The 56,354-nt window shown below is 68.1% G+C and carries 54 protein-coding genes; 31 read left to right on the forward strand and 23 right to left on the reverse strand.

The annotated features are described in order from the left end of the window. Positions 1-102: 102 nt before the first annotated feature. Positions 103-558, forward strand: coding sequence for a MarR family winged helix-turn-helix transcriptional regulator (locus ACIA76_RS33170; RefSeq protein ID WP_397157563.1), 456 nt, complete (start codon positions 103-105; stop codon positions 556-558). A 134-nt stretch (positions 559-692) separates the two neighbouring features. Here the strand turns inward: ACIA76_RS33170 and ACIA76_RS33175 are convergent, their stop codons facing one another. The 3 genes from ACIA76_RS33175 to ACIA76_RS33185 form a co-directional block, all read right to left on the reverse strand. Beyond that, positions 693-1,226 (reverse strand): hypothetical protein, encoded by a 534-nt coding sequence (locus ACIA76_RS33175; RefSeq protein WP_397157565.1) that lies wholly within the window; start codon positions 1,224-1,226, stop codon positions 693-695. 84 nt (positions 1,227-1,310) lie between these two features. Beyond that, complete coding sequence (gene fdhD / locus ACIA76_RS33180; RefSeq protein WP_397157567.1) at positions 1,311-2,126, reverse strand: formate dehydrogenase accessory sulfurtransferase FdhD; 816 nt, start codon at positions 2,124-2,126, stop codon at positions 1,311-1,313. Next, the gene (locus tag ACIA76_RS33185; protein WP_397157569.1) at positions 2,123-4,417 is read right to left on the reverse strand and encodes an FdhF/YdeP family oxidoreductase; all 2,295 of its coding nucleotides are present in this window, start codon (positions 4,415-4,417) and stop codon (positions 2,123-2,125) included. The genes fdhD and ACIA76_RS33185 overlap by 4 nt, the downstream gene beginning before the upstream one ends. A gap of 119 nt (positions 4,418-4,536) precedes the next feature. On the opposite strand from ACIA76_RS33185, the gene ACIA76_RS33190 reads away from it, so the two are divergent. Continuing rightward, positions 4,537-4,929, forward strand: coding sequence for a hypothetical protein (locus ACIA76_RS33190; protein ID WP_397157571.1), 393 nt, complete (start codon positions 4,537-4,539; stop codon positions 4,927-4,929). A gap of 86 nt (positions 4,930-5,015) precedes the next feature. On the opposite strand, the gene ACIA76_RS33195 is transcribed toward ACIA76_RS33190, so the two are convergent. Then, complete coding sequence (locus ACIA76_RS33195) at positions 5,016-6,458, reverse strand: MFS transporter (protein WP_397157572.1); 1,443 nt, start codon at positions 6,456-6,458, stop codon at positions 5,016-5,018. A gap of 99 nt (positions 6,459-6,557) precedes the next feature. Between ACIA76_RS33195 and ACIA76_RS33200 the strand changes: the two genes are divergently transcribed. Together ACIA76_RS33200 and ACIA76_RS33205 are read left to right on the forward strand one after the other, a co-directional pair. After that, positions 6,558-6,992: a MarR family winged helix-turn-helix transcriptional regulator gene (locus ACIA76_RS33200; RefSeq protein ID WP_397157574.1), complete on the forward strand. Its 435-nt coding sequence runs from the start codon at positions 6,558-6,560 to the stop codon at positions 6,990-6,992. A 105-nt stretch (positions 6,993-7,097) separates the two neighbouring features. Continuing rightward, the gene (locus ACIA76_RS33205; RefSeq protein WP_397157576.1) at positions 7,098-7,892 is read left to right on the forward strand and encodes a VOC family protein; all 795 of its coding nucleotides are present in this window, start codon (positions 7,098-7,100) and stop codon (positions 7,890-7,892) included. Between the two features lie 29 nt (positions 7,893-7,921). On the opposite strand, the gene ACIA76_RS33210 is transcribed toward ACIA76_RS33205, so the two are convergent. Beyond that, positions 7,922-9,463 carry a glycerol-3-phosphate dehydrogenase/oxidase gene (locus ACIA76_RS33210; protein ID WP_397157578.1) on the reverse strand — a complete coding sequence of 514 codons (1,542 nt, stop codon included), beginning with the start codon at positions 9,461-9,463 and terminating at the stop codon, positions 7,922-7,924. After that, positions 9,460-10,077 (reverse strand): TetR/AcrR family transcriptional regulator, encoded by a 618-nt coding sequence (locus tag ACIA76_RS33215; RefSeq protein WP_397157580.1) that lies wholly within the window; start codon positions 10,075-10,077, stop codon positions 9,460-9,462. The genes ACIA76_RS33210 and ACIA76_RS33215 overlap by 4 nt, the downstream gene beginning before the upstream one ends. A gap of 79 nt (positions 10,078-10,156) precedes the next feature. On the opposite strand from ACIA76_RS33215, the gene ACIA76_RS33220 reads away from it, so the two are divergent. Together ACIA76_RS33220 and ACIA76_RS33225 are read left to right on the forward strand one after the other, a co-directional pair. After that, positions 10,157-11,734, forward strand: a complete 1,578-nt coding sequence (locus ACIA76_RS33220; RefSeq protein ID WP_397157883.1) for an FAD-binding oxidoreductase — start codon at positions 10,157-10,159, stop codon at positions 11,732-11,734. Beyond that, positions 11,731-12,681, forward strand: coding sequence for a YegS/Rv2252/BmrU family lipid kinase (locus ACIA76_RS33225; protein ID WP_397157582.1), 951 nt, complete (start codon positions 11,731-11,733; stop codon positions 12,679-12,681). The genes ACIA76_RS33220 and ACIA76_RS33225 overlap by 4 nt, the downstream gene beginning before the upstream one ends. A gap of 103 nt (positions 12,682-12,784) precedes the next feature. Here ACIA76_RS33225 and ACIA76_RS33230 read toward each other — a convergent pair whose 3' ends face one another. Continuing rightward, positions 12,785-13,153, reverse strand: a complete 369-nt coding sequence (locus ACIA76_RS33230) for a hypothetical protein (RefSeq protein ID WP_397157584.1) — start codon at positions 13,151-13,153, stop codon at positions 12,785-12,787. A 428-nt stretch (positions 13,154-13,581) separates the two neighbouring features. On the opposite strand from ACIA76_RS33230, the gene ACIA76_RS33235 reads away from it, so the two are divergent. The 9 genes from ACIA76_RS33235 (at position 13,582) to proB (ending at position 26,000) form a co-directional block, all read left to right on the forward strand. Beyond that, positions 13,582-16,257 (forward strand): valine--tRNA ligase, encoded by a 2,676-nt coding sequence (locus ACIA76_RS33235; protein ID WP_397157586.1) that lies wholly within the window; start codon positions 13,582-13,584, stop codon positions 16,255-16,257. Beyond that, the gene (locus tag ACIA76_RS33240) at positions 16,254-17,699 is read left to right on the forward strand and encodes a bifunctional folylpolyglutamate synthase/dihydrofolate synthase (protein ID WP_397157588.1); all 1,446 of its coding nucleotides are present in this window, start codon (positions 16,254-16,256) and stop codon (positions 17,697-17,699) included. Before ACIA76_RS33235 ends, ACIA76_RS33240 begins: the two co-directional genes overlap by 4 nt. Positions 17,700-17,755: 56 nt before the next feature. After that, positions 17,756-18,097, forward strand: coding sequence for a DUF4233 domain-containing protein (locus tag ACIA76_RS33245; protein ID WP_397157885.1), 342 nt, complete (start codon positions 17,756-17,758; stop codon positions 18,095-18,097). A 47-nt stretch (positions 18,098-18,144) separates the two neighbouring features. Next, positions 18,145-18,561: a nucleoside-diphosphate kinase gene (gene ndk, locus ACIA76_RS33250; protein ID WP_397157590.1), complete on the forward strand. Its 417-nt coding sequence runs from the start codon at positions 18,145-18,147 to the stop codon at positions 18,559-18,561. A gap of 527 nt (positions 18,562-19,088) precedes the next feature. Then, positions 19,089-22,313 (forward strand): translation initiation factor IF-2 N-terminal domain-containing protein, encoded by a 3,225-nt coding sequence (locus tag ACIA76_RS33255; RefSeq protein ID WP_397157591.1) that lies wholly within the window; start codon positions 19,089-19,091, stop codon positions 22,311-22,313. Positions 22,314-22,627: 314 nt separating this feature from the next. After that, positions 22,628-22,939 (forward strand): 50S ribosomal protein L21, encoded by a 312-nt coding sequence (gene rplU, locus ACIA76_RS33260; RefSeq protein ID WP_397157592.1) that lies wholly within the window; start codon positions 22,628-22,630, stop codon positions 22,937-22,939. Positions 22,940-22,982: 43 nt separating this feature from the next. Further along, positions 22,983-23,249, forward strand: a complete 267-nt coding sequence (rpmA, locus tag ACIA76_RS33265) for a 50S ribosomal protein L27 (RefSeq protein WP_397157593.1) — start codon at positions 22,983-22,985, stop codon at positions 23,247-23,249. 112 nt (positions 23,250-23,361) lie between these two features. Further along, positions 23,362-24,819, forward strand: a complete 1,458-nt coding sequence (gene obgE, locus ACIA76_RS33270) for a GTPase ObgE (RefSeq protein WP_397157887.1) — start codon at positions 23,362-23,364, stop codon at positions 24,817-24,819. A gap of 59 nt (positions 24,820-24,878) precedes the next feature. Beyond that, positions 24,879-26,000: a glutamate 5-kinase gene (gene proB, locus ACIA76_RS33275; RefSeq protein WP_397157889.1), complete on the forward strand. Its 1,122-nt coding sequence runs from the start codon at positions 24,879-24,881 to the stop codon at positions 25,998-26,000. A 60-nt stretch (positions 26,001-26,060) separates the two neighbouring features. On the opposite strand, the gene ACIA76_RS33280 is transcribed toward proB, so the two are convergent. The 3 genes from ACIA76_RS33280 to ACIA76_RS33290 form a co-directional block, all read right to left on the reverse strand. Then, positions 26,061-27,017: a hypothetical protein gene (locus ACIA76_RS33280; RefSeq protein WP_397157594.1), complete on the reverse strand. Its 957-nt coding sequence runs from the start codon at positions 27,015-27,017 to the stop codon at positions 26,061-26,063. Next, complete coding sequence (locus ACIA76_RS33285; protein ID WP_397157595.1) at positions 27,014-27,388, reverse strand: hypothetical protein; 375 nt, start codon at positions 27,386-27,388, stop codon at positions 27,014-27,016. Before ACIA76_RS33285 ends, ACIA76_RS33280 begins: the two co-directional genes overlap by 4 nt. Positions 27,389-27,481: 93 nt before the next feature. After that, positions 27,482-28,186, reverse strand: coding sequence for an ESX secretion-associated protein EspG (locus ACIA76_RS33290; protein ID WP_397157596.1), 705 nt, complete (start codon positions 28,184-28,186; stop codon positions 27,482-27,484). 575 nt (positions 28,187-28,761) lie between these two features. Here ACIA76_RS33290 and ACIA76_RS33295 point away from each other — a divergent pair. After that, positions 28,762-29,211: a DUF4254 domain-containing protein gene (locus ACIA76_RS33295; RefSeq protein ID WP_397157597.1), complete on the forward strand. Its 450-nt coding sequence runs from the start codon at positions 28,762-28,764 to the stop codon at positions 29,209-29,211. A gap of 59 nt (positions 29,212-29,270) precedes the next feature. Here the strand turns inward: ACIA76_RS33295 and ACIA76_RS33300 are convergent, their stop codons facing one another. After that, complete coding sequence (locus tag ACIA76_RS33300) at positions 29,271-29,642, reverse strand: hypothetical protein (protein WP_397157598.1); 372 nt, start codon at positions 29,640-29,642, stop codon at positions 29,271-29,273. Positions 29,643-29,882: 240 nt separating this feature from the next. Here ACIA76_RS33300 and ACIA76_RS33305 point away from each other — a divergent pair, with 240 nt between their 5' ends. After that, positions 29,883-30,329 carry a pyridoxamine 5'-phosphate oxidase family protein gene (locus ACIA76_RS33305; RefSeq protein ID WP_397157600.1) on the forward strand — a complete coding sequence of 149 codons (447 nt, stop codon included), beginning with the start codon at positions 29,883-29,885 and terminating at the stop codon, positions 30,327-30,329. Positions 30,330-30,332: 3 nt separating this feature from the next. Here ACIA76_RS33305 and ACIA76_RS33310 read toward each other — a convergent pair whose 3' ends face one another. Both ACIA76_RS33310 and ligD read right to left on the reverse strand, forming a co-directional pair. Then, on the reverse strand, positions 30,333-31,268 hold the full coding sequence (locus tag ACIA76_RS33310; RefSeq protein WP_397157602.1) for a D-isomer specific 2-hydroxyacid dehydrogenase family protein: 936 nt from the start codon (positions 31,266-31,268) through the stop codon (positions 30,333-30,335). Beyond that, positions 31,265-32,242 (reverse strand): non-homologous end-joining DNA ligase, encoded by a 978-nt coding sequence (gene ligD, locus ACIA76_RS33315; protein ID WP_397157603.1) that lies wholly within the window; start codon positions 32,240-32,242, stop codon positions 31,265-31,267. Before ligD ends, ACIA76_RS33310 begins: the two co-directional genes overlap by 4 nt. Positions 32,243-32,334: 92 nt before the next feature. Here ligD and ACIA76_RS33320 point away from each other — a divergent pair, with 92 nt between their 5' ends. The 5 genes from ACIA76_RS33320 to ACIA76_RS33340 all read left to right on the forward strand — a co-directional run bounded on the left by ACIA76_RS33320 (position 32,335) and on the right by ACIA76_RS33340 (position 39,923). Next, positions 32,335-32,991, forward strand: a complete 657-nt coding sequence (locus ACIA76_RS33320) for a maleylpyruvate isomerase N-terminal domain-containing protein (RefSeq protein ID WP_397157605.1) — start codon at positions 32,335-32,337, stop codon at positions 32,989-32,991. 909 nt (positions 32,992-33,900) lie between these two features. After that, the gene (locus ACIA76_RS33325; protein ID WP_397157607.1) at positions 33,901-34,344 is read left to right on the forward strand and encodes a pyridoxamine 5'-phosphate oxidase family protein; all 444 of its coding nucleotides are present in this window, start codon (positions 33,901-33,903) and stop codon (positions 34,342-34,344) included. Between the two features lie 113 nt (positions 34,345-34,457). Beyond that, the gene (locus ACIA76_RS33330; RefSeq protein WP_397157608.1) at positions 34,458-37,493 is read left to right on the forward strand and encodes an amino acid adenylation domain-containing protein; all 3,036 of its coding nucleotides are present in this window, start codon (positions 34,458-34,460) and stop codon (positions 37,491-37,493) included. Continuing rightward, positions 37,490-38,677, forward strand: coding sequence for a cytochrome P450 (locus ACIA76_RS33335; RefSeq protein WP_397157610.1), 1,188 nt, complete (start codon positions 37,490-37,492; stop codon positions 38,675-38,677). The genes ACIA76_RS33330 and ACIA76_RS33335 overlap by 4 nt, the downstream gene beginning before the upstream one ends. Positions 38,678-38,702: 25 nt before the next feature. Further along, positions 38,703-39,923, forward strand: coding sequence for a cytochrome P450 (locus ACIA76_RS33340; protein ID WP_397157612.1), 1,221 nt, complete (start codon positions 38,703-38,705; stop codon positions 39,921-39,923). Between the two features lie 199 nt (positions 39,924-40,122). Here ACIA76_RS33340 and ACIA76_RS33345 read toward each other — a convergent pair whose 3' ends face one another. Then, a complete protein-coding gene (locus ACIA76_RS33345; RefSeq protein ID WP_397157614.1) occupies positions 40,123-41,610 on the reverse strand; it encodes an alpha/beta fold hydrolase in 1,488 nt (495 codons plus the stop codon). A gap of 145 nt (positions 41,611-41,755) precedes the next feature. On the opposite strand from ACIA76_RS33345, the gene ACIA76_RS33350 reads away from it, so the two are divergent. Continuing rightward, positions 41,756-41,980 (forward strand): hypothetical protein, encoded by a 225-nt coding sequence (locus ACIA76_RS33350; RefSeq protein ID WP_397157616.1) that lies wholly within the window; start codon positions 41,756-41,758, stop codon positions 41,978-41,980. A 29-nt stretch (positions 41,981-42,009) separates the two neighbouring features. Here the strand turns inward: ACIA76_RS33350 and ACIA76_RS33355 are convergent, their stop codons facing one another. From ACIA76_RS33355 to ACIA76_RS33365, 3 genes are all read right to left on the reverse strand, one after another. Further along, positions 42,010-42,867 (reverse strand): LLM class F420-dependent oxidoreductase, encoded by an 858-nt coding sequence (locus ACIA76_RS33355; RefSeq protein WP_397157618.1) that lies wholly within the window; start codon positions 42,865-42,867, stop codon positions 42,010-42,012. 91 nt (positions 42,868-42,958) lie between these two features. After that, positions 42,959-43,576 carry a S1C family serine protease gene (locus ACIA76_RS33360; protein WP_397157620.1) on the reverse strand — a complete coding sequence of 206 codons (618 nt, stop codon included), beginning with the start codon at positions 43,574-43,576 and terminating at the stop codon, positions 42,959-42,961. Between the two features lie 271 nt (positions 43,577-43,847). Beyond that, on the reverse strand, positions 43,848-44,672 hold the full coding sequence (locus ACIA76_RS33365) for an SGNH/GDSL hydrolase family protein (protein ID WP_397157622.1): 825 nt from the start codon (positions 44,670-44,672) through the stop codon (positions 43,848-43,850). 721 nt (positions 44,673-45,393) lie between these two features. On the opposite strand from ACIA76_RS33365, the gene ACIA76_RS33370 reads away from it, so the two are divergent. The 3 genes from ACIA76_RS33370 to ACIA76_RS33380 all read left to right on the forward strand — a co-directional run bounded on the left by ACIA76_RS33370 (position 45,394) and on the right by ACIA76_RS33380 (position 47,333). After that, a complete protein-coding gene (locus tag ACIA76_RS33370) occupies positions 45,394-45,795 on the forward strand; it encodes a tautomerase family protein (RefSeq protein ID WP_397157623.1) in 402 nt (133 codons plus the stop codon). Between the two features lie 60 nt (positions 45,796-45,855). Continuing rightward, a complete protein-coding gene (locus ACIA76_RS33375; protein WP_397157625.1) occupies positions 45,856-46,824 on the forward strand; it encodes an NAD(P)H-dependent flavin oxidoreductase in 969 nt (322 codons plus the stop codon). Between the two features lie 65 nt (positions 46,825-46,889). Next, positions 46,890-47,333 (forward strand): nitroreductase family deazaflavin-dependent oxidoreductase, encoded by a 444-nt coding sequence (locus ACIA76_RS33380; RefSeq protein ID WP_397157627.1) that lies wholly within the window; start codon positions 46,890-46,892, stop codon positions 47,331-47,333. Between the two features lie 13 nt (positions 47,334-47,346). Here the strand turns inward: ACIA76_RS33380 and ACIA76_RS33385 are convergent, their stop codons facing one another. Beyond that, entirely contained in the window at positions 47,347-48,240 is an 894-nt protein-coding gene (locus ACIA76_RS33385) for a class I SAM-dependent methyltransferase (protein WP_397157629.1), read from the reverse strand. Positions 48,241-48,425: 185 nt separating this feature from the next. Next, positions 48,426-48,614: a hypothetical protein gene (locus ACIA76_RS33390; RefSeq protein WP_397157631.1), complete on the reverse strand. Its 189-nt coding sequence runs from the start codon at positions 48,612-48,614 to the stop codon at positions 48,426-48,428. A 98-nt stretch (positions 48,615-48,712) separates the two neighbouring features. Between ACIA76_RS33390 and ACIA76_RS33395 the strand changes: the two genes are divergently transcribed. Further along, positions 48,713-49,201, forward strand: coding sequence for a hypothetical protein (locus ACIA76_RS33395; protein WP_397157633.1), 489 nt, complete (start codon positions 48,713-48,715; stop codon positions 49,199-49,201). A 70-nt stretch (positions 49,202-49,271) separates the two neighbouring features. Here the strand turns inward: ACIA76_RS33395 and ACIA76_RS33400 are convergent, their stop codons facing one another. Further along, positions 49,272-50,693, reverse strand: coding sequence for an alkaline phosphatase family protein (locus ACIA76_RS33400; RefSeq protein ID WP_397157635.1), 1,422 nt, complete (start codon positions 50,691-50,693; stop codon positions 49,272-49,274). 310 nt (positions 50,694-51,003) lie between these two features. Between ACIA76_RS33400 and ACIA76_RS33405 the strand changes: the two genes are divergently transcribed. The 3 genes from ACIA76_RS33405 to ACIA76_RS33415 all read left to right on the forward strand — a co-directional run bounded on the left by ACIA76_RS33405 (position 51,004) and on the right by ACIA76_RS33415 (position 52,325). Continuing rightward, on the forward strand, positions 51,004-51,564 hold the full coding sequence (locus tag ACIA76_RS33405; RefSeq protein ID WP_397157637.1) for a TetR/AcrR family transcriptional regulator: 561 nt from the start codon (positions 51,004-51,006) through the stop codon (positions 51,562-51,564). A 21-nt stretch (positions 51,565-51,585) separates the two neighbouring features. Further along, a complete protein-coding gene (locus ACIA76_RS33410) occupies positions 51,586-51,807 on the forward strand; it encodes a hypothetical protein (RefSeq protein WP_397157639.1) in 222 nt (73 codons plus the stop codon). Positions 51,808-51,890: 83 nt separating this feature from the next. Then, positions 51,891-52,325, forward strand: coding sequence for a VOC family protein (locus ACIA76_RS33415; protein ID WP_397157641.1), 435 nt, complete (start codon positions 51,891-51,893; stop codon positions 52,323-52,325). A gap of 22 nt (positions 52,326-52,347) precedes the next feature. Here the strand turns inward: ACIA76_RS33415 and ACIA76_RS33420 are convergent, their stop codons facing one another. Further along, entirely contained in the window at positions 52,348-53,769 is a 1,422-nt protein-coding gene (locus tag ACIA76_RS33420; RefSeq protein ID WP_397157643.1) for a carboxylesterase/lipase family protein, read from the reverse strand. Positions 53,770-53,803: 34 nt separating this feature from the next. Further along, a complete protein-coding gene (locus ACIA76_RS33425) occupies positions 53,804-54,706 on the reverse strand; it encodes an MBL fold metallo-hydrolase (RefSeq protein ID WP_397157645.1) in 903 nt (300 codons plus the stop codon). A gap of 129 nt (positions 54,707-54,835) precedes the next feature. Between ACIA76_RS33425 and ACIA76_RS33430 the strand changes: the two genes are divergently transcribed. Beyond that, entirely contained in the window at positions 54,836-55,699 is an 864-nt protein-coding gene (locus tag ACIA76_RS33430; RefSeq protein ID WP_397157647.1) for a helix-turn-helix domain-containing protein, read from the forward strand. A gap of 89 nt (positions 55,700-55,788) precedes the next feature. Here ACIA76_RS33430 and ACIA76_RS33435 read toward each other — a convergent pair whose 3' ends face one another. Beyond that, positions 55,789-56,208 carry a pyridoxamine 5'-phosphate oxidase family protein gene (locus ACIA76_RS33435; RefSeq protein WP_397157649.1) on the reverse strand — a complete coding sequence of 140 codons (420 nt, stop codon included), beginning with the start codon at positions 56,206-56,208 and terminating at the stop codon, positions 55,789-55,791. Positions 56,209-56,354: the final 146 nt, after the last annotated feature.

Consider the following 56,354-nt stretch of genomic DNA (forward strand, 5'->3'; position numbering starts at 1 on the left):
TCACCGCAGGCAGCCCACAAGAAGCCCTCGACTGCGCCTGCGACCTCTACCTCGGACACTGACCCCCGAAGAACTTGTAGGCATGACCACTAAGTTGGGGGCATGGGTGAGACGGAGCGAGCGGATCTGGCCGCGATGATCGTGCCGCTGATGCGGGCGTTGATGGTGGTGGAGCGGCCGGTGCTCGAGGCGCACGGGGTGAGCATGTGGGGCTACAGCGTGCTGGTGACACTCGGGCGCGGGCCCGCTCGGAGGCAGGGGATGCTGGCCGAGGAGATCGGGGCCGATAAGACGCGGATCATTCCGGTGCTGGATGACCTGCAGGAACGGGGATTGATCGAGCGGCGGCCCGATCCGGCCGATCGGCGGGCCCGGCTGCTCGCGCTGACTCCGGAGGGACGGGCGGTGCGCGATGCCGCCCAGGCCGATATCCAGGCCAAGGAGGAGAAACTACTCGGTCGACTCAGCGCCGCCGACCGTCGCGGCTTCCTCAACGCCCTGACCACTCTCGCGGCGCTGCCACTCGAGGAGATCGTCGGCGAGAGCGCCACGCCGTAGTGACGCCCCCCGAGCTCCCCGATCGGATCCGGTAACGACCTGTTCCGGTCGCGCCCGCTGTCGAAGATCGCCGTTGATCTTCCCTGGTTCGCCGGTGAACCTTTATCCGATGTCTGCTCATCGCCCTCGGCGTCTCACCTGTTACGACGCTGCGGTAGGCGGAAAGTCATCGGTTCCGGATCGCGCAGCTTGACGCGTTCGCGTGGCGCGGCCAGTATCGCGGTGAGGCCGAGGACGGGCAGCAGCACCACCGAGATCAGCATGAGAACGTAGCTGCCGGAAGACATGTCGGCGGGCATATGGCTGGCGTGATAGACCAGATGGATCACGCCGAACACCGCCCAGCCCAGCCCGGCGACCCGGGCCAGCAGGCTGTCGCCGTAGTACAGCGCGGCGCCGGATACGGCCGCCAGGCCAAGGAAGTAGGCGCCGACATCGACGGCCAGATGATGGTTGTAGGGCCCGTCCATCGACACCCAATGCATTCCGAAACCGGGGAAGCTGCGATACCAGGCCTGCGGCGCGAACGCCGCCCACACGCCCACGACCGCCCCGATGACCGTGAGCAGGCCGAGGGCGATCTCGGTGATCAACCACCGCCGCCGATTCACATCCCATCGCATCCGTACCCGCAGGTTGTCACCCGCACGCTGCACCGAGATCCGCATCGGAGCCTCCCGTTCGCCGTCGCATTTCGGTTGCGATCACGGTAAGTCCGCCGCGGCCCGCGAACAAGGGTCCGGCGGTGTGGGTCAGTGCACCTTCAGGCGCTGGGCGGCGGAATACACGTTCATCGTGTCGCCGCGCAGGAAACCCGCGAGGGTGAGCCCGGATTCGACGGCCAGATCGACCGCCAGCGAACTCGGCGCGGACACCGCGCCCAGGATCGGAATCCCGGCCATGACGGCCTTCTGCACCAGTTCGAACGAGGCGCGGCCGCTGACGATGAGTACGAGATCGTGTGCGGGAACGCGGTTTTCGCGCAACGCCCAGCCGATCACCTTGTCCACCGCGTTATGCCGCCCGACATCCTCGCGTACCGCCAGCACCGTACCGTCGGCGGTGAACAGCCCGGCCCCATGCAGTCCGCCGGTGGCATCGAATACCTTTTGGTGCGAACGCAATCGGTCCGGCAGCGCCGACAGTACCTCGGTGTCCACCAGCGGCCCCGTCGCCGGGATCGGGAATCGGGTGTGGGTGCGCACCTCGTCCAGCGCGGTCTTACCGCACAGCCCGCAGGCGCTCGTGGTCAGGAAGTTGCGCGCGAGAATCGGTGTGGGCGTGCGCAATTGGATATCGAGCACGTTGTAGGTGTTCTGCCCGTTCGCATCGGTTCCGGCGCAGTAGCGGGCGGAGACGATGTCCTCGGGCGAGCCGATGATGTTCTCGCTCAACAGGAAGCCGTGCGCCAGATCGATATCGCTGCCGGGCGTGCGCATGGTGACCGTCAGCGATCGCCCGTCCACGCGCAGCTCCAGCGGCTCCTCCACCGCCAGGGTATCCGGGCGCTCGGTGGAACCGGCGGCGGAGATGCGCACCGTCCGCCGGCGGGCCGTCACTCTACTCACGCCGACGCCCGCTCCAGTCGAATGGTGACGGCCTTGGACACCGGGGTGTTGGAGCGTTCGGCCACATGATCCAGCGGTACCAGCGGATTGGTCTCCGGATAGTAGGCGGCCGCATTGCCGCGCGGCGTCGAATACGACACCAGGCGGAAACCGCTGACCCGGCGCTCGCTGCCATCGGTCCACTCCGATACCAGATCGACCAGTTCACCCTCGGCGAAGCCGAAGGCGGCGATATCGTCGGGATGCACCAGAACCACCTTGCGGCCGTTGTGGATTCCGCGATAGCGGTCGTCGAGGCCGTAGATGGTGGTGTTGTACTGATCGTGGCTGCGCAGCGTCTGCAGGATCAGCCGCCCCGCGGGCACCGGCAGCCAGCTCAGATCGTTGACCGCGAAGTTGGCCTTGCCGGTGGCGGTTCGGAACTCGCGGGCGTCGCGTGGTGGATGGGGCAGCTGGAAACCGTTGCGCTCGCGCACCTTTCGATTGTAATCGGCGCAGCCGGGGATCACCCGGGCGATGGCGTCGCGGATGGTGTCGTAGTCGCGGCGCAATCGCGCCCACGGCACCGGATGCCCGGCCCCGAACAGCTCCTGCGCCAGCTCGCAGACGATGGCCACCTCGCTGCGCAGCTCATCGCTCACCGGGGCGAGCCGGCCGGTCGACAGATGCACCATCGACATCGAATCCTCCACCGATACCTGCTGTTTCGCCCCGTCCTGCACGTCCAGATCGGTGCGGCCGAGGGTGGGCAGGATGAGCGCGGTGCGGCCGTGCACGACGTGGCTGCGGTTGAGTTTGGTGGAGACCTGCACGGTCAGCTCGCAGCCACGCAGCGCGGCCTCGGTGACCTCGGTATCGGGAGTGGCGGAGACGAAGTTGCCGCCCATGCCGAAGAACACCTTCGCCTGTCCGTCGCGCAGGGCGCGGATGGCCGCCACGGTGTCGTAGCCGTGGGTGCGCGGGCTGGTGATGCCGAATTCGGAATCCAGTGCGGCCAGGAAGCTTTCGGGCATCTTCTCCCAGATGCCCATGGTCCGGTCACCCTGCACATTCGAGTGGCCGCGGACCGGGCATACGCCCGCGCCGGGCTTGCCGATCATGCCGCGCATCAGCAGCAGATTCGTGGCCTCCTCGATGGTGGCCACGCCGTGGCGCTGCTGGGTCAGGCCCATCGCCCAGCAGATGATGGTCGCCCGCGATCGCGCCAGCATGTGCGCGGTGCGCTCGAGCTGTTCGAGGGTCAGGCCGGTGGCCTCCTGTACGACGGCGAGATCGACCGCGCGCATCTGCTTTTCGTATTCGGCGAAGCTCGCGGTGTGCGCGTCCACGAACGCCCGATCGATCACGGTGCCCGGGGCGCGGTCCTCGGCCTCGAACAGCAGCCGCGCCAGACCCTGGAACAGCGCCATATCCCCGCCGAGCCGGATCTGCAGGAAGTCGTCGGCGATGGTGGTGCCGGTGGTGAGGCCCTTGATCGTCTGCGGATCGCGGAAACCGATCAGCCCGGTCTCGGGCAGCGGGTTGACCGCGATCACCTTGGCGCCCTTATCCTTCGCGGCGCTCAGCGCCGACAGCATGCGCGGATGGTTGGTACCCGGATTCTGCCCGGCCACGACGATCAGATCGGCGCGGGCGAAATCGTCGATCGTCACCGAACCCTTGCCGATGCCGATGGAGGAGGTCAGCGCGGTGCCGGAGGATTCGTGGCACATGTTGGAGCAGTCGGGCAGATTGTTGGTGCCGAAGCTGCGGACCAGCAGCTGATACAGGAAGGCCGTCTCGTTCGCGGTGCGGCCGGAGGTGTAGAACACGGCCTCGTCGGGAGATGCCAACTCGCGCAACGTCTTCGCGATGAGGCGGTAGGCCTCGTCCCAGGCGATGGGGGAGTAGTGCGTATCGCCGGGGCGCAGCACCATCGGATGGGTGAGCCGTCCCTGCTGGCCCAGCCAGTAGCCGGACTTGCCGGCCAGATCCCGGATCGAATGCTCGGCGAAGAACTCCGGGGTGACGGTGCGCAGCGTCGCCTCCTCGGCGACGGCCTTGGCGCCGTTCTCGCAGAATTCGGCGGGGCGGCGGTGCCCGGTCGGTTCGGGCCACGCGCAGCCGGGGCAGTCGAAGCCGTGGTGCTGGTTGACGCGGGTGAGGGTGCGCGCGGTGCGGATCACGCCCATCTCCTCGACCGCGCGCTCGAGGGCCACGGTCACCGCCCGCACGCCCGCCGCGCTGTTCTCGGGCGGCGTGACGGTGACCTGAGTTTCGTCGATGTCGCGAGCCGGTGCCTTGCGGTGCATACTCTCTATCGTCCTCCTGCCGTCGGAAACCCGACAATCGGGCGGTTCTCACCCCGATTCGCCGGGTGGCGCGCGAGGATCGATGCCGATCTCCGGAACCAGGACGAACGAGGACGCATATGATCAGCAGGATTGGCATCGGGCTGCTCGCGGCAGCGGCGGCCGTGGCGCTCGCCGCGCCCGCCGAGGCGGCGGTGACCCAGCTCGGTTCGACTCCCGATCTCGCCTTCGGCTCGGCGACCAACTACGGCACCGGCTGCCATTACACGTTGCAGGCCTTCGTGACCGAACCGGTCGGACGCGTCGCATTCTTCGACAACGGCCAGCTGATCGGCTGGGCCCGGCCGGGCGGTGCCTATGCGCTGATTCCGTGGGTGCCGACTACTCAGGGCCGCCACGTCTTGGCCGCGGTGCAGGAGAATCAGACGCCGGATATCCCGGCGGCGAGCCTGGAACTGCCGGTGGGACAGGGCGTGGATCTGCTGGGCGGGTGCGGCGTCTTCGGCGGCTGAGCACCGCGCACCGGGCCCGAACGCAGCGAAACGGGCTCGGACGGCAGGGTGTCCGAGCCCGTTTCGCTATTCCGCGGCTGTGTCGGCTAAACCGCCGCGGGGATCAGTTCCGCCTCCTCGGCCTCGGCCTCGGCCTCGGAGCCGCGGTCCTCGGGACGCAGGCCCACCAGGGCGGCGAGAATCGTTGCGGCACAAGCGCCCGCGCCGACCCAGAACGCCACCGTGAACTGGCTCTCCTGCGGCACCGGCAGATGCGGGAGCAGCTTGGCGGTGAGCAGCGTGGTGATGATCGCGCTGCCCAGTGAGCTGCCGACGGTGCGGGAGATGGAGTTGATGCCGTTGGCGATGCCGCTCTGGTGATGCGGCACCGCGCCGGCGATCAGGGCGGGCATCGCGGCATAGGCGAGGCTGATCGCCGCGCCGACGACGATGCTGGCGCCGATCACCGAGAAGGTCGAGTCGTGTGACAGTGCCAGCCAGGCGAATCCGGCCGTGCCGACCAGTCCGGCCAGGGCCAGCACCAGGCGGCCGCCGACCTTGCCGACCAGGATGCCGCCGATCGGGGCGGCCACCATCGAGGCGAGCGCGCTGGGCAGCAGGTACTCCACCGACGCGCGCAGGATCGAGGCCTCGAAGCCGTATCCGGTGAGATGCTTGGGCATCTGGGCCAGATACGAGGTGCCCATGAACAGCAGGAACATCGAGAAGCCGACGAACATGCCGGCCAGGTTGGTGAACAGCACCGGCCGATGGGTGAACATCTTCAGATCGACCAGTGGCGCGGCGACCTTGCGCTCGATGAGCACCCATGCGACGCCGAATACGATCGCGGCGGCGAAGCAGCCCAGGGTGGTCGCCGAGGTCCAGCCCCATTCGTGGCCTTGCGAGATCGGCAGGAGCAGCAGGACCAGGAAGCCGCCGAGGGCGAATGCGCCCGGCAGATCGACGCTGCCCGGATGCCGCGTACCGGTCGCCGGCACCGCGACCGCGGCCGCGATCAGCGCCAGCACCGCCAGGCCCGCGGTGAACCAGAACACGATGTGATAGTTCGGATCGCTGCCCTTGGTCAGCAGGCCGGTGGCCACCAGGCCGAGACCGCCGCCGAAGCCCAGCGTGCCGCTGACGATCGCCATCGAGTGATGCAGGCGCTCATGCGGCACCTCCTCACGCAGCATCGCCAGCGCGAGCGGGAAGATCGCGGTCGCCACGCCCTGCAGGGTGCGGCCGACCAGTAGCACGCCCAGCGAGTCGGCCAGCGCGGAGACGGTCGAACCGACCGCGGCCACCACGAGCACGGCCAGCAGGGTCGGCTTCTTGCCGTACAGGTCGCCGATGCGACCGAGAAGCGGTGTGAAGACCGCGGCCGACAGCAGCGTCGCCGTGGTCACCCAGCTCACCGATGTGGTGGACACGTGCAGCTTCGTGGCGATCAGGCCCAGGATCGGCACGGCCTGAGTCTGCATCACCGTCACGATCATCGCCGCGAACGCCAGGACGCCGGTCAGTAGCGAGCCCTTTCGCTCCGTCACGGAGACCTCCAGATGTTTGAGCGCTGATAAGTTTGAAGTATTCAAGTATCTAAGGCTTCAATGATCTGTCGTGTCAATCGTGGAGGTAGGATCGCCGCTATGAGCCCGGCCACAACGCCCAGCCCGCTGGCATTGCTGATCTCCCGATTCGTGTCGGCTTACATGCACGATTTCCTGACCGCCGCCGAGGAACACGGGCTCACTGTGACGCAGGCCAAGCTGCTGCTGGCCCTGAACGAACCCCTGGGCGAGCAGCCCATGCGGGCGCTGGCCGCCCAGCTGGCCTGTGATCCGTCGAATCTGACCGGTGTGGCCGACCGCATGGAATCGCGCGGACTGGTGCGGCGCACGGTGAATCCGTCGGATCGGCGGGTGAAGTATCTGGCCGCCACCGAGGAGGGCCAGGCGCTGGCGGCCGCGATCCGTGCGGGCCAGGTGGGGACCTACAGGGCCCTGGCCGAACTCACCGGTACGGAAGAGGCGCTGCTCGAGGGCATGCTCGAGCGCGTGGTGCCGAAGCTCGAGGCGCGCTAGCCCTTCGGCGTGAAACGTCCGGTGGCCAGGGCGGTTTCGAGCGATGAATTTCCGGCGCGCGGACCGTCGTCATGACCGAGCGTTCCATCCGACCGAGGAGTTGCCATGTCCTATACGTTCAAGCCCGGAGACCCCTGCTGGGTCGAGCTGTACACCACCGACACCGACCGCGCCGTCGAGTTCTACGGCGAGCTGCTCGGCTGGACCGCCGAGGCCCGCCCGGAGTTCGGCGGGTACATCACCTTCCGCAAGGACGGCAATGCCGTGGCCGGCGGGATGCGCAACGACGGCTCCGACGGCGGGCCCGATCAGTGGACGGTCTATCTGGCCGCGCCCGATGCCCAGGCCGTCGCCGATGCCGCGGCCGCGCACGGCGGTCAGGTGATCCTGGCGCCGATGCCGGTCGGTGACCTCGGCACCATGGCCGTGCTCGGCGATCCGAGCGGGGCCGGGGTCGGGGTGTGGCAGTTCGGCGTCCACACCGGCTTCGGCGCGTTCGGCCTGGCGACCGGCGGGCAGTGGAGCGATCATGTCGGCTATCCGTCCTGGTTCGAACTGCACAGCGCCGACTACGACCGGGCGCTGACCTTCTACCGCGAGGTGTTCGGCTGGCAGGATCCGTTCACCGTCTCCGACACCCCCGAATTCCGCTACACCACAATCCATGCCACCTCTCCGATGCTCGGCGGGGTGATCGACGCCTCGGCATTCCTGCCCGCGGGCTCGCCCGGCGGCTGGCAGACCTACTTCGGCGTCGACGATGTCGACGCGGCGGTGAAAACCCTGGTGGCACTGGGCGGTTCGGTCGAACGCGGACCGGAGAACACGCCGTACGGCCGCATCGCGTCCGTCGCCGATCCGGGCGGCGTGCGATTCAGCCTGGGCGGCAACAACATCTGAGTCCCGCTCGGGCCCCCGGCCGCGCCCGGCTAGCGAGTCTCGGCGAATGCTGCCCGCGCGGCGGGCAGCGCGGCATCGCGATCCTCGGCGACGAGGCCGATGCGGGTGCGGCGGTCGAGCAGATCTGCCTCGTCGAGCGCGCCCTCGTGGCTGACGGCATAGGCGAATTCGGCGCGCAGCACGTCCATGGCCGGGGTGACGGGCCGGGCGAGGTCCGGATCGCGGCGGATCAGTTCGGTGATGGCGGTGGCCTCGCTGCCATAGCGCTCGACCAGCACCGGCGGCGCCTGGATGCGGTCGCGCGCCGCGCCGGATACCGCGCCCACCAAGGGAATCCGCTTGGTGCGGCAGGGTCCGGCGGATAGGGCCGCGCGGGTGACGGCGGCGTCGACGGCATCCTCGGCCATCCGGCGATAGGTGGTGAGCTTGCCGCCCACGATGGTGGTCGGGCCGCCGGGGGTCTGCAGGACGGCGTGTTCGCGGGAGAGGTCGGCGGTGCTGTCGCCCGCGGTGCGCAGCAGCGGGCGCAGGCCCGCGTACCTGCCGCGAATATCGCTGCGGCGCAGCGGCTCTCGCAGCACGGTGTTGACCGTGTCGAGGAGGAAGTCGATTTCGCTGCCGGTGGGCTCCGGCTCGTCGGGCACCGGGCCGGGGGCGTCCTCGTCGGTCAGGCCCAGATACACCCGCCCGTGCGCGGCCGGGAAGGCGAAGACGAATCGGCTGGTGCTGCCGGGAATCGGGACGGTCAGCGAGGCGGCCAGCCCGCCGAAGGCGGCCGCGTCGAAGACCAGATGCGTGCCGCGGCTGGGCCGTAGCTCGATGCTCGGATCGACCAGATCGGCCCATACGCCCGTGGCGTTGATCACCGAACGCGCACGCACGGTGAGGGTTTCGCCGGTCAGGGTATCGCGCAGCACGGCCGAGCCGTCGGTCACCCGGCTGGCCTCCGCGCGGGTGAGCACGCGCGCGCCGTGGGCCGCGGCCGTGCGGGCGATCGCCACCACCAGGCGCGCGTCGTCGACCAGCTGCCCGTCCCAGGCGAGCAGGCCGCCGCGTAAACCGTCGCGCCGCAGCGTCGGCACCAGCCGCAGCGCCTCGGCCGCGGCCACCCGCCGCGAGCGCGGCAGCACCGCCGCCGAGGTTCCGGCGCTGCGCCGCAGCACATCCCCGGCCACGAATCCGGCCCGCACCAGAACACGTTGCGCCGCACCGATATTCGGCAGCAGCGGCACCACCTGGGGGAGCGCACGGGTGAGATGGGGTGCGATCCGGGTGAGCAGCACATCCCGCTCGGCGGCGCTCTCATGGGCGATGCCCACGCCGCCGCCGGCCAGATAGCGCAGCCCGCCGTGCACGAGCTTGGAACTCCAACGGCTGGTCCCGAAGGCCAGATCGTGCTTCTCCACCAGCACCGTCCGCAGACCGCGCGCGGCGGCGTCCAGGGCGACCCCGACGCCGGTGATGCCCCCGCCGATCACCAGCAGGTCGACGGCGGTCTCGTCGCCGAGCTCGCGCAGCTCCCGGTCGCGTCGCGCCGCGTTGAGCGCCGCATTCCCGTTCGGTTCGGTCATATCAGGCGTTCTCCCTCGTCGGGCAGCAGGTAGCCGTCGATGGCTCGGGCCAATTCGGCGTCGAGCCGCTCCTCGTCGAGGATGTGGCCGACCATGCCCGCGGACTGGACCGCGGACTGGGCGATGAGCAGCAGCATGGTGGCCAGCTGATCCGGATCTCCGGGACGGATGGAGCCGTCGCGCTGGCCCTCGCGGATCAGCGCCGTGAACAGGAGGACGAGTTCGCGCTGATTGCGGCCGAGGCGGCCGAATACGTAGGTCAGCATGAGATCGGTATCGGTGCGGAAGATCTTGGTGAACAACGGATTCGAGCGCAGCGTGGCCGCGCCCGCGACCACGCCGTCGACCAGTCGCGCCCGGGCGGATCCGCTCGTCGGGATCGTGCGCCCGACGATGCCGCGCATCTCCCGCACCAGCAGCTCCGCGATCAGCGCGCCGGTATCGGACCACCGGCGGTACACGGTCGGGCGGCTGACCCCGGCGCGGCGCGCCACCTCGGTGAGCGTGGTCCGGCGTACCCCGAACTCCTCGACGCATGCGCGCGCGGCATCCAGGATCGCCTGATCCGTGGCGGACATATCGTCGTCGCCGTCGGGCGCCTCGATCGCGGACATCACGCTCCCTTCTCGTTACTGCTTGACATTCTATGTCAGACTGTAACGCATGGTCTACAAGTCGCTCGAGCGCCCGAGTATGGTCTGGGACGCCTGGGGCGTTCCGTCCGGACATGCGCCGCTCCCGGAGAAGATCCGCACCCTGCTGGCGCAGGTATTCGGGGTGTCCGGCGAGCCGGTGGCCCGTCGCGACGCGGGCGATGTGCCGCTGCGCGCCTGCGCCCTGGCCGCGGCGCGGCTCGCGGAGCTTTCCACGATGGTCGGCGCGGACCATGTTTCGATCGAGCACCGGGATCGGCTGCTGCACGCCGGGGGTAAGAGCACACCCGATCTGTTGCGTCGCCGCGCCGCGGGCCCGCAGGACGCGCCCGATGCCGTGGTCTTCCCTGCCGATCACGATCAGGTGCTCGCCGTGCTCGCGCGCTGCGCCGAGCACGGTATCGCGGTCGTGCCGTTCGGCGGCGGCACCAGCGTCGTCGGCGGCGTGGATCCGGCTCGGGGCGATCTGGCCGCGGTCATCGCGCTGGATCTGCGGCGGCTGGACACGCTCGCCGAGGTCGATCCGATCAGCCTCACCGCCACCCTCGGCGCGGGGGTGACCGGGCCGCAGGCCGAGGAACTGCTTGCCGCGCACGGACTTTCGCTCGGCCACTTTCCGCAGAGCTTCGAATTCGCCAGTATCGGCGGCTTCGCCGCGACCCGCTCATCGGGTCAGGCCTCGGCCGGTTACGGGCGCTTCGACGATATGATCCAGCGCCTGCGCATCGCGACACCCGCCGGGACGCTCGAGATCGGGCGCGCCCCGGCCTCGGCCGCCGGACCGGATCTGCGCGAGCTGTTCGCCGGTTCGGAGGGCACGCTCGGCGTCATCACCGAGGTGACGCTGCGGGTGCATCCGAGGCCGGAAACCGTTGCCTACCAAGCCTGGTCGTTCCCCGACTTCACCACCGGCGCGGCCGCGCTGCGGACGCTGGTGCAGACCGGCGCCGCGCCCACCGTGCTGCGACTGTCCGATGAGGCCGAGACCGGGCTCAATCTGGCCCGGGCCGGTGATGTCGGCGGTACCGCGGTCACCGGCTGTCTGGCCATCACCACCGTCGAGGGCACCCTCGCCCATGTCGAGGCCCGCGGCGCCGAGGTGAATACGCTGCTGGCGGCCGCGGGCGGTACCGCGCTGGGCGAACGGCCCGCGCGGGACTGGGAGCACGGCCGATTCTCGGCGCCGTATCTGCGCGATGCGCTCCTGGATGTCGGAATCCTCTGCGAGACACTGGAAACCGCGACCAACTGGTCGAATCTGGCGCAGCTGAAGGCGGCGGTGACCGCGGCGCTGACCGATTCACTGGGCACACAGGGCACCCCGGCCCTGGTGCTGTGCCATATCTCGCACACCTATCCGACCGGCGCCTCGCTGTACTTCACCGTCGTGGCCAAGCAGGCCGAGGATCCGCTGGCGCAATGGGGCCGGGCCAAACAGGCGGCGGGCGATGCGATCATCGCCGCGGGCGGCACCATCACCCACCACCACGCCGTCGGCGAGGATCACCGCCCGTGGCTGTCCGCGGAGATCGGCGAGGTCGGGGTGCGCGTACTGCGCGCGGTCAAGCAGGCCGTCGATCCGGCGGGAATCCTCAATCCCGGGAAGCTGATTCCATGACCGACGCCATACGGTCCGTGGTGCTGGTGACCAATCCGCTGTCCGGACATGGACGGGGGATGGCCGCCGGTCTCGCGGCGCGCGCCCGATTCGCCGAGCGCGGCGTACGGGTGAGCGAGATATGCGGCGCGACGGTCGCCGAAACCGTTCGGCTGGTGCGTGATTCGCTGACCGCTCGGACGGCCGAGACAGGACCGGATGCGGTCGTCTGCGCGGGCGGCGACGGATTGGTCTGCATCGTGTTGCAGGCGCTGGCCGGGGCGGGGGTGCCCCTGGGCATGATTCCGGGCGGCACCGGCAACGATCTGGCCCGTGAACTCGGTGTGCCCGAGCATGATCCGATCGCGGCCGCCGATGTCGTGCTGGCCGGGCACGAGCGCACGATCGATCTCGGCGTCGTGCGGACGGCCGAGCCGAGCGCCGAGCTGCCCTCGCCGATCCATTTCGCGACCGTGGCCGGAACCGGCTTCGACGCGCGAGTCACCCTGCGCGCCAACCGAATGCGCTATCCGAAGGGTCGGCTGCGCTATCCGCTGGCCGCCCTGGTCGAGCTCGCGGGCGGCTTGGCCGTGCCGTATCGGATCGAATTGCGTGGCGTGCCGGGCGAATCCGAGCCGGTATCCGTCGAGACCGAGGCGATCATGGTGGCGGTCGGCAATACCTGTAGCTACGGCGGCGGCATGCTGGTCTGTCCCGATGCCGAACTCGACGACGGCCTGCTGGATCTGACCGTCGTCGGCGCGATGTCGCGCCGCGAGATGGTGCGCCTGCTCCCGGCCCTGTCGGCGGGCAAACGCGTCGATCACCCTGCCCTGAGCCGATTCCGGGCCGCCGAGATCACCCTCGCCGCCCCGTCGGCCCCCGCCACCGCCGACGGCGAACCGGCGGGCATGCTGCCCGCGACCTTCCGCGCGCTGCCCGGCGCCCAGCGGGTCCTGGTGCCCTGATCGCACGCGAAACGGGTTGTGCGCCTACGGATGGGCGGGTCCGAACAAGAGTGTGCCCCCACGCAGGAGGCGGAGGGGGCACACGATCAGGGAGTGTTTTCGATTACCACTGTTGGACGACGATCAGCTGCGGGCCAGGGGCGACCACCATGGCCAGATGGCCGTTCGGACGGCTGGCCGCCTCGGCGGCGATATCGCGCATCGAGGCCACGATGCGGTTGCCGCTGCGCGGTAGCTGCGAGTCGGCCCGCACGCCGACGCTGACGTTGTTGCCGGGCAGATAGTGATCGATCAGGGCCGGGGCCGGTCCGTTGGCGAAGGCCTGGGTCTCGGCGTTGTTCAGCTCGACGCCGACCGCACCGGCCTGCGGATACGCAATGGGGGCGACGGCACTGGCCGCTCCGGCGCCGAGGACGGCGACCGTCGCAGCGCCGGCCAGGATGGTGGTCAGGGTGAGGGTCCGAGCACGCATAACATCCCCGCTTTCTCCTGGAACCGCACCTTCGGCGCGATTGCTGTCCGATAGCTAGGAGACATCAAATCGGTCGTTCCCGGCAAGGTTGTGGGCCCGGATCACACCGGCGCATCGATGTGATCTGGATTACTCCGGCCGAGTGTAGGTGGGCGGAGCGCTGCGCTCACCTCGGCCTTCGGCCTGTTCGCGCGGCAAATCCGCACCCCGACAAGGGTTTCGGGTAAAACCTGAGAATTGCATATGTATTCGCCGGACCTGCGCCGATCGGCGGTAATCTGAAACATGTGAGCGGGGTTTTCGGTGTCCCTCATCCGCCGAAAACCCCGCTCTCCGGTTCTTCCGACCGATTGGCGTCGCCACGATGGTCCTGCCGCCACGTCGGCCCCGTTGCCTAGGTCGCAGCCTCGAGTCCTTAGAATCACACGGTGACCAGCACAGCCCCTGAGAACCCACGTAATCGTGCCGATGCCCTTCCCAAGAGCTGGATCCCCAGCGAAGTAGAGGCGGAGCTGTACGAACGCTGGGTAGCCGCTGGTTACTTCACCGCCGATGCGAGCAGCGATAAGCCGCCGTATTCCATTGTGCTGCCCCCGCCGAACGTCACCGGCAGCCTGCATATGGGCCATGCGCTCGACCACACCCTCATGGACAGCCTCACCCGCCGCAAGCGCATGCAGGGCTACGAGGTGCTGTGGCTGCCGGGCATGGACCACGCCGGTATCGCGACCCAGTCCATCGTGGAGAAGCAGCTCGCCGTGGACGGTAAGGCCAAGGAGGACTTCGGCCGCGAGCTGTTCATCGACAAGGTCTGGGACTGGAAGCGCGAATCCGGCGGTGCGATTCAGGGCCAGATGCGCCGCCTCGGCGACGGCGTGGACTGGAGCCGCGACCGGTTCACCATGGACGAGGGCCTCTCTCGCGCGGTGCAGACCATCTTCAAACGCCTCTACGAGGCCGGGCTCATCTATCGCGCCGAGCGGCTGGTGAACTGGTCGCCGGTGCTGAAGACCGGCATCTCCGATCTCGAGGTCGATTACAAGGACGTCGAGGGTGAGCTGGTCTCGCTGCGCTACGGCTCGCTCAACGACGATGAGCCGCATGTGATCGTGGCCACCACCCGGGTGGAGACGATGCTCGGCGACACCGCGGTCGCGGTGCATCCCGACGACGAGCGCTACAAGAATCTGATCGGCACCACGCTCTACCATCCGATCACCGGCAGGCAGATCCCGATCGTCGCCGACGATTACGTCGATCCCGAATTCGGTTCGGGCGCGGTGAAGATCACCCCCGCGCACGACCCCAACGACTTCGAGATCGGCCTGCGCCACGGCCTGCCGATGCCGACGATCATGGACGAGGCCGGCAAGATCGCCGGTACCGGAACCGAATTCGACGGTATGGATCGTTTCGAGGCCCGGCTGAAGATCCGCGAGCGCCTCGAGTCCGAGGGTCGCGTGGTGGGGCGCAAGTTCCCCTATCCGCACAGCGTCGGCCACTCCGAGCGCAGCGGCGAGCCGATCGAGCCGCGGCTGTCGATGCAGTGGTGGGTCAAGGTGGACCCGCTGGCCAAGGCCGCCGGTGACGCGATTCGCAACGGGGACACCGTGATTCACCCCGCCAGCCAGGAGCCGCGCTGGTTCGCCTGGGTCGACAACATGCACGACTGGTGTATCTCGCGGCAGCTGTGGTGGGGTCACCGCATTCCGATCTGGTACGGCCCCGAGGGCGAGGTCGTCTGCGTCGGACCGGATGAGCAGGCGCCCGAGGGCTATGTGCAGGACCCGGACGTGCTCGACACCTGGTTCTCCTCCGGCCTGTGGCCGTTCTCGACGATGGGCTGGCCGGACGCGACCCCGGATCTGGCCAAGTTCTATCCGACCAGCGTGCTGGTCACCGCGTACGACATCCTGTTCTTCTGGGTGGCACGGATGATGATGTTCGGCACCTTCATCGCCGAGGAGATGCCCGGTCCGGTGCCGTTCCGGGATCTGTTCCTGCACGGGCTGATTCGCGACGAGTTCGGGCGCAAGATGTCCAAGTCCAAGGGCAACGGCATCGACCCGCTGGCCTGGATCGACGAATACGGCGCGGACGCAACGCGATTCACCCTCGCGCGGGGTGCGCTGCCGGGCGGCGACCTGTCGGTGGGCACGCCGCATGTGACGGCCGCGCGCAGCTTCGTCACGAAGCTGTTCAACGCCAGCAAGTTCGCGCTCATGAACGGCGCGGTCACCGGCGAGCTGCCCGCCCGCGACACCCTCACCGATACCGACCGCTGGATCCTCGACCGCCTCGACGAGGTGCGCGCCGAGGTGGATTCGGCCTTCGACCGCTACGAATTCGGCAAGGCCTGCGAGGCGCTCTACCACTTCGCGTGGGATGAGCTCTGCGACTGGTACCTGGAACTGGCCAAGGTGCAGTTCGCCGAATCCGAGGAGCGCGCCGCGAGCACCCGCATCGTGCTCGGCACCGTGCTCGATGCGGTGCTGCGCCTGCTGCATCCGACGATCCCGTTCGTCACCGAATCGCTGTGGCAGGCACTCACCGAGGGCGCCGCGGGCGAGTCCATCGTGATCGCCGCATGGCCGCGGGCCACCGGTATCGCCACCGATACCGTTGCGGCGCAGCGTATTTCGGATCTGCAGAAGCTGGTCACCGAGATCCGCCGCTTCCGCAGCGATCAGGGCCTCACCGATAAGCAGAAGGTGGCCGCCACGCTCATCGGCATCGGCGACGCCGGTCTGTCCGGCCAGCTCGCCGAGATCTCGACCCTGGCCCGGCTCACCGACGCCGGGGCCGATTTCGCCGCCACCGCCTCGCTCGAGGTGCGCCTGGCCGGCGGCATGGTGACCGTCGAGATCGACACCTCCGGCACCGTCGATCTGGACGCCGAGCGCCGCCGGCTGGAAAAGGACCTCGCGGCCGCGCAGAAGGAATTGGCCGGTACCGCAGGCAAACTCGGCAACGAGGCCTTCCTGGCGAAGGCGCCCGACGAGGTGGTGGCCAAGATCCGCGCCCGGCAGGAGGTCGCCGAATCCGAGGTGACGCGCATCGGCGCCCGCCTCGAGGAGATCGAACGAATGGCAGGGAACAAATGAGCGAGGAACCCCAGCACGGCAGCGCCGAGCGGTTGCACTTCGGTCCGTCGCCGGTGGACCTGGCCGAAATGGCGCTGGTCGAGGCCGAACTCGATCGGCGCTGGCCCGAGACCAAGATCGAACCGTCGCTGGCCCGGATCGCCGCGCTGATGGATGTGCTGGGCTCCCCGCAGCGGGGATATCCGGCCATCCACGTCGCGGGCACCAACGGCAAGACCTCGGTCACCCGGATGATCGACTCGCTGCTGACCGCGCTGCATCGGCGCACCGGCCGCATCACCAGCCCGCATCTGCAGCTGGCCACCGAACGCATCGCGATCGATAACGCGCCCATCGCCCCGGGCCGCTACGTCGAGGTCTACCGCGAGCTGCTGCCCTATATCGAGATGATCGATGCGCAGTCCGAGGCGGCGGGCGGGCCGAAGATGAGTAAGTTCGAGGTGCTCACCGCCATGGCCTACGCCGCCTTCGCCGAGGCGCCCGTCGATGTCGCGGTGGTGGAGACCGGACTGGGCGGCACCTGGGATGCGACCAATGTCATCGATGGCGAGGTCGCGGTGATCACGCCGATCGGGTTGGACCATATGGACTTTCTGGGTTCCGATCTGACCTCGATCGCGGGGGAGAAGGCCGGGATCATCAAGAAGGCCCCCGCCGACGCACTCGTGCCGCGAGACACCGTCGCGATCATCGGGGAGCAGGAGCCCGAGGCGATGGAGGTGCTGCTGCGGCGCACCGTCGAGACCGATTCCGCGGTGGCCCGCGCGGGCGCGGAGTTCCGGCTGCTGTCGCGGCGGGTGGCCGTCGGCGGCCAGGTGCTGGAAATCCAGGGCCTGGGCGGGGTGTACGACGAGATCTTCCTGCCGCTGCACGGCGAACATCAGGCGCAGAACGCGGCGCTGGCGCTGGCCGCGGTGGAGGCGTTCTTCGGTGCCGGGGCGCAGAAGCAGCTCGATATCGATGCCGTCCGTGCGGGTTTCGCGAATGCGATCAGCCCGGGCCGGATGGAGCGGATGCGCAGCGCGCCGACGATCTTCCTCGACGCCGCCCACAACCCCGCCGGGGCGCGGGCGCTGGCCGCGGCGCTGACCGATGAATTCGACTTCCGCAGGCTGGTCGGCGTGGTCGCGGTCCTCTCCGACAAGGATGTCGCCGGCATCCTCGAGGCGCTGGAACCGGTCTTCGACGAGATCGTCGTCACCACCAACGGTTCCCCGCGCGCGCTGGATATCGACGATCTGGCCAATGCGGCCGTCCAGCGCTTCGGCGACGAACGTGTCGTCACCGCACCGACTCTCGCCGACGCCGTCGAGACCGCCATCGCCATCGCCGAGGATGCGAGCGACGGCGGCGAGCTCGTGTCCGGGGCGGGGATCGTGATCACCGGATCGGTCGTGACCGCGGGCGTCGCCCGTTCGCTGTTCGGAAAGGATCCCGCGTGAGTGAACAGCCTGTTCCGCCGCCGGCCACCGATCCCTGGAAGGGATTGCGCGGTGTGATGGCCGGATCGCTGGTGCTCGAGGCCATTACGGTGTTGCTGGCGCTGCCGGTCGTCGGCACGGTCGGCGGCGGGCTCGCATGGTGGTCGGTGCTGTATCTGGTCGGGATCGCGGTGTTGATGATCGTCGGCGCCGGGATGCAGCGCCGCTCGTGGGCGATGGCCTACAACTGGGCACTGCAGGTGCTGGTGCTCGTCGGCGGGTTCATCCACGTGTCGATCGCGGTGATCGGCGTGGTCTTCATCGCGGTCTGGGCGTTCATCCTGGTCCTGCGCTCGGATGTCCAGCGCCGCATGGACCGGGGCCTGCTGCCGAGTCAGCGTGTCCAGAAGGAGAACTGAAGGCCTTCGGTTCGGTCTCCCACCGGGGTGGCGGTTACAGTTGCGCCGTGACTGAGCAGACCTTGGTACTCATCAAGCCGGACGGCGTTGCCCGGAACCTGATTGGTGAGATCATCACCCGCATCGAGCGCAAGGGCCTGAAGTTCGCCGCACTGGAACTGAAGCAGGTGCCGCAGGAACTGGCCGCGGCCCACTATGCCGAACACGCGGACAAGCCGTTCTACGGTTCGCTGATCGAGTTCATCACCTCCGGCCCGGTCGTCGCCGCCGTGCTCGAGGGCCCCCGCGCCGTGACCGCCTTCCGGCAGATCGCCGGCGGCACCGACCCCGTCGAGAAGGCCGTCCCGGGCAGCATCCGCGGCGACTACGCCCTCGAGACCCAATACAACCTGGTACACGGCTCCGACTCGCCAGAGTCCGCCAAGCGCGAAATCGCTTTGTGGTTTTCTGACTTCGCGCAGTAATCGGGTCTCTCGTCGCTCATGCCGTGACGTGTTCGCGGCCGTCTCGCCGTTCAGCGGTCGAAGCGCATGCGCGAAGCGCGAGTCTCGACCGCGCAACGGCGAGACTCAGGGCCGCGAACACCGCCGGAGCGAAGCGGAGGCCATCGAACACAGCGTCGGTGGCGAGCGGGCGGCCACATATATGGGATACTGGGCTTGGATGTGATCGTCGCCCGCCGTTTGCGCGGGTGGCGGACACAACCAAAGGCACCGCGGTTCGACGCCGATCATCGCTGCCCCGGACGGTTACCAAGACTCGGCTGTTCGGCGGCACGCTGGATGAGCGCTCGAGCCAGGTGTTAGAAGCCAACAGCCAGGCGCCGCGTGACCAGTTACCCGAACGACGAACGACAAGGTGATAACCGGGCACGCGGGGCGAGACCACTGACCTTGCGTCCTCCGGGCGTGAGGCGTACGGACAGTGCCCCCGCGTCGGCCGCGTCACACTCGAGTGGAGTGGGACGCGCCCGGGGGTCCGAGGAGATTTCGTGGCCGATCAAGAGCCGCAGGAAACGTCGCACAGTAATGGTGATCACGCTTCGAAAGAGGCGGTAGGGGCAGGGGAGGCGGCGCAGTTGCCGGAACGTATCCGGGTCCACGCGCTGGCGAAGCTGCTCGGCACCACCAGCAAACGTATTCTTGCCCACCTGACCGAGCTGGGCGCCGAGGCGCGCAGCCCCCAATCGAGCCTGGACCGCACGGTCGCGGAGTCCGTGCGCGATGCGCTCGTTCCCGCCGAGGAAGCCCAGGCCGCCCCAGCGAAGACCGCGGCCGCGGTCGTCGAGGCGCGTGCCGCCGAGACCCCGAAGGTCGAGGCACCCAAGGCCGAAACCCCCAAGACCGAGGCCGCCGCCCCCGAGCCGGTCCCGGCCATGGCAGCCTCCGGTGCCGAGCCCGCCGTGCCGTCGCGCACGCCGTCGCTGTTCTCCGGCGTCTTCCACGCCGAGCCGCGGCCCGTCGAGCCCGTGGTGTTCGAGCCCGCGGCCGTGGTCGCGGCCCCGCTGTTCCTGTCGCCGGACGCGACCACGGCCGACGAGCTGCGCCGCCGCAAGCGCGCCGAGCGCGATGCCAAGGTCGAGGAGAAGCCCAAGGAGAAGCCCAAGGTCGAGGAGGTCGAGGAGGAGGTCGCCGAGCCGATCGTCGCCGAGGACACCGACGCCGACACGGACTCCGATTCGGACTGGGACGACGATCAGGGCTCCGACGAGCGTGGTGACGAGAGCGGCCGCTCCCGCCGCCGGCGGCGTGGTCGCCGGGGTCGCGGCCGCGGCCGGGGCGAGCAGCACTCCGACCAGGACGACAACGATTCGGACGACGCCGATTCCGAGCAGTCCGCGGCCGATGAGTCGGCCGCCGACGCCGAGGGCGACTCCGCCGACAACTCCGACGCCGAGGACGCCGACGACAACGACGCCGTGCCGGAGGGCTCGAGTCGCCGTCGCCGTCGCCGCCGTCGCCGCAAGGGCGGCGAGGATAACGAGCCGGAGGTAGCCGAGGACGATCCGCCGAATACGGTCGTGCACGAGCGCGAGCCGCGCAACAAGCGCCGCGCCGTCGACGAGGTGCAGGGCATCAGCGGGTCGACCCGGCTCGAGGCCAAGCGTCAGCGCCGCCGTGACGGCCGCGAGGCCGGCCGCCGTCGCCCGCCCATCCTGACCGAATCGGAATTCCTGGCCCGCCGCGAGGCGGTCGACCGGGTCATGGTCGTGCGCGAGAAGACCTTCGCCGAACATCCGAGCGCCACAATCCAGGTCGCCGTGCTCGAGGACAACATCCTCGTCGAACACTTCGTGACCAGCACCGGCCAGGCGTCCATGGTCGGCAACGTCTATCTGGGCAAGGTCCAGAACGTGCTGCCCAGCATGGAGGCGGCGTTCGTCGATATCGGCCGCGGCCGCAACGGCGTGCTCTACGCGGGCGAGGTGAACTGGGAGGCCGCCGGACTCGGCGGTAAGGAACGCAAGATCGAGCAGGCGCTGCGGCCCGGCGACACCGTGCTGGTTCAGGTCAGCAAGGATCCCGTGGGCCATAAGGGCGCCCGCCTGACCACCCAGATCAGCCTGGCGGGCCGCTTCCTGGTCTACGTTCCGGGCGGCACCTCGACCGGTATCAGCCGCAAGCTGCCCGATACCGAGCGCAAGCGCCTCAAGGAGATTCTGCGCGATATCGTCCCGCAGGACGCGGGTGTGATCATCCGCACCGCATCGGAGGGCGTCAGCGAGACCGAGCTGGCCCGCGACGTCGAGCGGCTGCAGGCCACCTGGAAGACCATCGAGGATCAGTCCCGCAACGGTTCCAACGCGCCGAAGACGCTCTACGAGGAGCCCGACCTGCTGGTCAAGGTCATCCGTGACCTGTTCAACGAGGACTTCTCCAAGCTCGTCATCGAGGGCGAGCGGGCCTGGACGACCGTCGAGAACTACATCCGCACGGTCGCCCCGGATCTGCTGGCCCGCATCGAGCATTACGAGGGCAGCGGCGTCGACGTCTTCGGCAGCTTCCGCATCGACGAGCAGCTGGCCAAGGCGCTGGACCGCAAGGTGTGGCTGCCCTCGGGCGGCACGCTGGTCATCGATCGCACCGAGGCGATGACGGTCGTCGACGTCAACACCGGCAAGTTCACCGGTGCGGGCGGCTCCAATCTCGAGGAGACGGTCACCCGCAACAATCTGGAGGCGGCCGAGGAGATCGTGCGCCAGCTGCGGCTGCGCGATATCGGCGGCATGATCGTCGTCGACTTCATCGATATGGTGCTGGAGTCGAACCGGGACCTGGTGCTGCGCAGGCTCACCGAGGCCCTGGGCCGCGACCGCACCCGTCATCAGGTCTCCGAGGTGACCTCGCTGGGCCTGGTGCAGATGACCCGCAAGAAGCTGGGCACCGGTCTGGTCGAGGCGTTCTCCACCACATGTGAGCACTGCCACGGCCGCGGCATCCTCGTGCACAACTATCCGGTCGAGACCGCGCCCGCCGAGGAGGGTGCGGGCCGCCGCGAGGGCCGTCGCCGGCGCAAGGAGAAGACCCCTGCCGCCGTCGTCGCCCCGCCGGCGCCGCAACCGCAGCAGCCCGAACACCTCGAGGAGGATGCCGCGGTCAAGCGCGCGCATCCGGTCGCGCTGGCCATGGCCTCCCATCACACCGACGAGATCTCCGACGCCGAGTTCGACGATGTCGACACGGTGGCGGATGCCGATCTCGCACAGTCGGATTCGGCGATCGAGCCGGAAACGGCCGAGACCACCCGGCCGACCGGTCGCGGCGGGCGGGCGGCCCGCGCGGCGCGGCGGGCGCTGCGCCGTGAGTCACTGGCCGAGACTCCCGTCGCCGACGATGTCGATGTCGTGGACGAGACCGATCGGGTCGACGCGGTCGAGGAGAGCCCCTCGGCCCCCGCGGTGGTGAGCGAGGACCCGACCCCCGAACAGCCGGAAACGGCCGTCGCGGCACCGCATTCGGACGCCGACTCCGCGCCGGCTCCGGACGCTCGCCCGGCGACCGATGGCGCCCGGCGCGGGCGTCGCCGGGTGGCGCGCACGACCGCGGCGCCCAGCACCGACAGCAAGGGCGCGGTATTCGTGCTCAGCAGCACCGATCAGGAACAGGGACCGAGCTTCTCGGTGGCTGACGTCGCCCCGCCCGAGGTGGCGCCGCGCAGCCGTCCCCGCCGCCGGGCGGCCGGACGAGCCGCCGGGGCGCCCGAGCAGCCGCACTGAGCCTTCTGTGCGACCGGTGCCCCGTCAGCTCGCGCTGGCGGGGCACCGGCGTTTTCCGCCGGAGATGTGCGCGACCCCGGTTTGGTTGCGGAGCCCGGTGTCCTGTAGCCTTTGACAGTCGCTGCCCGGTGACAGCAGTCTGCTGCTCGGCCTGGACGTCGAAAGACGAAGGCCCGGTTCGATCGAGAGCCACCAGGCGCTGAGGCGGCGGTATTACCAGACCAACTTGCGGCGGTCTCCGGTGCGAACCGGCGGGCACGCTGCGCGAAGCCAAGTGCTGAGCACTTAAGCAGAGGAAAGAGGGCAGCCGACCGATGGCAACGTACGCGATCGTCAAGACCGGCGGAAAGCAGTACAAGGTCGCGGTCGGTGACCTGGTGAAGGTCGAGAAGCTCGAGGGTGGGCCGGGTACCGCGGTGTCGCTGGAGGCGGTGTTGGTCGTCGACGGCGCCACGCTGACCACCGACAAGGCCGCGCTGGCCAAGATCGCCGTGTCCGCCGAGGTGGTCGATCAGACCAAGGGCCCGAAGATCCGCATCCACAAGTTCAAGAACAAGACCGGCTACCACAAGCGTCAGGGTCACCGTCAGAAGCTGACGGTCCTGAAGGTCACCGGCATCAAGTAAGTCCGACCAGGGGTTCGCACCCCGGCACGAGGAGTTCTGAGACATGGCACATAAGAAGGGTGCATCCAGCTCGCGCAACGGTCGCGACTCGAATGCCCAGCGGCTCGGTGTGAAGCGCTTCGGCGGTCAGGTTGTCAAGGCTGGCGAGATCCTGGTTCGCCAGCGCGGCACCCACTTCCACCCCGGCGTGAACGTCGGCCGTGGCGGCGACGACACGCTGTTCGCCCTCGCGGCGGGCGCGGTCGAGTTCGGCGCCAAGCGTGGCCGCAAGACCGTCAACATCGTGGTTCCGGAGCCGGCGCAGGCCTGAGCCGCGCCGGAGCCTTCCGACACACCTCGAAGCGGGTCAGGGTGAGGACACCCTGGCCCGTTTCGCTGTTCCCAGCACTGACCCAATTCGTTGAAGGAGGATGATCAAGGTCGTGTCCAAGTTCATCGATCGTGTCGTGCTACATGTCCGTGCCGGTAAGGGCGGTCACGGGTGCGCCTCGGTGCACCGCGAGAAGTACAAGCCGCTCGGCGGTCCCGACGGCGGTAACGGTGGCAACGGCGGTGATGTGATCCTCGAGGTCGATCCCAATGTGCACACCCTGCTGGACTTCCACTTCCATCCGCATGCCAAGGCCGGTAACGGCAAGCCCGGTGAGGGCAGCAACCGCAGTGGTAAACACGGCGAGGAACTGCTGCTGAAGGTGCCCGACGGCACCATGGTGATGAGCGCCGACGGCGAGTTGCTGGCCGATATGGTCGGCGCGGGCTACCGGTACATCGCGGCGCAGGGTGGCCGCGGCGGCCTGGGCAACGCGGCGCTGGTGTCGCGGGCGCGCAAGGCCCCGGGCTTCGCACTGCTGGGCGAGGACGGCTCCGAGCGCGATGTGGTGCTCGAGCTGAAGTCGGTGGCGGATGTCGGCCTGGTCGGCTTCCCCTCGGCCGGTAAGTCGTCGCTGGTATCGGTGCTGTCGGCGGCCAAGCCGAAGATCGCCGACTACCCGTTCACCACGCTGGTGCCGAATCTCGGTGTCGTGCAGTCGGGTGACACCACCTTCACTATCGCCGATGTGCCGGGTCTGATCCCCGGGGCCAGCGACGGGCGTGGACTGGGCCTGGACTTCCTGCGGCATCTGGAGCGATGCGCGGTGCTCGCGCATGTGGTCGACTGCGCCACCATGGATCCGGGCCGTGATCCGCTCTCGGATGTCGACGCGCTGGAGGCCGAATTGGCCGCCTACAAGCCCGCCTTGACCGCCGATGCGAGCCTGGGTGATCTGGCGGATCGCCCGCGCGTGGTCATCCTGAACAAGGCCGATGTTCCGGACGCCGACGAGCTGGCCGATTTCATGCTGCCGGAGTTCGCCAAGCGCGGCTGGCCGGTGTTCAAGATCTCGACGGTGAGCCGGGAAGGCTTGCGCCCCTTGACCTTCGCGCTGGGCGAGCTGGTCAGCGAGTACCGCGTGGCGCATCCGAAGGCCGAGCCGAAGCGGCAGATCATCCGCCCGGTCGCCAAGGGCGACAGCGGTTTCCGCGTCCGGATCGATCCGGAGGTCGAGGGCGGGTTCATCGTTACCGGCGAACGTCCGGAGCGCTGGGTGGCGCAGACCCAGTTCGACAACGACGAGGCCGTGGGCTATCTCGCCGACCGCCTCGCCCGTCTCGGCGTCGAGGAGGAGCTGGTGCGCCTGGGCGCCCAGCCTGGTGCGCCGGTGACGATCGGCGATATCTGTTTCGATTGGGAGCCACAGATTTCCGCGGGTGTCGAGGTCCTGATGACTCGCCGCGGTGTGGATCCGCGTCTGGATCAGACCGATCGCATCAGCGCCGCCGAGCGCAAACACGCCTCGCGCGTGCGCCGCGGCCTGGTGTCGGAGGATGGCGAGGCGTAACACATCGCGAATGGGGTGTGGTGCAGGTGGATTCGAGTATCACGCAGGCGGAGGCCGAGGTGACCGGTGAGCGGAACGGGCTCAGTGAGGCGCGGCGGGCCATCGCGACGGCCCGCAGTGTGGTCGTCAAGATCGGCTCCTCGGCGCTGACCAGCCTCGAGGGCGGGCTGGACACCGACCGGCTCGACGCGCTCGCCGATGCGGTGGAATCGCGCATGCGCGCCGGATCGGATCTGGTGGTGGTGTCCTCGGGCGCCATCGGCGCGGGCATCGCGCCGCTCGGATTGTCCAAGCGGCCAAAGGATCTGGCGACGAAGCAGGCCGCCGCGAGCGTGGGCCAGCTGGCCCTGGCCCATGCCTGGGGCACCTCGTTCGCGCGCTACGGCCGGGTGGTCGGTCAGGTGCTGCTGAGCGCCGGTGACTTCGGCCGCCGCGAACATCACCGCAATGCCCAGCGCACCCTGGACCGGCTGCGTTCGCTGCACGCGATCGCCGTGGTGAACGAGAACGACACCGTCGCAACGGAAGAGATCCGCTTCGGCGATAACGATCGGCTGGCCGCACTGGTCGCCCATCTGGTCGTCGCCGATGCGCTCATCCTGCTGTCGGATGTGGACGGTCTCTACGACGGCGACCCCCGCAAGGGTGCGGCCACCTTCATCCCCGAGGTGCGCAGCAGCGCCGACCTCGACGGTGTGATCGCGGGCAGCGGTGGCGTGCTCGGCACCGGCGGCATGGCCTCGAAGCTGTCCGCGGCCCGCCTGGCCGCCGACGCCGGTGTCCCGGTGCTGCTGGCCGCCGCCTCCGACGCCGCCGCGGCCCTGTCCGGCGCGACCGTCGGCACCGCCTTCGCCCCCCGCCCGGTTCGCCTGTCGGCCCGCAAGTTCTGGGTCCGCCACGCCGCCGACAGCCGCGGCGCGATCGTCCTCGACGAGGGCGCGGTCCAAGCGGTCGCCCACCGCCGCCGCTCCCTGCTCGCCGCGGGCATCACCGAAATCCGCGGCACCTTCTACGGCGGCGACGTCGTCGACCTCATATCCCCCGACGGCACCGTAATAGCCCGCGGCGTAGTCGAATACGACAGCGCCGAACTACACACCATGATCGGCCGCTCCACCACCGAACTCCCGGAAGGCATGCACCGCCCGGTCATCCACGCCGACGACCTGGTCCGGGCATAGGCCCGCGGGACGATCAACCGCAGCCGCCGCGCGGGGCGAGTTCGGTGGTGGCCTGAGCTCTCAGCGGCTGGGTGGGACCACGCCGGGCTGGTCGGACGGGCTGGTCGATTGGTTCGGGATCGGGCCGGTGACGCCGGGTTGGCCGCCCTGGTCGGTGAGTGGGGGGCCTGCGGGTGGGGGTGGGGATTGTGGTGCGGGAGTGGGGGATTGGGATGGTGGTGGTGGGGCTGGTGGGCTCGCCGGAGCCGGAGCCGGAGGTGTAGTCGGTGTGGGGGATTCAGGAGTGTGGGGTGTGGGTGAGGACGGTGCAGTCGACGGGGGCGGCTGGGGTGTGGGCGTCCGAGGCTGCTGTGGTGCGGGTGTTTCCGGGGGCGCAGGGGTTTGATGCTGCGGCGGAACAGGCTGGGGCGCGGAGGGTTTGGGTTTGCTCTGCTGAGGTGCCGGGTTGCCGGGGAGGGCGGGCGGTTCGGGCAGGGCCGGAATCCCGTTGCCCGCGGCCGAATACGACGGCTTGTAGATCATGTTCATCGCCAGCACCGCCTCCTGGCGCATGGCCTCCGCCGCCAATTGGGCATCGATGACACCGATCGCCTCCAGCGTGCGGGCGATGGCGCCGATCGGGCCGGAGTCGCCGGGGGGCACCACGGCCAACTTCACGGCCTCGGCGGCCGTGGCCACCGCGCCCAGCCGGGCGCCGACTTCGCCCATGACCGCGGCCAATTCGTCGATCGATTCGGCGAAGCTGCGGGCGCAGGCGGCGGCCGCGTCGGCGGCGGGACCCTGCCATTGCGCCGCATCCATGATCCGATCGGCGTTGCCGCTGGTGAGCGGCATCGAGGCGCCCAGTGTGGCGCCCTCCAGCCAGACCGCCGAGGTCTGCAGGATCGCGCCCGCATCGATCTGCTGGGTCCCGGCGTAGATCTGCTCATGCGGCATGGACTCGAAATGCTCCATGGCGCTGATGTATTCGGGGTCGGTGCTCCGCGGCTGCGGCCCGTAGTGGAATTCCGTCGTCATCGTGCCTGCCTCGGCGTGATCGCCCGCAGCGCGGCCGAATGCGCGGCGTCGGCCTCCTCGTACAGTCCGGCGCTGACCAGGAACGCCTCCTTCATCCGATAGGACGCCGCGATGTACTGATCGAGCAGCCGCGCGGCATCGCGTGCCTTGCGCCCGAATCCGGCCTGCAATTGCTGGGCGGAGAAGAAACCCCCGAATCCGTGCGGCTCCGCCGCCGACTCCAAACGCTGTTGCAGATACCGCAGCCGGTCGGCCTGCTGATCGTAGATCTCGGCGCAGCGGCGAGCCGCAGCCGGATCGAAGCGCACGGTGCCACTCTGGGCTGCCTGCAGGAACCGTGCGATATCGGCCTGGCTGGTCTCGATCGTCATGCCTACCCCTGGGATCCGGTCGGTAGTGACTCAGCGTAATCGGTCGGCCATGTCCGGTCAGTACGTCTTGCCGGTATCCGCGACATCGATCACTCAGTGCGGAATACGTTTCTGCAGGTGGAGTGCGACCTGCTGGGCCGAGGCCGGGACAACGTGCACATCGTCCCCGGCCCGGATGAGGTAGCGGCCGTCGCCCACGACATCGATCCAGGTGTAGTACACCGCCGGCGGCGGATCGGTGCGATCCAGCCGCGGCTCGATGCGGATATGACCCTCCGCGGTATGCGGTTTCACCAGCAGCCGCCGGATCCGCGGGGCGAGCGCCGCGCCGCCGCGCGCGTTCTCCTCATCGCGCACCGCCTCCGTGGGCGCCGAGCGCGCGGGTTCGCGTCCGGGCGGCGTATCGGGTAGCAGCGCGGCGATGCGGGCGCCGAGCTTGGTGCTGTGACCGATCGAGATGTTCACGCGCCCACCGAAATCCGGGGACCGGCCCGGCTCCTGCACCGCCAGCACGGCATGGTCGTAGACCGCGGCGCCGAGCGCGCGAATCTCGCTGCCGGGGGCGTGCGGGCCGCCGATGGCGACCACCCGGGTATGCGGCCGCGCCAGAATGCGCAGGCAGGCCGACAGATCCGGATCCGATCGCAGTGGTATGCGCGCCTGCAGCGTGCGCCGCAGCGCGGCCGCCTCATCCTCGGTGCGCGGTGATTCGAGAATACGAATCGGAAACGGATGACGATCCAGATCGGTCTCCCGCCAGATATGCGCGAACTCGTCCGGTGTGAAAGACCAACCCACGCTGCCGAACACCCTTCACCCGATCGATCCCGAGCCTGCACGTAGCGTAGCTGTGTACCGAGCGGTCGGCCAGACAAGCGATCCCGACGAGCAACGGTTCGCGGCCGTCACCGACGCACCCGCACGGAGCGATCCGACGAGCGACGGTTCGCGGCCGTGGGGGGGGGGGGGGCGCCCCGCCCCCCCCCGCCCCCCCCCGCGCGCGCCCGGGATCGCCCCCCCACCCCCGGGCGGGGCCTGTGGGCTTCCCCCGCGCGCTAACCGACGAGACTCAGGGCCGCGAACCCCGCCGGAGCGAAGCGGAGGCCAACCACACAGTCATCGGAAGGCCACCGAAAGGGCAGTGGGAGGGCCGGGCGAAGCGAGCATCCTGGAGTTGCACCCGGCGCCGCTCGAAGATGTCCCCTTCGCAGATTGCGGTGCTCCGGATCCGGTGCGGTCCGCCCTTGCCGCACCGGGCTCGCGGTTCGGTGCCCGTGTGCGGCGCCGGGTGCGCCCGATCGCCGCCTTGGAGGTACACGATGTACGTACCGCAACCGGACGGCTGTGCACAGGCGCCGCCGTCGGGGCCCATCATGATGAGGCGAACCGCCGCCTCCACCCCGCCCGACTGGCACGAACTACTAGCGGCATTCTGTGGCCATATCGGCGATCAGCCCGACGACCATCCCGTCACCCGCTGGGCCCGCTCGCTCGCCGAACTTCATCTGGCCCGCCGCACCCAACCCCTGCACGCGGCCGAGATCGACTGCCGGCGCAACGAACTCGTCGCCCGCATCGACGACTGGATCGGTGCCCACACCGTCCGCCGCCCGCGATCGGAGTCGCTGGGCGCCGTGGTCGACGGCATGGCCGCCGCGCAGGTGCGCGCCACCCACCTGCTACGCAGCGTCGACAACGTCGCCGACGAGCGAGTGCACGCCGCCTGGTTCCTGCTGGCCTCTATGGCCGACGGCTGGACCGATCTGGTGGAGCAGGCCTTCGGCATCCGCCCGGGTATGGGTCCGGCGGTCCGGGGCGCTTAGCGTCCCCCTATGACTCCGCCGCCCGTCCGCACGGCCGGGCGGCGGAATTCCACCGGTGCTCAGGCGCGGCGTCGGCGGCCGTTGCCGTTGGGGCGTAGCCGATTCGGCGGCGGGTCGCGGCGGACGGCCAGATCGAGCATCGTCAGGCCCGCGTCACGGATCAGCAGGTCGAGGTCGTCGAGGACCGACAGCACGCGATCGCCCGCTGCCCGGATCTGCTCCGGGCTGGCGCCCGTATCCTCGAAAACCGTTCGCACCGCGTGTAATTGGAGTCCGATATCGAACAGGTGGCGCACCAGCCGGTCGTGTGCCTCGGGAATCGCGGCGGGCACGTCGATCGGCAGAATGTCCGCACCGAACGCGGCCTCGACCGGTTCCTCGGTGCCACGCCCGAACTCGGCGAGTAGACGAGCGGGCTCATTGGCGCGCATGGTGGACCTTCCAGGGTTCAGGACGGACCCCCAGCCGCGCTACCGGACTCGGGAAACACACGTATCCCAGCAGTATAAGCCGCCGGCGCACTGGCCGAACAGCCGTCGATTCCGAATCGAGCCGCAATCGATTCGGGCGCGAGCTTTCCCGCGCCGAATGGTTTGATCAGCAGCCGTTCGGGGAACGTGGATATGAACCGGGGGACCATCCGGTGCACGACGATCGGGGCAGACAGGGTAATGACCAGCCGAGCGGACGAGTATCCGCGGTTCACGCGCCCGCCGAACTCGACCCAGCAGATCTCACGAGATCTGTCGACGGCCGAGGCCTTCGATCTGCTGAGCCGGGTCGGGATCGGCCGAATCGTCTACACCCGCTATGCGTTGCCGACCATCCGCCCGGTCAATCATCTGCTCGACGGCGAGACGATCGTCATCCACGCCCATCGCGGCGCCACCCTGACCCGGCAGGTGGTCGCCTACGAGGCCGACACCATCGATCAGCGCACCCATCGCGGCTGGTGTGTGATCGTGACCGGCACCGCCGAACCGATCACCGATCCGCAGGAGATCGCCCGCTGCCGAAGCCTGTTGCGCCCCTGGCTACCGGGCCCGCGCGACCATCTGGTGCGCATCCACCCCGATATCATCACCGGAATCGAATTCGTCGACCCCGATCCGGTCTAGCGGTCAGTATCCGGTCGCGACGTCGATGCGGGCGATCAGGTCGCGACCGGTGACGAAACGGGCGACGTTCTCGGCCACATGGTCGGCGAAGGCGGTCGTGCGCAGCTGCGGCGGATTCGAATCATGCGGTGTCACAATGGCATTCGGCAGATCCCAGAGCGGATGATCGTCGGGGAGAGGTTCGGGGTCGGTGACGTCGAGCCCGGCGCCGCCGATGGCGCCGTCGCGCAGAGCGGCGACCAGCGCGTCGGTGTCGATCAGAGGGCCGCGGGCGATATTGATCACCCAGGAGGTCGGCTTCAGCTGGATGAGTTCGTCTCTGCCGATCAGATGCCGGGTGGCCGGGGTGGCGGGCGCGGCCACGACCACATGATCGGTGCGCGGCCAGATCTCCGAGAGTCGGTGTGCCGGAACGGTTTCGATCACGGCCGGATGCGTGATCGGGGCACCGGAACGATTGACGGCGATGACGCGGGCGCCGAGCGGCGCGAGCAGATCGATGAGTTCCCGGCCGATACCGCCCGCGCCGATCACGGCCACCGTCGCGCCGCGCAAGGTGCCGATATGCGGGAAGAAGTCGGTCTGCCGCCAGCGGCGAGCCCGCAGCTGTTCGGGCAGATGCCGCACGCCCGCGAGCAGCAGGGCCAGTGCGTGTTCGGCCACGCTCTTGGCGAAAGCACCTGCGGCCGAGGTGAATACGATGCCGGGATGGCACTCGAAGACCTCGGTGTCGAACCACTCCTCGACACCCGCGGAGAACAGCTGAACCCATTCGATGCCCGCGGGCAGCCGCCCCGGGAATCCGGCCGGCCCACCGTTCCAGACCAGGGCGCGCGCGGTGTCCGGATCCGACAGCGTCGCGCCACCGCGGGCGATCGCCCGCTCGAGTAGTTCGGAATCCTTGGGGCCCACCGCGATTCGTACGGGCTCCGGGGTCATGCGTGCTCCTCATCGGATTCGTCGTCGTCAAGATCGACCTCGAGCTTGTCGCGATCGGCCCATTCCAGTAGTGGGGTGAGGTCGAAGACCGCCGCATCGATGCCCGCGTGCAGATCGCCGAGTTCGGCGTAGCGGCCGGGCACGGTGGCGATGGTGAAATCGCGCGGGTCGATATCGGGGATCTCGTCCCAGCGGATCGGGGTGGACACCGTCGCGGTGGGATTGCCGCGCACCGAGTAGGCGGCGGCGATCGTATGGTCGCGGGCGTTCTGGTTGTAATCGACGAACAGCAGTCGCGGATCGCGGTCGCGCCGCCACCAGGTGGTGGTCACATCCTCGGGCGCGCGGCGCTCGACCTCGCGGGCGAAGGCCAGCGCGGCGCGGCGTACCTCCTGGAATCCCCATTCCGGCGAGATCCGTACATAGACGTGCAGACCGTTGCCGCCCGAGGTCTTCGGCCAGCCGACGGCGCCGAGTTCGTCGAGGATCTCGTGCACCACACCAGCGGTCCGCCGCACCCGCGACCACGGGCAGTCGGGCATCGGATCCAGATCGATGCGCCACTCGTCGGGCTTCTCGGTATCGAATCGGCGCGAGTTCCACGGATGGAACTCCACCGTCGACATCTGCACCGCCCAGATCACCTCGGCCAATTCGCCGACGCACAGCTCGTCGGCGTGGCGTCCATAGCGGGGGAAGTAGACCCGCACGGTGGAGATCCAGTCCGGCGCCCCGGCGGGCAGCCGCTTCTGATGGACTTTCCCGCCCGGCAGTCCCTTCGGGAACCGGTGCAGCATGCACGGGCGGTCCCGCAGCGCGTTGACGATCCCGTCGCCCACGCTCAGGTAGTACCGCACCAGGTCGAGCTTGGTCGCCCCGATCTCGGGGAAGTAGACCCGATCGGGGTTGGATATCCGCACCGTCCGTTCACCGACGCTCAGCTCGACGGCCGGTGCCGCAGACTTGCCGGCCACCCGTCCGACGATAGCGACTCGAACTTCGCAGGGCACTCCCCGGCCGGATAACTCGGCTCGCGGGGCGGGCCGTGCGCTGCTAGCTTGCGGCCGTGGATCTCTTCTCACACTCCTGGGCGGCGTTGCGCGCGGCGGTCGCCGAACTGCCGGATGAGGACTTCGAACGGCCGTCGGGCTGCACCGGCTGGCTCGTGCGAGATCTGGTGTGCCACTTGATCATCGATGCACAGGATGTGCTGATCACCCTCGTGACGCCCATCGATGAGGAGCCGACCCGCACCGCGGTGACCTACTGGGAGGTCGCCGGTATCGCACCGACCGGCGCGGACCCGCTCGACGCGCTGACCGTCCGGCTGGCCGCCGCGTACGGGGATCCGCGGTTGCTGAAGTTCCATCTCGACGATGTCGGTTGCGCCGCGGGCCGCGCGGCCGAACTCGCGAATCCGGCCCTGCGGGTCGGCACCCGCGACGTGGTGCTCACCGCGGCCGACTATCTGTCCGCCTACGTCCTGGAATGGACCCTGCATCATCTCGACCTGATCGCGCACCTCCCGGACGCGACGGATCCGCCCGCCGAAACCCTCGCCCGGACGCGCGCGATGGTGGAAGAGATTGCCGGAACACCGTTTCCGGCATCGTGGCCCGATCGGGACGCGCTCCTGATCGCCACCGGACGTCGCACGCCGACCGATGCCCAGCGGGCCGAATTGGGCGAACTGGCCGCGCGGCTCCCGTTCGTCCTGGGCTGATCGGCGCGGAGAGCGTACGGCGCTGTGACATCGCGCCCCTTCACGTGAAGAGACAGTAGGGGGTCCGCCGTTGGACTCGGTGGTGGTGGGTCCGGATTGTGGCTCGTCCGAAGGATCGGTGTTCGGGGTCGCGCTGCCGGTCGGCGAGCATCCGGCGGCGGTAGTGGGGCGCCACGGTCGCACGGTGACCGGCTCCAAGAAACCCCACAGGAAACTCCCAAGGTTTTTTCTCGGATAGCCGAGGAAAATCGGCAATGGCTAGGAAATCGACGCGGGCGCGTGGACCGAAGATCACAACGGGACACTCAGCAACGACGCCAACGGCCCGCACAGAGGGGTTGCAGAGGAGTTCGTCATGCCATTGTCGATACCAGCATTCCGGGGCTGGCATTACTGGTGTGGCGGGCCTGACTGGGGCTGAAGCGGCGGACTTCGGTCCGGGAGCAGTTGAACGGTTCACACGAAGGCGCGAGGCGGTCGCACCTGTGGTCCTGCGTGAGTAAGTCGTTGCCGCGCAGGGTGTTTCACGACCGTCCGAGCGCTCGATGCTGCGTGCCCGTAGCCGAGTGCGGGGTGCGGCCGCTGAGGGATTGCGTGGCCCGCTCAGTCGATCTTGTTGCGAAGTTGTTCCCGCGCAGTGTATTTCATGAAGTTCCAGGTGCCGGACGTATCGGTCCGCCATCCCGGCGGGGCTGGGGTGCGGCGCTGCCACATGCCTGTCGATTGCTGAAAGATGTTGTACGCCAAGGAAATAAATCTGTCCCAGAGCCATTGACAGCGCAAGGATCCGATTCTTAAGGTGAGTGATGTTGGTCATCCGACTAGCCGATCCGACGACGGCGTTGCGATCTGTGCAGCCGGAGACGTTCTTTCATTCCCCTATTGCAAGGGACTGTCATGGATCTTGCTATGTCTGTTCGTGACCGGGAAGAGTTCCTCGCGGCTGTGCACGTGGGCGTGCTGGGCGTGGTCGATCCGCGGGGCGTGCGGGCGCCGTTGCTGGTGCCGGTGTGGTACGGCTACCAGCCCGGCGGCGAGGTGATCGTGGAGACCGGTCGCGACACAATCAAAGCCCAATTGATCAGTGCCACAGGGAGATTCAGCCTGTGTGTACAAGACGAGTCCGCGCCGTACCGCTATGTCAGCGTGGAGGGCCCGGTGGTGGGGACCGACGATCCGGTATCCATCTCCACCCACGCGGCCTTGGCCCACCGCTACCTGGATGCGCCGACGGCGGCGGCATATCTGGAAGCCAATCAGCACCAACTGGTCGAGGACGTCGTATTGCGGATGCGGCCGCAGCATTGGCGGACCGCCGATTTCTCCGCCTTCGCCGCGGAATTCGGCTCGTAGAGCCGGAATTCAGCCGGCGGAACTGAGTTTCTCCCTCTGTTTCGAGCAGTACTGACGTCATTTCGGCAGTACTGAGTTTCCTCCTGCGCGAAAGAATAAGGGGTAGCTTTCTCATGTCTGTAGATGCATTGACTCGTTTCGATCCGAGTGGATTCGATACCGCGGCTCCATACCCGCGGGATCTGAGTGTGCACGAGGTGTTCGACAACCAAGCCGCTCTCCGGCCCCGCGCGAGCGCGGCCGTGGACCACGGGCGGAGCCTGACCTACGGTGAACTCGCCGTGCGCTCGGCGGCCCTGGCCGCGCGCCTGGTCGATGCGGGGGTACGGCCGGGTGACACCGTGGGAGTATCCGGCGGCCGATCGCTGGAGGCCATGGTGGCCTTCCTCGGCATTCTCAAGGCCGGTGGCGCCTATGTGCCGCTGGATGATTCGGCGCCGCCGCGGCGCCTGCAGGCCATGGCCGAGGAGGCCGGTCTGCAGACCGTGGTGACCCTGCCCGGCAGTGTCTGCCGGGTCCGCCGCATCCGCACGCGCATCGAACTGGATACGACCGCCGATCGCACCGTCGCCGAATTCCGGCGGCCGCAAGTGGCCGCGACGGACTGCGCGTATGTCATCTTCACCTCCGGTACCAGCGGCCGCCCGAAACCGGTGGCGATACCGCATCGGGGTGTGGCGCGACTTGCCTTCTCCGACTCGGTCAGTCAGCGCCCCCGCCCCGGTGACCGCGTCCTGCACGCATACGGCCTGTCTTCGGACGCCTCCACCATCGAGATCTGGTCGGCGTTGCTGTCGGGCGCATGCCTGGTCCTCGCCGATCGCGAGGAGTTGCTGTCACCCGAGGCGTTGCAGGCCCGCTTGCTCGCCGAGCGGGTCACGATCGCCTACCTGACCACCGGGGTGTTCCACCATATCGCCCGCACGCGTCCGGAAGCGTTGCGCACCTTACGATTCGCGTCGGCCGGCGGCGAGGCGCTGGACCCGGATCTGACGCGGGCGGTGTTGGCGGCATGCCCGGACACCACCCTGGTCAACTTCTACGGCCCCACCGAGAACAGCGTCGTCTCCACGGCGCATCCGGTGTGGGATCTGCCCGCGGAGGCGACCACCGTTCCGATCGGCCGGCCCCTGGAGAACTCCACCTGCTACGTGGTGCGTGCGGACGGTACGCCCGCCGACATCGATGAGGAGGGTGATCTCCTCGTCGGCGGCGACGGTCTCGCCCTGGGTTATCTCGGGGATCCCGAGCTGACCCGGGAGCGTTTCATCACCACGGCACAGGGGGAGCGGCGCTATCGCACCGGGGACCGGGCCCTCTGGCTGCCCAGCGGAGAGTTGGAGTATCGCGCCCGCGCGGACCGGCAGATCAAACTCCGCGGCCACCGTGTCGAATTGGACGAGATCGAGACTCGGCTGCGCGCTCACGAGCAGGTGGGTGAGGCGGTGGTGGACCTCGATCAGGACACTCTCACCGGGTATCTCACACCGTCTCGCTCCGGCCAGGCAATTCCCGTCGACCGGATCCGCAGGGACCTGGCCGAGTGGCTGCCCGCCGCGGTGGTGCCCCGGTTGATTGCGCTCGACACCTTCCCGGTCACCAGTGCGGGTAAGGTCGACCGTCGACAGTTGCGCGCCCTCACCACGACTGCTCCCGCGCTCACCCCCCGCAACGGTGGCGGCCTGCTGGACACCCTGGCCGGAATCTGGCACACGATCCTGCGGGTCTATCCCGTGCCCACCGACGATTTCTACGATCTGGGCGGGGATTCGCTGCTGGCCGCGGAGACCGTGACCCGCACCCTCGCCGCCCTCGATATCGAGGCCCGGCACAGCAGCGCGCTGATCCACAGCCTGTTACGCGCACCGACGCTGCAGGGGTTCGCCGACGCGGTCACCGGTATCGGCACCCGAACGGCGTCGGCACCCGAGGTCGACTTCACCGCCGAGGGACGGCTCGGATTCGCCGTTCCGGCGCCACGCGGCCCGGCTCCGCAGTGGCGTGCGCCTCGAGAGGTATTGGTCACGGGCGCCTCGGGATTCGTCGGCGCGTTCCTGGTCGACCGGCTGTTGCGCACGACCTCCGCACGGATTCACTGCCCGGTCCGGGCGCGCGACAACGTCGCCGCCTACAACCGTGTCCAGTCCGCGCTGGCCCGGTACGGCCTCGCCCCGGCCGACCCCGATCGTCTGGTGTGCTCGCAAGCCGACCTGAACAAACCCGGCCTCGGCATGGACCCGGCCCGCGCCGCCATCCTGACGGAATCCCTTGATCTGGTGTTCCATTCGGCGGCGCAGGTCAACTTCCTCTATCCCTACACCGCCCTGAAAACCGCCAATGTCGAAGGCACCAGGGAGATCATCCGCCTGGCCGCGCCGCGCCGGGTACCGGTGCACTTCCTGTCGACCATCGCCGTGCTGGCCGGATTCGGGACCGCGGGAATCCACCATGTCACCGAGGATCAGCCCCTGGCACATCCCGATCGGTTGACCATGGGGTACGCGGAGAGCAAATGGGTCGCCGAACAGGTGCTGGCCGACGCCGCCGCCCACGGGGTGCCGGTCGCGGTCTACCGACCGTACGAGATCACCGGAGACCGATCGACCGGGGCGTGCAATACCGAGACCGCGATCTGCTCGCTGTTCAAGACCATCTCCGAAACCGGTCTGGCGCCCGACATTCCGTTGCCGATGGACTTCGTACCGGTCGACTACCTCGCCGACGCGATCGTGCACATCGCCACCCATCGCACGACCACCGACCGGACCTACCATCTGACCAATCCGCGGCCGGGCGGGTTCGCCGACATGCTCGATCGAATGAAGGTCGCGGGACATCGGATCACGATGATGCCCTACACCGAGTGGGTGACCGAACTGGTCGCCCACGTCACGGCCAATCCGACCAGCGCGACCGCGCCGTTCGTCTCGCTGTGCGTCGACCGCAGCCACAAGGCCGACATGTCGGTGAAGGAAATGTACTTCGAAGGCACCTTCCCCACCCTGGACCGGACCAACGTCGAACACGATCTGGCCGACAGCGGCCTGATCTGTCCGCCGGTGGACACCGCCCTGCTGGACCGGTATCTGGAGTACTTCTATACCACCGGATACCTCAAACGACCTGTCACAGAAGGTCATCGGTCATGACCCGGCAGATCATCGACTTCCCGATACCGCGACCGGGAACCATGGGACCACCGCTCGAGTACGGTGACCTGCGCGCGCATCATCCGATGATCGAGGTCGACATGGGCATGGACGCCACCGCCTGGTACGTCACCCGCTACACCGATGTGCGGGCCCTGATGGCGGATCCACGACTGATCCGGCCGACCATCAACGACTGGCCCGCCCGGTCGGCCGAATCCGACGGCCCGAGGCCGGGTTTGACCACCATGATGGAGCTGGACGGGCCGCGCCATACCGCCCTGCGCCGGGCGATCGCCGGAGCTTTCAGCGCGGGATCGATCCGCATCCGGTCGGCACGCCTCGGTGAACTGGCCGACGGACTGCTGACGCGTCTGCGTGACGAGGGGCCGCCCGGTGACTTGGTCGCGGGGTTCACCGACCCTTTTCCCTTGTTGGCGATGTGCGACCTGGTCGGGATCCCGCCCGAGGACTGCGACCAGTTCGTGCCCGTGGTCAAGTCCGGCTTCGACGCCATGGTGACCCCGGAGGAGGCACGCAGGACAGCCGATCTGCTCCGCGACCATATGGCCGGGCTGATCGACCGCAAGCGGCGAAAGCCGGAGCCCGACATCATGACCCACCTGGTCGACGCGTGGCAGGCCGAGCAGCTGTCCTATGAGGATGTCATGGTCTTCGGGCTGTCGATGGTCACCGCCGGTTTCGGGACGAGCAGCATGTTCCTGGCCAACGCGGTGGTGGCTCTGCTGAGTGAACCGGGCCAGTACGCTCGGCTGCGCGAGCATCGCGACCTCATGCCGACCGCCGCCGAAGAACTGCTCCGGTATGTGCCGATGATGAACGGCATGGTGATCCTGCTGGCTACCGAGGACATCGAATTGCACGGCTCCGTCATCCGCAAAGGCGACGCCGTCCTGCCGGTCCTCGCCGCCGCCAACCGCGACGACACCGTATTCACCGACCCCGACCGGCTCGACCTGAGCCGTGCGGTCAACCCCCATCTCATGTTCGGCCGCGGCGCGCACAACTGCGTCGGCGCGCATTCGGCACGGTCTCAGCTGACCGTCGCGCTGACGGCCCTGCTCGACCGATTCCCACAGTTGCGGCTGATCGACGACCAGCCACCCGCCTGGAACGACGAATCCCCGACCCGGTCCCCGCTCACCCTCCCGGTCAGCTGGTGAACCACAGGATCCGACAGGACCACCGATGAACATTGCTTCGACCTTCGACCCACAACCGATCATCGATCTGCCCCTCGCACCCTCGGACACGATGGGGCCACCGCAGGCGTACGCACCGCTGCGTCGGGAATGCCCCCTCGCCAAGGTCCGCATGCCGCAGGGCATGGCCGTCGACGCCACCGCGTGGTACGTCACCCGGTACTCCGACGTCAGACAACTCGTCGCCGACCGACGACTGATCCGACCCACCATCAACGCGTGGCCACCGTCGGCCACGCGGTCCGAGGACAGCGGGCCCGGCCTGATCACCGTCATGGAGATGGACGGACCCCAGCACGTGGCGCTGCGCCAGGCCCTCGCCGAGGCGTTCAGCACCCGATCCATCCGGGCCCACCAGCCACGGCTGCGTCATCTGGCCGCCGGCCTGCTCGATGCCTTCACCGCCGGTGGGCAGGCCGGTGATCTGGTCGCCGGATTCGCCGAACCCTTTCCGCTGCAGGTGATGTGCGACCTCGTCGGCATCCCCTACGACGACCGCGACTACTTCGTACCCATGGCCGATGCCGCCCTCGGCGCCCTGCAGACCCTGGACGAGGGGCGTGGGGTCACCGAGCGATTACGGGAGTACATCTGTTCGATCATCGACCGGAAACGACGCGAACCCACCGACGACGTCCTCGGCCAACTACTCAGCGCATGCTCCGGTGGTGTCCTCACCGAGGAATCGGTGATCAGCTTCGGGTTGTCGATGCTGGTCGCCGGCTATCGAACATCGACGATGTTCCTGGCCAACTCGGTCTACACGCTGCTCACCCACCCCGACCAATACGCCATGTTGCGCACCGACCGCGCGATGATGCCGACCGCGGTGGAGGAACTGCTGCGCTACGTCCCGGTCATGAATGGCGTCGTGGTCCTGCTCGCCACCGAAGACATCGAACTGCACGGGCACACCATCCGCAAAGGCGACGCCGTCCAACCGGTCCTCGCCGCCGCCAACCGGGACGAGACCGTATTCGCCGATCCAGACCGGCTCGACCTGCGCCGCACCGATAATCCGCACATCGTGTTCGGCCGAGGCCCGCACAACTGCTTCGGTGCGCACCTCGCACGAGCCGAGTTGACCGTCGCCCTCGACACCCTGCTCGACCGGCTCCCCGGACTACATCTCATCGACGACCAGCCACCTACCTGGGACAACTCATCGCCGGCCAGGTCACCGCTCACCCTCCCCGTCGGCTGGTGAACGGGCACTCATCGTGAAAGCCGCAGCGATAGGCAGGGTTTCGCGGACAGGCCCCGAATAGCTCGGCGGCTCGAACCCGGCGACTCGGTTACGCCCGACTCGCCGGGTTCTGTGCGGCGCATGGCTTCGTCGTGAGTCGGTTCGCGGTGAGCTGGTCGAGGTGGACGTGGGTGGGCGCCGAGGCAACGGTCACCGGGTATCAGTCGCTGGTGCAGATGATGTCGGTGTCCGGAAGGGCGCCGTCGCGGAAGTAGGTGTCCACGGCGTCTGTCACGCAGCGATTGGGGAAGGTGGCGAGGATCGTGTGGATGCGAACGTCTCGCAGGGTGGCGAGCCGGGAGCCGGTCATCAGCTGGTGTAGCGCGACACCTTCCTGATAGGCGGTGCGGGTATCGCCGGTGGCCTGCAGAATCAATGCGGGGACCGAGTTCTGGACCACCACCGTCGGCGCTTCGATCGGGTCGGGCCAGAATGCGCACGGGGTGATGTTGTCGGCCAGCGGGCCGAATACCGGTCGGGCCGCGCGGCTGTCCTCGATATTGCGCCAGTACCAGCCCGGATCACGCGGGGCGCCGACGTCACCGCACCATATGACGACGGTCGCCGAGGTGTCGTGCGGCTGGCCCCTCAGCATGACAGCGAGGTACTTCTCCTGTTCGGCGGTGGGCTGCACGGGAACTCCGGCGGCCGCATCACGCAATTGCCCGACAAGGCGGGCGAGCACGTCGTTGCGGCGCTGATCCCGCAGCACGTCGAACAGCAGTATCGGTACCCAATGGTCGTCGAGCTCATAGGCTCCGATCCGGATCCGAATCGCGGCTGCCTGCTGGATCAGGGCGGTCACGGTGTCGCGGACCTCGGAACGCGTGGTGCCCAGCCGGTATTCGTCGTCGTGGGCGGCGGTCCAGTCGGCCCAGTCGTCGAGTGCGGCCTCGTTCGGCGCGCCCCAGTCCTGGATATGGCCGAGCACCCAGCGCTGTGGATCGATGGCGCTGTCGAGCACGATCCGATCGGCGCGGTCCGGGAACATCTGCGTGAAGACCCAGCCCAGATAGGTGCCGTAGGAGATGCCGTAGTAACCGATCGTCTCCTCGCCGAGCGCGCCGCGAATCACATCCATATCGCGGGCGGTATTGCGAGTGGTGATGTAGAGCAGTTCGTCTCGTTCCCGCACCAGGCAGCGTGCTGCCAGATCCGCCTGTGTCGCAACAGATTTCGCATAGCTGACCGCATCGACGCCCGCGGACTGATATCCCTGGCCGATGGGCCAGCCACAGTTCACCGGCGCCGATCGGCCGATGCCGCGCGGGTCCATCCCGATCAGGTCGTAGCGGTCGCGTACGTCCTGGCTCAGTGCGGGACCGAACTCGAGCGGGAAGTCGAGGCCGGGCCCGCCGGGGCCACCGGGATTGGAGAGCATGACACCGCGGCGTTTCGCGGGATCGGCGGCCCGCAGCCGGGAAATCGCGATGGTGATGGTCCGGCCTTGCGGCTGTGCGTAATTCAGCGGCACGCTGACCTCGGCGCACTGCGCCCCGGCCGCATCCAACTGCTCATCGCCACACGCGATCCACTCCGGTCGCTGACTGTAGAAACGCTCCAGTCCGACCGGCGTATCGGCGGCCGCGGCGCTCTCCCCGCCGACCAGACATGCCGCCATGCACAACACCGACATTCGTGTCGTCATCCGAATGAGCACCTTGGTGCTCCGCAATGCGTCAGCCGTGACCTCCAGCCGATCCAGGAGTAACGGCTCCTTGCTCGGGAAGTAGTTGACCACGGTTTATAGTGACAGAAGCTCGAGCGATCCGGTCGCACCCGAAGAGGCTGCCATGGCCGAGTTCCCTATCGTGCGCGACTACCCGCACTCGATTCGGAAGGTCTGGCGTGCGATGGCTGGAATCGGCGTGTTCGCGATGTCCGCACTGCTGCGCGCGGTCCGGGGCGGAATGCTCACCGCCGGATTGTCCGCCCTGCTGGGCCGAGATGGACGAAATCGGTGCGCTACATCGGGATTCGCCCCTGCGCTGAAGGTCATTGTCGGTGCTTGCCGATAAACACCGACGCGGGGGCGAATCCCTCTGCTTCAGCTCGCGTAGCGCTCGACGAACGGGGCCAGCTCGTCGAGCCTGCGCAGCACCTCGTCCTTCGGGTAGGCGCCGAATTCGCTGGGGGGAGCGTCCAGGTGGCCGCCGAACATCAGGGTCACGTGCTCGATACCGGCTTCGGCGCAGGCATCGAGCAGGGCCGGGTCCAGCGGCAGGTTGGACGGCACCATCGGGACACCCGCCGATTCGGCGCGCGCCAGCGACGTGGGCAGTTCTTCGGGTGTGAACGGGCCGATCGGCATCCACGTCGCGCCGTGCCGGGCGGCGCGGGCGACCATGGCCGGGCTGTTACCGCCGAGGTAGATCGGCGGGTGTGGCCGCTGTACCGGCTTGGGCCACAGGAAGGATCGTTCGAATCGGACGTACTTGCCGTCGAATTCGGCCTCGTCCTGGGTCCAGAGTGCTTTGAGGGCGGTGAGCTGCTCGTCGACCAGCTTCCCGCGGGTGCTCGGGTCGGTGCCGTGGTTGCGCATCTCTTCCCGGTTCCAGCCGATACCGACGCCGAAGAGGAACCGGCCGCCGGAGAGCAGGTCGAGGCTGGCCACCTCCTTCGCGGTGTGGATGACATCGCGCTGCGGCAGCAGGGCCACCCCGGTCCCGAGCAGGATCTTCGAGGTCACCGCGGCTGCGGCGGCCAGGGATACGAAGGTGTCGAGCGTGCGGTAGTACACCCGTGGCAGTTCGGCGCCGAGCGGATACGGGGTTTCCCTGCTGACGGGGACGTGTGAGTGCTCGGCCACGAACAACGAGGCGATACCGCGTTCCTCGGCGGCCTTGGCCAGAGTGTCGGGCCGCATGCTCTCGTCGGTGATGAACGCTTCGATCCCAATACGCATGCCGCCAGTCAACCTTGTTCCGGCCGCGCGGGCCAATCGGTGTTGTCAGCGAAACACCGGCCGTCGCCGCGGCTTTCACGGAGGGCTCGGCTTACCGGGTGGCCCAAGTGCTGGCTACATCGATCGCCTCATCGATCGGGATGACGAGGGTGGTGGGGTTGTCGGTGGCTATCGCGGTGATCAGGCCGATCACCCGCCCGTCGGGATCGAAGAGTGCACCACCCGAGTCGCCGGGCTCGGCGTGGGCGTTGACGGCCATCAGGCCGATCATGATCGAGTCCAGCCGGTCGGATCGGATTCGTTGATTCAGCGCTTCCACCGTGCCGGTGGTGGCCGTGGGTTGGGCACGGCCACCGGCGTATCCGATCGCGAGCACGGCGCTTCCCGGTTGCGGGTGGAGCGTGGTGTCGATCCGGGCGGCGGGTAATCCGGGCGGGCTGTCGAGTTTCAGCAGCGCGATATCGTGCAGCGGGTCGATACCCAGGACGGTCGCCCGGAACGCGTGGGTCCCGCTGGCGTCCTCGACCGTGATCCGTGTCGACTTGTCGACGACATGGCCGTTGGTCAATACCAGGCCGGTCGTGTCGAGCACTATCCCCGAGCCGGAACCATTGTCGTCGGCGTGCACGGCGACCACCGACAGCGCCAGTCCGTCGGCCGCGCCCGCGAGGGTGGAGAGCTGCGCCTGCAGCCGGACCTCCGCGGCCATCCGGAGATGTTCTCCGGCAAGGTGAATCATCGCCATGACAATCACACCGACACACAGACCCCCGAGCAGGTCACGTCCACCGATGTGTTGCGGCGAGCTCGCCGGTCGATTGCGGTCCACTCGTTCAAGCTATCGCACCCGGTCTGCCGAACACACCCTATGGTTTTGTGCCGCAACGCCTCTCGTGCTGACGACCGCCGAGCGGAGCGGACCGGCGTCGCTGCGATGGTCACACCATCGCAACGACACCAGCCCATGCCGGTCGTACCGACTATCGGGTGAGCAGGTTGCCGGTGGCCTTGTTCACGGTGGGCAGGTAGCCGCGGGCATGGCCATCGACGGTGGGATGGTAGGACTCGACAGGGTCGGCGGGGTTGAGTTGGTTGATCCACGGGTCCTGGCCGCAGATTCCGTGTCCGGTGAAGGCGGGGCGCGGGTCGGCGAAGGTTGATCCGGCGGCTCGGGCGCGGGCGGCGACGACCCGGTCGAGTTCATCGGCCGCGTGGTTCAGTGAATCGCGTTTGTGCAGGCTGAAGCTGAACGGGCACACGTCACGCTCGAACAGGCGGGGGTATCCCACGACGACGATCGAGGCCTTCGGCGCCTTGGCCTTGATGTCCTGGTAGAGCCGGTCGAGGTTGCCGGGCAACGTGTTGTTGACGTAGGAGATGCCCGTATCCACCGCCGCATCGCAGTCGGCGTCGCTGGCGGGGAATACGCACGAGCGCAAGATGCGAGAGAAGCCGGCGTCATTGCCGCCGGCGGAAACGGTGACCAGACCGGTTCGGTCGCTCAGCGGGCCGAGCTGATCGTTGCGCACATCCTGGGTGGTGGCGCCGTTGCAGGCGGTGAAGGAGAAGGAGCCCACGGCGTGGCTGTTCGCCCACAGTGAGGGGTACGCGGAGTCGCTGCGCCGGCAGTCGCCGCTGTCCGGCTGGTAGTCACCGGTGCCGGTGCCCGAGGAGTAGGAGTCGCCGAGTGCGACATAGTCGGTCGGTCCGGGTGCGGCGTCGGCGGCCGCGGTCGATACCAGGGCCGTCAGCAGGCCGGTCATGAGCGCGGCAGAGGCCGCCAGCAATACACGGGCGCGAGTCATAGTTTGCTCCAAGGGATGAGGATGACAGGCGCATGAGAGTAGGTGAACTAACTATATTCAACAGTTACGGTAAGCTGTAGCGCTGAGCAACAAACCATGAATCTTGTTACCGGCCTGTACTATTGGGCTTCCATCAACCCGGCCACCGCGGCGGGCCTGTCGAGATTGATTCGGGCGCTGTCGATCAGCGGCACGAGCGTGTGCCGGTGTCCTCCCGGCTGCCACTGGTAGCGCGATTGCTCCTTGGGTTATTCCGCAGTAGGACAATCGATTTCGATGAACCGCGCTTCGTTGAGGATGGCGAACTCGCCGGTCGGGAATGGCTGCCCTGGTCCCGTGACCCGAGCCCACCACGACGAACACTGGAACCGGTCACGGTGCCGCCCTTGGTGTCGACGCTGCCCGAGCGGTAGATCACCGGCACCCGGCCCGCTACACCCCGAACCGGCGTCGTGTGGGTCCCGCCGGTGACCACCGCGCCCAGGGCCGGTGCCACGACCCGGTTTTCGGGCCGACAGGTAGTGCCGCATCGCCGCGCCCGCGTGGATCTATGCCCGCCGCGCATAGTCGAGATCGAGATCGGTATTTCACAGGGCCGCTTCTGTATTCGTAATCTCGTGGCAGATGGAAATGACGACCCGCAGAGTTTTGTCCACGTTATCGAATGCAGACGCGTGAATGTCCCGCAATTGGAACACGATTCGCGGTAAGGAGAACAGCCATGCCTTTGGTTCGCATCGACCTCGTGCGCGGCCGGAATCGCGAGCAGATCGACACCCTCGCCGACAGCATCCATGACGCGATCGTGGACGTACTGGGCATTCCCGAACGCGACCGGTTCCAGATCATCACCCAGCATGATGCCGAGGAGGTGATCGCCCAGGACGCCGGCCTCGGATTCGACCGCACCCCGGCCGTGGTCATGGTGCAGATCTTCACCCAGACCGGACGGACCACCGAGGTCAAGCAGGCACTGTTCCACACCATCGCCACATCCCTCGGTCACCTGGGAATCGACGGCCGCGATGTCTTCATCGGCATCGTGGAGAACACCGCGCAGGACTGGTCCTTCGCCGACGGCCGCGCCCAGTACGTCGAGGGCGATCTCCCCGTCCCCGCTTAGCGGCCTATGCCCCGAACGGGGTGTGCCCGAACGCATTTCACCGAAGGGAGCCTTCGCATCATGTCCGTGAACACAGCACTGACCACCCGCCTGACCACCGCGCTCGGACTCACCTCTCCCGTGGTGCTCGCGCCGATGGACCTCGTCTCCGGTGGGCGGCTCGCGGCCGCCGTCACCCACGCCGGCGGACTGGGACTCATCGGCGGCGGCTACGGGGACCGAGACTGGTTGATCCAGGAATTCGCCCATGCCGGGCAGGCCCGGGTGGGATGCGGTTTCATCACCTGGAGCCTCGCCCGGCGGCCCGATCTGCTCGATGTCGCACTCGATCACAATCCGGTGGCGATCATGCTGTCCTTCGGCGATCCGGCGCCGTTCGCCGACCGCATCCGCGCCGCCGGCGCGAAGGTCATCTGCCAGATCCACAGCGTCGAGGACGCACGAAAAGCGTTGGCCGCCGGGGCCGACATCCTCGTCGCCCAGGGCGGCGAGGCCGGTGGTCACGGCACCGCCGCACGCTCCACCTTCACCCTCGTTCCGGAGATCGCCGACCTCGTCGCCGACACCGCGCCGGACACCCTGCTCCTCGCGGCCGGGGGCATCATCGACGGGCGTGGCCTCGCCGCCGCACTCGCACTCGGCGCGGACGGAGCCCTGATCGGTACTCGCTTCTGGGCCAGCAGCGAGGCCCTGGTCCCGGCCGCTATCCAGCGACACGCGCTCGAGGCCAGCGGCGACGATACGATCCGCACGAGCGTCTACGACATTGTCCGAGAAAGCCCCTGGCCCGCCCGCTACACCGGCCGTCTGCTGCGCAACGCCTTCACCACCCGGTGGCACGGTCGCGAATCCCACCTCGTCGACGCGCTACCCGCCGCCCAGGCCGCCTACCGAGACGCACAGGCCCAGCACGACCCCGGCAACCTGAACATCATCGTCGGCGAGGCCATCGGCCGGGTCCGCGACATCACACCCGCGGCGGAGCTACTGCACACCATCACCAGCCAGGCCCGCCACCTGCTCACCTGACCTGACCTGCGAATGGTGTTGTCGGTGGGCGGAATAGCCGTCGAATCCAGTCCGTTGTCCAAGCCATGACCGAATTCGACAGGGACAAGCTCGTCTCCGATGTCAAGGCGCTCGAGGACTTCAACAGCGGCGTTGTCGAACAGTTCCGTACCAACGGCGGCCGGGTCGACGGCTTCGCGGACGGTCTGCTGCTGCTCCATACGACGGGCGCCAAATCGGGCAAGCCCCGGCTGTCACCGCTGGCGTATCTCGAGGTCGACGGGCGCATGCTGATCGTCGGCTCCTACGGCGGCGCACCGAAGGAGCCCGCATGGGTGCACAATCTGCGCGCCAACCCGCATGCCCGCATCGAGGTCGGTACCGATGCCTATGAGGTGGTCGCGCGCGAGCTGCCGCGCGCCGAACGCGACGAGCTTTACCCGCGGGTCGGCGAGCTGAACCCCAACTTCGCGAAGTATCAGACCATGGTCGATCGCGTCATTCCGCTCTTCGAACTCACCCGAGCCTGAACAGGCGACGGGCTCAGCCGCGCTTGCCGGCGCTCACGTACCGCATCTGCTGGGCCACGTCGACCAATTCGGCGGGCATGTCGGTGAGCGGGCGGCCGTAGGCGGCGGCCATCTCGAAGGGAGTGGTGAGGTGAACCGTCCAGCCGTGCCGTGACAGCCAGTCACCGGGATCGGAGCGGGCGTCGTCGTACCACAGGTCGCCGACGTCGAGGTCGCCGAATGGGCTGTCGCCGAACAGCTTTTCCTCCATGCCGACGAAGTGGTCCGGATCCAGGCCACGGCTGAATTCATCGGCGGCCACGCTGCTGCCCGGCGCGGACAGCGCGTCGATGCGTTCGAACAACGCGTCATGCGCCGCGCCCGGCAGGAACGGCAACAGCCCCTCGGCCGACCACACCGTCGGTCGCCTCGGATCGAAACCCGAGGCGGTGAGCGCACCGGGCCAGTCGTCGCGCAGATCGACCGCCAGCACGCGCCGATCGGCTTTGGCCGCGGCGTGATGGTCGGCGAGAACCCGATCCTTGAACTCCAGCACCCGGGGCTGATCGATCTCGAAAACGACTGTGCCCGCGGGCCAATCCAGTCGATACGCCCGCGCGTCCAGACCGGAGGCCAGGATCACCGCCTGCCGCACGCCGCGCTGCCACGCCGCGGCGAAGAACTCGTCGAAGAACCTCGTCCGAACACCCATGAACCGGCCGAACCGAGCCATCGCGCCCACCGCCGCCGGATCCTTCAGCAGGCGTGTGAAGCGAGGTTCCCCGGCCGCCTCGACGAACCATGCGGCGTAGCCGTCGTGGATCATCGGGTCGGGATCGATCGTTTCGAGCGCGCGAAATGTGGCCACGCCCAAGGCGGTCAGACCCACACTCGTCACGATGTCCCAGCTGTCGCCGTCTGTACGCATATGTCACCCCGTAGTCGGTCGTGATCGGAGTCATCTCCAACGGAGCCGTAGCCCCGCATCCGCGCCATCGATTTTGCTCCCGGATGGAACCGTCAAGCAACCCTGCGATCCGAAAGCCTCCGGTTCGTCCCGCCGGACAGGTCCCTACAGCGTAGCGTGGCAATCGAGAGTCCTTGTGCCCGTAGCTATTCCGTCGCCGCATCCGCCGCCTCGGGATAGCTCCGGTCCCGGTCGTAGCCGGACAGTGCGCGGGTCACTACGGCCGTGTTCGCGTGGGCGCAGTGCTCGGTAATAGCCGCGCCGATGCGGCCCGGTCTGCTGACCCCGGTGACCAGGATGCGGTGTCCGGCCCAATCCTTCGCAAGTGCTGGCAACCTACTTACACCTTTCTGATAAGCACCTGTGACAAGGGGATTTGCAGCCATAACAAATCGATACTCGGTAGTAGTCAAGGACAAGGGGTGCTGTCGAAATGAAAACGATCCGTCTTCTCGCCGCCGTCGGTATGGCCGCCGGATGTGTCTGCCTGAACATGGTGACCGCCAACGCGGCTCCGCCCGGCGGAGATTGCCTCTGGGACGGCGGTGCGCACCAACAGGGTTCGTCGGTCGTCGCCGGAGGCTATGCCTACACCTGCGGTACGGACGGTGCGGTCCCGGCCTGGAGCCAGGGAGCACCGACGAGTGTGGCGAGCAATGTGCCGAATCCGGGCGCACAACCCAACCCCGCTGGTCTGTACAGCGAGGGCGCCCGCCAGCCCGGCACCGATTACGACGACTACTGCTCGGGCGATCAGCTGATCCCCGGCGTCGGGGATGTCTTCGAGGCGGTTCCCGAGGGCGGCGGACTGTACTGGAAGTCCGTCGGGTCGATCTCCTCGTGGAGTTTCGACCCCGGCGTCTCCTGGCCGACGGACTCCACGCGCTCGTCGAGCATGTGCAACGACGGTCAATTGATGTGAGATAGGGCTCGGGCGAAGCCGACGACATGGTTGTCGTCGGCTTCAGCCGGCTCCGCGGGGCTCGGTATGTCTACGGCACATGCGGTTTGGTTCCCGGGGTTTGGGCGGGGTGGGTTTGGGGGCTGGCCGGGACGGTCGGCTTGGGGAGTTGGTCGGTCAGGTTCGCTCGGGTGACTTCGGCGTCGACGCCGGGGAATGTCGTGGGTCCGGCGGGAGGTTGGCCGAGGCGCAGTGCCGAGGTGAGGTCGCCGAAGGTTCGGCGGCGCCAGGAGGAGATGTTGGGTTCTGTGACGCCGGTGAACCATTCGAGGAAGCGCAGGACCGAGGTGTGGTCGAAGCGTTCGGTCGCCACCCATCCGCCCGCGGTCCAGGGGGAGACGATGATGCACGGGACGCGGTATCCGCCGCCGATCGGGAGGCCGTCGACGAATTCGTCGGGCTCGCCGGTCGGAGGCAGCGGCGGCACGACATGGTCGAAGAGGCCGTCGTTCTCGTCGTAGCTCAGAATGAAGACGGTCTTCGCCCAGACCGCGGGATTCGCCGCGAGGGCGTTGATCTTGTCGGCGATGTACTTCGCGCCGTCGGCGGGGCGCCAATCGGGATGTTCGGAGGCGGTTTCCGGCGGCATGAGCCAGGACACCGCGGGCAGCGTTCCCGAGCGGGCGTCGCTTTCGAACGTACCGGCGGGCGAGGCCCGCATCCCCTGGAGGTACAACGGCGAATCGGGTGCGGCCGTGCGGAACTGACTGAATTCGTCCAGCACGTTGTACGGCTGGCCGGATTCGATATAGACCTTCCAGCTCACCCCCGCACGCTCCAGCCGCTCCGCATAGGTCGTCCAGCTGTAGCCGCCCTCGGGCACGACGTTCGCGATGATCGGTCCGCCGCCCTTACCCTGCGGGTCGATCGTCCCGGTCATCCACATCATCCGATTGGGTGCGGTCGGGCCGAGCACCGAGCAGTGGTAGGCGTCGCAGACGGTGAACGCGTCGGCGAGTGCGAAATGGAATGGGATATCGGCTCGTTCGTAGTAGCCCATGACATAGGGGCCGTTCGCCCCGTCGGCCTTGCGGTGCGCGGGCAGCCAGCTGTCCATCAGTCCGCCGTTGAGCGCCTCGTGCTGGGGCGTCCATTCGTGCGAGGTCGAGGGGATCCGCTGGACGCTGTTGCGGTAGGTGTCCAGATGGAACGGCAGGGTGTAGCCGTCCGGATTCTCCGCGTCCGGCTGCATGAACACCGTCGACCCGTTCGGCAGCCGGATCGCCTCCGGATCGCTGAACCCGCGCACACCCGGCATCGTCCCGAAGTAGTGGTCGAACGAGCGGTTCTCCTGCATCAACAGCACGACGTGCTCGATCGGTTGCGGCGCAACGGACTGCGCGAGCGCGCGGCGCACGTTGATCGGCATGGCCGCCAGCGCCGCGGCCAGGGCGGTACCGCCCAACAGGCGTCGGCGAGTCAGCCCCGTCCCAGATTCGGCCGATCGGCTCATGGCTCCCACCTCGCCATATACGTATCCCACGTGATGAGTCCATTGCATCACGGCGGGGCGTCCGGTCCCTGAACCTCGAAGCCTCCATACGGAAACTCCCGATGTTCTTCGGCTGAACTCATCCGGTCATCACGAATTCGTTTGTGTGGCAACCTCACTGGCGATCGTTGCGCACGGCCGCGAGGCTCGGATCCGGCGCCGCCGGACCGATCACGGCCGCGCGTCGACTGCCGGCTGCCAGGAGTTCCTCGGTGAGCCAGGGTATGTTCTAAGTCAAGTGACTTAGCCAAGGATGTGAGAGGAGATAGCGGTGGCACGCGATACCCGCAGGCAGATGATCCGGCAGGCGCTGCTGCTGTTCCGTGCGCAGGGATACGCGGCGACCGGCATCCGGGAGGTCGCCACTACGGCCGGTGCGCACCGTGGAGTGATCTACCACCACTTTCCCCGAGGTAAAACCGAATTGGCCGAGGAGGTACTCGCCTCCATCGACTCGATGGCCGGCCCGCTCATCGAAGCGGTCTGCGCGCAGCAGCAGCCGATCCCCGCGATGCACGCGATCCTCGCCGGGGCGAAGATGATCATGACCGGCGGGGAGTATCCGCCCGGATGCCCGGTCGCGGCCATCACGATCGGTGCCGGACCCGACGACGAATCGCTGCGCTCATCCGCCCGCGACATCTTCCGCCGCTGGCAGAGCCCGTTCCGGGAATGTCTGCGGCGCAACGGATTTACCGAACCCGATGCTGCGAACCTGGCCACCCTGCTGATCGCGGGTATGGAAGGCGCGCTGGTGCTGTGCCGCGCCGAGGGCGACAACGACGCCCTCGATCGAGTCGCCGCCGCTCTCGAACGCGCACTGCGGGTATGACCGGAGCATAGGTTGTTCGATGTGGATATCGGGGAACCCGGCCGTCGCGAGCCCTTGCACAGCTTCTTCACCCCGGACGAGATCGCGGAAAAGCTACGCGCCCTGGGCTTCTCACAGATCGACGACCACTCCGCTCCGGACCTCCTCGCCGACTACCTCATCGGATCGGCCCTGCGCGACAACTTCACCGGCGCGCCACCCCAGGTTCTGCGCGCAAGCCGCATCGTGCGCGCAAGCAGCTGAGGGGCAGACAAACAGCCGCGCCGTAACCCAGCCCAGGCCGGGCCCGTGGAAACGACGAAAGGCCCTGCCGCTACGGTGGATTGATGATCTCGGTCAAGCAGCTCCAAATCACCTTCGACTGCGCGGAACCTGAGCGCGTCGCTCGTTTCTGGTGCGAGGTGTTGGGGTATGTCGTACCGCCGCCACCGGAGGGATTTGCCAGTTGGGACGATTTCGATCGCACGCTGCCGCCTGAGCGTCAGGGTGCGGAGTTCGCATGCATCGATCCCTCGGATGTGGGTCCGCGACTGTACTTCCAGCGCGTTCCCGAAGGCAAGGTCGTCAAGAATCGAGTGCATCTCGACGTGCGGGTCGGCACCGGGCTCGTGGGTGAGAAGCGCGTGGCCGCACTCGAGGCCGAATGCGCCCGACTGGTCGCACTCGGCGCCGTACGCGTGCAACTACTGCGCGCCGATGGCTTCAACGAGTCCTGCCTGGCGATGCAGGACGTAGAGGGCAACGAGTTCTGTCTCGACTGAGTGGGTCATCGGGCGTGACCGTCTAACCGGCGGCGGTGAAGCGGTGGGTGTGCGAGGAAGTCCAGCCGGGAGCGCCGGTATGGGCGAAACGTACCCACGCCCCGTGCATCTGGGCGGCGAGTGCGGCGGGCGGTGTGTCCGGGCCGAGTAGAGCGCCGGGGCCGCGTAGGGCGGGCAGTGCCGGACAGTCGAATACGAACGGGAGTTCCACCGTATGTGCCGCGCCGAGTCTGCCGTCCAAAGCGGGGGACTGCCAAGCGAATTCGTAGGTGTAGGTGGGCGCGGACCGGTGTGCGGAGTGAGCTTCGGCAAGTCGGCGGCTTCCGGTACCGAACAGTGCGTCGCCCAGGACCGCCGACTGTAGTTCGCCCGGGTTCGCTCGCGGATATCGGGCGCGGTAATCCGCCACCAACGCGTCCGGGTCGGTGGCGACCGTGGCGGCGGTGGCATGCAATTCGCCCTGCGTCGTGATGGCCGAAATGCGGTGCGGCACAAGGTAGAGGTTGGCCTCCTGGGTGTTGGTTCCGATGATCAGTGGCACCTGTGCGCCGACCCCCTCGGCCACGGCGTCGACCGGTTGGCGGTCCAGGACGAGGCTGAACGGGCTCAGCCCGGCGAGCGGATCGGACCGACTGGCCGTGCGCAGGTCGAGGCCGGTGAGTTCGGGCATCAGCGCGATGAGATGTTCGTCCGGGATCTCGGCGAAACCGCTGACCGTCGGCTCGATTCCGAGCGCGGCGCCCGCCGCGTGGGTGACCCGTGCGGCTTGTTCGGGGGAGAACGCACCCGAGCTGTTGCCGCTCTGTGAGATGGCGCGGTGGAACAGCTCCGATGCTCGAGGCATCGCCAGGATCGCGGAAACCATTGTGGCCCCTGCGGATTGCCCGAACAAGGTGACATTGCCGGGATCGCCGCCGAATGCGGCGATATTGCGTTGCACCCAGCGCAGGGCCGCGAGGATGTCGAGCAGTCCGCGATTGGCCGGTGCGCCGGGCAGGTCGAGGAATCCGGTGATCCCCAACCGGTAGTTGACGGTCACCAGGACGACATCGTCGCGGGCGAAAGCGGTTCCGTCGTAGAGGGGTGCCCGCGTGGAACCGCTGACGAACCCGCCGCCGTGCACGAACACCATGACCGGGCTGTTCCGAGCGCGCGCCGGCGCGTACACGGTAGCGGTCAGATAATCCGCCCCGGGGACCCAGCCGGGCGCGAAATACGGTGACATATCGAGTGTTCCGAAACCGTCGCGGCGCGGCTGGGGTGCGGTCGGCCCGGGCCGGGTGGCGTCGCGGATGCCGGGCCAGGGCCGATGCGGTGCGGGCGCGGCGAATCGAGCGGTGCCCGACGGCGGTGCGGCATAGGGGATATCGAGGAAGACGTGTGCGATGCCGTTGGTACGACCGCGGACCGCGCCTTCGGTGGTGGTGACGATGGGGTCGGACATGGGGATTCTCCTGACGTCTCGTGTCGCCGCCGCCTCAGATGCGCGCGAACGGGGCCCAGTGCTTGATGGCGAATCTGTCTGCGTCGCGGGTGATTTCGGCGCCGCCGTGTCCGCCGAGATGCGCGGGCAGCACGAGGGTGTTCGTGTCGGCCGCCCGGCCGAGGATCCGTCGGCGGGTGGCCCGCGCCTGCGCCGGATCTTCGCAGAAGCAACTGTTGGTGTCGGGCTCGACGAATTGCAGGGGAGTGTGCACCATATCGCCGACGAATACGGCCCGGTCCGTCCCCGATTCCAGGGCCAGTACCGATGATCCGGGAGTGTGGCCGGGCGCGAGGTCCAGTCGCAGATTCGAGTCGATGCGGTAGCTGTCGTCCCACAGCAGGGTGCGGCCGGCCTCGTGCACCGGGGCGACGCTGTCCTCGAAGACGTTCTGATTACCGCGGCCGAAGACCGTCGGGTGCCCGTTGGCGGGATTCCAGAAGTCGAAATCGGGTCGCGGCATCAGGTAGGTGGCGTTGGGGAATGTCGGCACCCAGCTGCGATCGTCGAGGTAGGTGTTCCAGCCGACATGGTCCACGTGCAGATGGGTATTGATCACCAGGTCGACGTCGGCCGGCTGGACCCCCGCCCGCGCGAGATTGCCCAGGAAATCGGTGTTCCGGTGACCCCAGACCGGGGCGTACGGCCTTTCCTTGTGGTTGCCCACGCCGGTGTCGACCAGAATGGTCTTACCTTCGCTGCGCAACAGCCAGGTCTGAACGGCCGAGATACAGACGTTGGCGTCCGCGTCGAGGAAATCCGGTGCGAGCCAAGACGTGTGGCGTTGCCAGGCTCCCTCGGGACTCTCGGGATAGAAGGTGTCCGGTGACATCTCGACCGAACCGAAGTATTCCGTGATCCGGGTGATCGTGACGTCACCCAAGACGATGTCATGCATGTTCCGCTCCAGAGTGCTTGCCGTTGTTCACCTCAGCGTGCGATCCGCCGGCAACCGCGTGCCAGCCCCGCTTCCGCATATCCCCCGCAGGGTCAGGCTCCGCGCCGACTCGCGTTGCACACTGGATACATGAGCGGTTCCACAGCGTTGGGAGAGTTCCTGCGGGCCCGGCGCGCGCGCCTGCGGCCCGAAGACGTCGGCCTGCCCGAATGGCCCGGGCGACGGCGGGTGAACGGTCTGCGTCGGGAAGAGTTGGCGCAGCTGGCGGGCGTGAGCGTGTCCTACTACACGCGGCTGGAACAAGGGCATTCGGAGAACGCGTCCGACGCCATCCTCGACGCGCTCGCCGGCGCGTTGCGGCTCGGCGAATACGAGCAGCAGCACCTGCGGCAACTCGCGACGCACCGCCCGCGGCGGCGACGCCAGCCACCGCAGGAACGGCTCGACCCGCTCACCCGGGATCTGATGCGTGCCGTCGAGACGGTGCCCGCGATGGTCCTCGGTCGGCGAACCGACATTCTGGCCTGGAATGCGTTGGGGCATGCGCTCCTTGCCGGGCATCTGGATCGCGGCGCGCCGGATCATGGTGCCGCCCGGCCGAATCAGGCCCGGATGCTGTTTCTCGATCCGCACACCCGCGACCTGTACGCGGACTGGCCGCGCAAGGCCCGCGCCGTGGTCGGCAATCTCCGGGCCGTGGCGGGCAGGCACCCCGACGACGCGCTGCTCGCCGCGCTGATCGGCGAATTGTCCATGAAGAGCCCGGAATTCGTGGACCTGTGGAGCGACCATCGGGTCAAGCCGTGCGAAGGCGAGACCTACGAACTGCGTCATCCGCTGGTGGGTCCGCTCACCGTCGCTCAGCAGATTCTCATCCCCGGGCGCTCACCGGAACAGACCGTGGTCATCGTCACCACGACCGCGGGTTCCGGTGCCGCGGACTCCCTCGAACTACTCGTCAGGTCCGCGTCACCGGTGCGAAACCTCGACTGACGATGCGGCTGCTTGGTGAAAAGCTCAGCCCGGTAGTTGCGCACCCTCGGCGAAGTCCGTCGTGCGCCGGGGTGTGCTGTGTGGGTCGGCTACTGCTTCGAGTAATCCGTGCTCAGCCATCGCTCCGGACGCATGCGGATGAGCAGCGAGCCGGGGGTGAGGCTCTGCTCGGTGAAGGCCTTGCCTTCCGCCTCCCCGAGGTAACGCCGCGCGATGGAACCCGCCGTTTCGGCGGTAGCCGATTCGATGCCGGTCACCGAGCCTTCCACCGAGACGTATCGGTACGGCGGCTGTTCCACCTGAGCGGTGAGGGCGAAGCGGCCCGCGGCGCGGATCAGCTTCTCCTTCACCGACCCGGTCTCGGTCCAGATGAGCACCTCACCGCCGGGTTCGTAGGCGTACCAGATCGGCACCGACAGCGGCGCCCGGTCCTGTCGTTCGATCGCGATCACTCCCACATGGAGTTCGGCCAGGAACTTCTCGCGCTCTTCGCTGGTCATCTTTGCCATCGATAGCTCCTCAGGTCGGTGCGGGCAGAACTGACATCTCAACAACCTCACACAACAGTGGCATATTTCCAGCATGCTTCACGCAGCGACCTGGTCCGAGCGGGACGTGCTGCGGCGCAACGTATCCGCTCCTGCCGGTGTCGTGC

The organism is Nocardia sp. NPDC051570, assembly GCF_044454005.1.
GTDB lineage: Bacteria > Actinomycetota > Actinomycetes > Mycobacteriales > Mycobacteriaceae > Nocardia.

Coding starts and splice junctions, on each gene's coding strand:
- ACIA76_RS33230 (WP_397157584.1), bottom strand. CDS start 13,153: ATGCGTGCTCGGACCCTCACCCTGACCACCATCCTGGCCGGCGCTGCG.
- ACIA76_RS33385 (WP_397157629.1), bottom strand. CDS start 48,240: ATGCGTACAGACGGCGACAGCTGGGACATCGTGACGAGTGTGGGTCTG.
- ACIA76_RS33340 (WP_397157612.1), top strand. CDS start 38,703: ATGAACATTGCTTCGACCTTCGACCCACAACCGATCATCGATCTGCCC.
- ACIA76_RS33185 (WP_397157569.1), bottom strand. CDS start 4,417: ATGCACCGCAAGGCACCGGCTCGCGACATCGACGAAACTCAGGTCACC.
- ACIA76_RS33280 (WP_397157594.1), bottom strand. CDS start 27,017: ATGACGACGGAATTCCACTACGGGCCGCAGCCGCGGAGCACCGACCCC.
- ACIA76_RS33285 (WP_397157595.1), bottom strand. CDS start 27,388: ATGACGATCGAGACCAGCCAGGCCGATATCGCACGGTTCCTGCAGGCA.
- rpmA (WP_397157593.1), top strand. CDS start 22,983: ATGGCACATAAGAAGGGTGCATCCAGCTCGCGCAACGGTCGCGACTCG.
- ACIA76_RS33335 (WP_397157610.1), top strand. CDS start 37,490: ATGACCCGGCAGATCATCGACTTCCCGATACCGCGACCGGGAACCATG.
- ACIA76_RS33365 (WP_397157622.1), bottom strand. CDS start 44,672: ATGACTCGCGCCCGTGTATTGCTGGCGGCCTCTGCCGCGCTCATGACC.
- ACIA76_RS33215 (WP_397157580.1), bottom strand. CDS start 10,077: ATGTCCGCGATCGAGGCGCCCGACGGCGACGACGATATGTCCGCCACG.
- ACIA76_RS33200 (WP_397157574.1), top strand. CDS start 6,558: ATGAGCCCGGCCACAACGCCCAGCCCGCTGGCATTGCTGATCTCCCGA.
- ACIA76_RS33350 (WP_397157616.1), top strand. CDS start 41,756: ATGGCCGAGTTCCCTATCGTGCGCGACTACCCGCACTCGATTCGGAAG.
- ACIA76_RS33420 (WP_397157643.1), bottom strand. CDS start 53,769: ATGTCCGACCCCATCGTCACCACCACCGAAGGCGCGGTCCGCGGTCGT.
- ACIA76_RS33355 (WP_397157618.1), bottom strand. CDS start 42,867: ATGCGTATTGGGATCGAAGCGTTCATCACCGACGAGAGCATGCGGCCC.
- ACIA76_RS33425 (WP_397157645.1), bottom strand. CDS start 54,706: ATGCATGACATCGTCTTGGGTGACGTCACGATCACCCGGATCACGGAA.
- ACIA76_RS33360 (WP_397157620.1), bottom strand. CDS start 43,576: ATGGCCGCGGAGGTCCGGCTGCAGGCGCAGCTCTCCACCCTCGCGGGC.
- ACIA76_RS33345 (WP_397157614.1), bottom strand. CDS start 41,610: ATGACGACACGAATGTCGGTGTTGTGCATGGCGGCATGTCTGGTCGGC.
- ACIA76_RS33375 (WP_397157625.1), top strand. CDS start 45,856: ATGTCCGTGAACACAGCACTGACCACCCGCCTGACCACCGCGCTCGGA.
- ACIA76_RS33430 (WP_397157647.1), top strand. CDS start 54,836: ATGAGCGGTTCCACAGCGTTGGGAGAGTTCCTGCGGGCCCGGCGCGCG.
- ACIA76_RS33415 (WP_397157641.1), top strand. CDS start 51,891: ATGATCTCGGTCAAGCAGCTCCAAATCACCTTCGACTGCGCGGAACCT.
- ACIA76_RS33310 (WP_397157602.1), bottom strand. CDS start 31,268: ATGACCCCGGAGCCCGTACGAATCGCGGTGGGCCCCAAGGATTCCGAA.
- ACIA76_RS33245 (WP_397157885.1), top strand. CDS start 17,756: ATGGCCGGATCGCTGGTGCTCGAGGCCATTACGGTGTTGCTGGCGCTG.
- ACIA76_RS33370 (WP_397157623.1), top strand. CDS start 45,394: ATGCCTTTGGTTCGCATCGACCTCGTGCGCGGCCGGAATCGCGAGCAG.
- ACIA76_RS33295 (WP_397157597.1), top strand. CDS start 28,762: ATGATGAGGCGAACCGCCGCCTCCACCCCGCCCGACTGGCACGAACTA.
- ACIA76_RS33220 (WP_397157883.1), top strand. CDS start 10,157: ATGGTCTGGGACGCCTGGGGCGTTCCGTCCGGACATGCGCCGCTCCCG.
- ACIA76_RS33205 (WP_397157576.1), top strand. CDS start 7,098: ATGTCCTATACGTTCAAGCCCGGAGACCCCTGCTGGGTCGAGCTGTAC.
- rplU (WP_397157592.1), top strand. CDS start 22,628: ATGGCAACGTACGCGATCGTCAAGACCGGCGGAAAGCAGTACAAGGTC.
- ACIA76_RS33170 (WP_397157563.1), top strand. CDS start 103: ATGGGTGAGACGGAGCGAGCGGATCTGGCCGCGATGATCGTGCCGCTG.
- ACIA76_RS33330 (WP_397157608.1), top strand. CDS start 34,458: ATGTCTGTAGATGCATTGACTCGTTTCGATCCGAGTGGATTCGATACC.
- ACIA76_RS33435 (WP_397157649.1), bottom strand. CDS start 56,208: ATGGCAAAGATGACCAGCGAAGAGCGCGAGAAGTTCCTGGCCGAACTC.
- ACIA76_RS33175 (WP_397157565.1), bottom strand. CDS start 1,226: ATGCGGATCTCGGTGCAGCGTGCGGGTGACAACCTGCGGGTACGGATG.
- ACIA76_RS33400 (WP_397157635.1), bottom strand. CDS start 50,693: ATGAGCCGATCGGCCGAATCTGGGACGGGGCTGACTCGCCGACGCCTG.
- ACIA76_RS33190 (WP_397157571.1), top strand. CDS start 4,537: ATGATCAGCAGGATTGGCATCGGGCTGCTCGCGGCAGCGGCGGCCGTG.
- ACIA76_RS33240 (WP_397157588.1), top strand. CDS start 16,254: ATGAGCGAGGAACCCCAGCACGGCAGCGCCGAGCGGTTGCACTTCGGT.
- ACIA76_RS33225 (WP_397157582.1), top strand. CDS start 11,731: ATGACCGACGCCATACGGTCCGTGGTGCTGGTGACCAATCCGCTGTCC.
- ACIA76_RS33380 (WP_397157627.1), top strand. CDS start 46,890: ATGACCGAATTCGACAGGGACAAGCTCGTCTCCGATGTCAAGGCGCTC.
- ACIA76_RS33210 (WP_397157578.1), bottom strand. CDS start 9,463: ATGACCGAACCGAACGGGAATGCGGCGCTCAACGCGGCGCGACGCGAC.
- ACIA76_RS33395 (WP_397157633.1), top strand. CDS start 48,713: ATGAAAACGATCCGTCTTCTCGCCGCCGTCGGTATGGCCGCCGGATGT.
- ACIA76_RS33305 (WP_397157600.1), top strand. CDS start 29,883: ATGACCAGCCGAGCGGACGAGTATCCGCGGTTCACGCGCCCGCCGAAC.
- ACIA76_RS33300 (WP_397157598.1), bottom strand. CDS start 29,642: ATGCGCGCCAATGAGCCCGCTCGTCTACTCGCCGAGTTCGGGCGTGGC.
- ACIA76_RS33325 (WP_397157607.1), top strand. CDS start 33,901: ATGTCTGTTCGTGACCGGGAAGAGTTCCTCGCGGCTGTGCACGTGGGC.